Source organism: Streptomyces griseomycini (assembly GCF_014203535.1).
GTDB lineage: Bacteria > Actinomycetota > Actinomycetes > Streptomycetales > Streptomycetaceae > Streptomyces > Streptomyces griseomycini.
The window spans coordinates 760266-817936 of sequence record NZ_JACHJI010000002.1; the positions used below are offsets into that span (position 1 = coordinate 760266).

Below are 57671 nucleotides of genomic sequence, written 5' to 3' on the forward strand. Positions count from 1 at the left end.
GGCGGGGTGTAGGACGGCAGCGTGGTGGCTGTCGCGCGGCCCGCGCGGTCGTACGTGGTGTGGGTGACGTGGCCGTTGGGGTCGCGGACGTCGGTCGTCTCGCCGAAGGCGTTGTAGCCGACGGTGGTGGTCGGGCGGACGTTCGCCGCCGGGGACTGCCGGGTCTCGGAGATCACCGGGGCGTCGCGCGTGGCGACCAGGCGGCCGAGCGCGTCGTACGTGTGGTGCGTGGTGTACGCGGCCGGGTCGGAGCCGGTGGCGTTGCCGCGCGGAGAGGTCGTGGCCAGCACCAGGCCGCGGTCGTCGACCTCGTGGGTCGTGACCAGGTCGGTGGTGCCGTTCTCCACCGTCTGCCGGACCAGGTCGCCGCTGGTGTTCCGTTCGTAGGTGACCTTCTCGGTGCGGGTTCCGCCGGTGCCGGTGCGGGTCGCCGTGTGCACCGCGCCGCCCGCGTCGTAGGTGTAGGCGGTGCGGCGGGCCAGGCCGGAGGGGTCGAGGACCTCGGCGGCGGTGCGGCCCGCGGCGTCCACCTCGTAGGCGGTGGTGACCTTGCCGTTGCCGGTGGTCTCACGGACCAGGTGGCCGGCGGCGTCGTACGTGCGGTCGCTCAGCACCAGGTCGCGGGTGGAGCCGTCCGGGTCGTGGAAGCCGACCAGGATCTCCCGCGCCTTGAGACCGTCGTCGTGGTACGTGTGGCGCGTGGTGCGGCCCATCGCGTCGGTGTGCTCGGCCAGGCGGCCGGCCGGGTCGTACGCGTAGGAGTCCAGGACGACGTCACGGGCGGCGGAGGGGTCGTTGGGGTCGCCCGTGTAACCGGTCAGCGTGACCGTGGCGAGGGAGCCCAGCGCCGTGTACGTGTACCGGAACGTCCGGTCGCCCGGCAGGGTGCGGCTGGTCTGACGGCCGTAGGCGTCGTAGGCGTAGGTCTCCTCGCCGCCCTCGGGGTCGGTGAGCGAGGCCAGGTGGCCGTGGGTGTCGTAGGCGCGCTTCGTGGTGCGGGTGGCGTCGCCGCCGAGGAGGTCGGCGACGGACTCCGTCAGCACCCTGCCGTCGCCGTCGTACGTGTACGTGGTGCGCGCCCGGTGGTCCGTGCCCGTGACCTCGTTCGTGGTGACCGGGCCGGTGACCGTCAGCGGGCGGGACTCGCCGTCGTACGTGGTGGTCGTCGTGACGCCGTCGGGGTGCGCGTCGGAGATCACCGTGCTGCCGGTCTCACGGCCGAGCGCGTCGTAGGTGTACTCGGTGACGACGCCCCTGGGGTCGGTGACCTTCGCCAGGTCGCCGGCCGCCGTGTAGGCGCGCCGGGTGACCGCGCCGCGCGCGTCGGTGCTGGTGGCGAGCAGGCCCGCCGGGGTCGTGCCGCCGCCGGTGGCGGGCTCGGTGCCGTCGGTGAAGGTGAAGGACTCGGTGCCGGCCGGCGTGGTGGTGGAGGTCCGGTCGCCGAAGGTGTTGTAGCCGTGGGACGTCTTGTGGGTGTCGTCGGTCGCGCTCGCCGAGCGGGCGTCGCGTACGGCGGTGAGTTGGTCGTTGCGCGGGTCGAGCGGGTCGTCGGGGTTGTGGAAGTAGCTGGAGTACGAGGTGTGGCAGGTGCTCTCGTCGCCGGTCTCGCGGCAGGTGGTCTGCGAGATGCGGTTGCCGCGCTCGTCGTTGCCGAACCGGGTGACGGAACCGTCGGGGCCGGTGGTGGCCGCGAGGTAGCCGCCGGTGTCGTAGGCGAAGCGCGCGGTGTGGCCGGCCGTGTCGGTCTGGGCGGTCAGCCGGTTGCCCTGCAGCGGGTCGTAGGTGTAGCCGGACGTTCGGTCGTCGGGGTCGGTGACCGTGACGGTGAGGGCCGGGGCCCCGTCGACGGCCTGCTGGTCGTCGGTGGCGGGCTGGTCCTCGGTGCCGGTGGCCCTCGGGCTCGACAGGCGGTACGTGCCGCCGTTGGCGTCCGTGTAGGACGACACGCGGTCGTGCACGGTGTCGTAGGCGACCTCGGCGTGCACCCGGCCGCTCGACCGGGTCACCTTGGTGAGCTGCTGGGCGACCTGCGCGGAGGCGTGGTGCTCGGCGACGGTGCGGGCGCCGAGGGGGCGGGAGTAGACCGCGGCCTCGTCGATGTCGCCGGCGAAGTGGCCGACGGTGCCGGTGGTGGCGGGCCAGTTGTTCCAGTAACCGGCACCGAGGTAGACGAAGCGCTGGTCGTACTGGGTGATCTCGCCGCTGAGACTGCCGGCCCTCTTGCCGTCCAGGTACAGCGTCTGGGTGTTGCCGGCGGCGGTCAGCGCCGCGTGGTGCCAGGCGCCGTCGTCGACGGCGGCGGCGGAGGTGATGGGCGCGTCGGCGCCGTTCCAGAACTCGCCGCGCAGCTTGCCGTCGGTGCCGACGTACAGGGCCGGGGTGTACTTGCCGGTGGTGGCCTCCTCCAGCGTGTGGTCCTGGTAGCTGAGGAGGACACCGCTGCCGGTGGTGCGGAACCACAGCTCGGCGGTCAGGTACGGGGTGTCGGAGACCAGCTGGTCCGGCAACTGCACGTAGGACGTGGTGCCGTTGAAGGTCGCCGCCGTGTCGGGGCTGCCCGCGAGCGCGCCGGGCGCGCCGAGCTGGACGTCGCGGTAGGTGCCGGCGTGCTCCTCGCGGCTCAGCGGGAGGTCGTCGGCCGCGTCGGTGGCGCCGTCCTTCTCGTCCAGGCGCCAGTAGGAGAACGGGCCGGCGTCGTGCACGACCGTGCGGTGGTGGGAGCCGTCGCCGTAGCCGTAGGCGGTGCAGGCGCCGAGCTCGTCCTCGGGACCGCACACGAGGGTGAGCCGGTCACCGGCGTAGGTGTACGTCCAGGTCAGCGGGTCGGCGCCGGTCTTCGGCGGGTCGGTGCTGACCTTCGTGACGTGGCCGCCGGACCAGGTCAGGTGCAGGGCGCGGCCGCCGGTGGCGGTGACCTCGGTCAGATCGCCGGCCGTGTCGTAGGTGAGGGTCTGGGTGCGGTCGCGGTAGTCGGTGGCCTCGGTGAGCCGGCCGTCCGCGTCGAAGACGTAGGTGGTCTGTTCCTTGTCGGTCAGCTTCCAGCCGCCGCCGCTGACGGCGGTCAGGGTGGAGAAGCTGCCGTACGGGGGCGCGTAGCTGCCGTCGGGGTTCTTCCCGAAGCGGACCTGGCGGCCCTCGGGCAGGGTGGCGACGACGTTGCCGGTGCCGTCGCCGTCCGGCGTGATCCGCATGTCGTAGCGGGTGGACCAGCCGGCGCCGAAGGCGTTGTCGGAGCGCGGGTCGCGGCTGTTGTAGGTGCGGGTGACGGTCAGGCCGGGGCCGACCGCGGCCACGGTCGCGTCGGTGTCGGTGGTGGTGTAGTTGCCGATGCCGGGGTCGACCTCGCGGCCGTCGGCGGCCGGGCCCCGGCCGCCCAGGTGGGAGGTGATCGCGGGCTGCTCGACGGCCGTGGTGACCGTGTAGAAGGGGCTCAGCGGGGCCGACAGGCCGTTCTCGCGCGCCTTGACGCGCCAGAGGTACTGCTTGCCCCAGGTGAGCTTTCCGGCGGGCACGTTCCAGGTGCGCTTGGTCAGCCAGCCGGAGTTGACGCAGTCCACGGGTGCTTCGGGGGTGCCCGCGCAGATCTCGAACCAGTGCTCGATCGACGCTCCGGACGGGTAGTGGTCGATGGTCTCCGTGTCCGCGAACAGTGCCGGGGTCAGGCTGCCGACCTGGCCGCCCGGGCTCGGGTACACGGCCGTGATGCGCGGACCGATGTCCTGGGAGGTGATGTTCACGGTGGCGGGCGGCACGCCCTCGCTGCCGAACCACTTCTGGTCGCGCAGCCGCTGCAGCTCGAAGTTGACCTTGTACGTGCCCGGCGGCAGCGGGGGTACGCGGGCGCCGAGCGTGGTGTCGTCCCCCGGGGTGATGCGCTCGTTGAGGCGGGTGAAGGCCACCTGGTCCATCAGCGCGCCGGTGCTCTGGTTCCTGACGCGGGCGCCGAGACGGACCTCGTTCCAGCCCAGCGGCTCCCAGGTGAAGTCACCGAGGTTCTTGACGTTGACGCTCACCTCACCGCTCTGGCCGCCGGTCACCGGGGCGCTCTGGGAGCCGACGGTGTACTTCGCACCCCAGCCGCTGTGGGTGACGGCCAGGTACGGCTTGCTGGCGGAGTTGGCGCTGCCGAACCGCTTCCAGGGGCCCGAGGTGTCGAAGTCGGCCCACAGGGCGAGGCCGTGGTTGGCCTTCGAACCGTCGACCCAGCCCTGGACCAGCTCGACGCCCTTGCGGTCCAGGTCGATGACGCGCCACTTGGAGCCGCCGCAGTCCACGCCGTAGGCGAAGGAGTCGTCGGCGATCAGGTGGTCGAAGCTCGCCGGGCGGTTGTTCCAGGTGACCGTGGTGGAGCTCCACGAGCCGGTGACCTGGTGGACCGTCATCCTCTGGGCACTGCAGCTGGAGGACCAGACGTTGAACAGGCCGAGGTCGACGTCATGGATGTAACGATTCTTCAGCTGGCTGGTGACGTGGTCGAACTTCAGGTAGCTGATGGCCCGGTTGGTGCCGCCGTCGTAGCTGCCGACCTTCAGTTCGTCGTCGCCGGCGAAGTTGCCGTCGGGCCAGGTGTTCTGGACGAAGGAGTCCCCGTTGTCGTCGATGTCGTCGACGCTGGGGTCGACGCGTACGGGGTAGACCCGGTCGGGCGAGTCCAGCCAGGCCTCGTCGAGCACGACCTTCAGCGACCAGCGCCCGTCGCTCTCCACCAGCCGGTAGTCGACGTCGCCCGACAGGGCGGGGCCGCCGGTCCTCGGGTCGTGGGCGGAGTCCTCCATCCACCCCTTGGATATGACGGCCTGGACCTCGCCCTCCGCGTCCTTCAGCAGGACGGCGCCGTGCGCGTCGAGCGACGGGGTGAGCCCGTCGAGGTGCAGCGGGAAGGTCCACTCGCGGGGGGCGTCCGGTGAGTTGAGGACGATGGTCTCCTTGACCGCGCCGTGCGCGGCCTCCAGGACGATGTCGGAGTCGCGGCGGACGTCCTCGTAGTGCGCGGCGTCCTCGCGCACCTCTGCCGCGGCGCCGGCGGCCCCGGACAGGCCGAAGCCGACCTCGTGGCGGCCGTCGTCGACCTCCAGGGTGGCCAGGGCGGGGTCGTCACCGCGGGTGGCCAGGGTGAGTCCGGTGTCGTCGGCGGCGGCGGCGAGCCGGTCGCCGCCGGTCTGCCCGGTGCGCGGAGCGCCCTCGGTCCCGTCGGCGGGGACGAGCGAGGTGTCGATCTCCCGCCAGGTGCCGTCCGTGCCCCGGTAGTGCACCTGCTCGGTGTAGACGCGGGTGGTGCGGGTGCCGTCGGGGTTGCGGAACTCCTTGGAGGCGGCGGTGCGCTCGCCGGTCTCCTCGACGCTGCGCCCGGGGTCGTACCCGGCGGGGTCCCGCTGGTCACCGGCCTCGGTCCGGGGCTTCGGCGCGGATGCGGCGGTCTTCGGTTCGACCGGGGCGAAGGCGGTACCGGGGTCGTGCAGGGGCAGGGCCCCGCGGGCCGCCGTCAGGTCCGCGGGGTCGGCCGTGCCGCGGCCGTTCGCGTCGGTGCGCCCGAAGCCGACCGCGTGCTCCCGGCCGGCCGCCGTGCCGGTGCGCTGCTCGGGCGGATCGGCCTCGGACCAGGGCGCGGCCGAAGCTGACCGCACGAACGGCGTCAGCGCGGGCGGCGGCAGCAGGGTGGCGCCCAGTGCCAACAGCACGCTGCCGGACGTCAGGGCTGCCGCCCGCGCGGGGCGCCCGGAACGACGGCGCCGGAGACCCACGAGGGAGCGGAGGCGGGGGCGGCTGGGCACGGAACTCCTCGAAACCACAAGGCCGATCGCCCGCACGCGGGGGCGATCGGCCGGAAGCAGGGGGGGACCGGGCGCACTCGTCACCGGAAGGGGAGACACCCGGGCGGCGTACACGCTAGACGATCGGACGCCGCTCGAACCGTGCCCATGACAACGGATTTATAACTACATTTACTGTCTTGCCCGCCCCTCACGGACCCGTCACAGGTCCTCCAGCCAGCCCGCTACCCCCACTGACCTGCAGCAAACCTTTTCAGCCAGCCGCCGGACGACCGATCGGCCGCACGGAAGACCGTGATCGATTCGAGACGATCACCTGGATAACCTGCGGCGTCATCACACGGACCGGCTGCCTCCCACAGTGGCCGACTCGCCCCGCGACGGGATCCCGACAGCGAAATCCCGCCATGGGCAACCTCCGCACGCCCGCAGGAAAGTGAAAAGGGCTCATGGCCGAAGAGAAGGCAGACACGACACCCAGGCGCCGGCCCAGGGCATGGCGGTCGGCCGTCGCCCTGCTCGCCTGTGCGGCCGCCGCGACCGCGGCCGTCCTCACCGCCGGACCGGGGGACGCCGCGAAGCCGTACGACTTCGACGGCGACGGCACGCCCGACCTGGTCGTCGGCCTGCCGGGCAACACCGTGGCCGGGCACGCACGGGCCGGCTCGGTCGTCATCGCCGACGGCACCTCGACCGGGCCGGCGAGCACCGCCGTCCGCATCGACCAGGAGTCCCCCGGGGTGGGCGGCGCCTCCGAGGCCGACGACGGCTTCGGCCAGTCGGTCGCGGCCTGCGACTTCGACCGGGACGGTTACGCCGACCTGGCGGTGTCCTCACCGCTGGAGGCCATCGGCGACACGGAGGGCGCCGGCATGCTGAGCGTGCACTACGGCGGTTCGGGCGGGATCTACGAGGCGACCACCGAGACCTTCTCCGAGGACACCACCGGCTACCCGGGCTCCGTCGGCTGGGACGAGATCTTCACGTACTCGCTGGCCGCCGGCGACGTCAACGGCGACGGGTACTGCGACCTGGCCGTCGGGCAGCCCCTCGACATGGCGGGCGACAAGCCGAACTCCGGAACCGTCAAGCTGATGTTCGGCACCTCCGGCGGTCTCAACGCCGCCGACACCGTCCAGCTCGACCAGTCCACGGCCCACGTGCCCGGTGCACCGGAGGCCGAGGACCGCTTCGGCGAGCAGATGGCCGTCGGGGACGTCAACGGCGACGGCGTCGGTGACCTGGTCGTCGCCACGATCGGCGAGCAGATCTCCGGCAGCTCGGACCGCGGCTCACTGCACGTCCTGTACGGCCCCATCGAGGACGCCCCCGCCTCCGGCGGTTACGTGGACGCCGGCAACGTCACCGGTGTCGGCGAGTTCGCGGGGAGCGCGCTGGCCGTGGGCCACTTCGAGGACGACGACTACGCGGACGTCGCCGTCGGCGTCTCGGACGAGCAGGTCGGCACCGCGGGTGCCGCCGGCCGGCTGGCGGTCCTGTACGGCGGCTCGCACGGGCTGTCGGCCAACAGCCGTGTGAAGCTGTTCGACCAGGACTCGCCGGGCATCGCCGGCGGACCCGAGGCGGAGGACCACTTCTCCTCGTCCCTCGCGGCCGGCGACTTCGACGGCGACGGGGTGGACGACCTGGTGGTCGGCATGCGCAGCGAGGCCATCGGCTCGGCGAAGGGCTCCGGCGCCTCGATGGTCCTCTTCGGCAACGCCACCGGTGGCATCACCACCAAGGGCGCCCTGTGGATCGACCAGGACACCACGGGGGTTCCCGGCGCCGTCGCCGAGGGCGACCACTTCGGCTGGACGGTCGGCGCGCTGGACACCGACGGCGACGGCCGCGTCGAACCGCTGGTCGGCGCCCCGGGCAACGCGGCCGGGACGGTCACGGTCCTCAAGGTCCGGCCCGGCGCCCTGGAGTCGGCCGAGGCCTTGGCCGAGGCCGACCTGGGCTTCACGGCGGGCAGCGACGGCGACGTCTTCGGCATGGCACTGCCCCGCTGAGCCGGCTCAGCCCACCTCGCCCGCGAGGACCTCGGCCGCCGACGCGGCGGTGACGGCCCTCGCGAACCAGACGTCCAGCGTGCCGAGGTCCCGGCAACCGGCGACGCGCTCCCGCTCCTCCTCGGACACCTCGACGCCCCGGTGGTCGAGCAGGAGCAGAACGTCCTCGCGCCGTGCCTGGGCCCGGCCCTCCTCCCGGCCCTCCTCCCGGCCCTCGGCCCGGCCCTCGGCCCGGAGCTTCTGAGCGGTCTGCGACTGGAAGAACGAGAGGTCCATCAGCCCGCGAGCCCGGTCTCCCCGTCCGACGCGAAGACCTCCGCCACCGACGTCGCCGTGATGGCCCTCGTGAACCAGAGACCCAGCACGTCGAGGTCGCCGCAGCCGACGATGCGCTCCCGGTCCTCTTCGGTGACCTCGACGCCCCGGTGCTCCAGCAGAAGCAGAATGTCCTTCGCCCGGCCCTCGGCCCGGCCCTCGGCCCGGAGCTTCTGAGCGGTCTGCGACTGGAAGAACGAGAGATCGACGGCCATGAGATGCCTCCGGAGATCTGCGGCCGGCGTCGCGCCGAGGCCTTGTTCCGTGAGTTCGATGAAGGTGTCCGCGGTGTCCCCGTCGTCGGCCGACAGGCCTTTCAGTGCCTTTGCCAGCGCGTTCAGTATGGCACCGGCGTCCGGGTCACGGCGGTGCAGCGCCGCGGACAGGACCGTGAGCGGGATGTCGCGGGCGGCCTCGGCCGGGCTGTCGATCACCGGCAGGTCGTCGGGGCCCAGGACCAGGGGCCGCAGCGTGAGCGAGGGCCACTGCCGCGGGCCGATGTCGACCTGCCGGGCCGCCCAGGCGGCCGTCCCCCGGTCCGCGCAGACGACGAGGAGTACCGGCGGAACGCGGTACTTGGCGTACACGTACGAGAGGTAGTAGGCCCAGCTCGCGGGCTTGCGCGAATCCGGCTCCCCCTGTGATTCGACCGCGAGGAGGAAGCTGCCGTCCTCGGTCTCCAGACGCAGGAGCGTGTCCACCCGGCGCTCCAGTGGCTGGGTCTCCGTGAGGTCGGTGGAGAGCTCGGAGCTGGAGAGGGGTGGGGGAAGGCGACGCCCAGGTTTCTGGCGGCGCGGGAGAAGAGGCCCGGGTCCTTCTGGAAGATCCGGTGCAGGGCCTCGTGGGATGAGCTGACCATGGGGCGAAGCTATGGGCGGAACGGCATGTGCCGCCCGCATATACCCCATCCTTCGCGCGATCGAGCGATACCCATGGCCCCGGAGTTGACGTCGGCCCCGGAGCGGGCCCGTCCCCGCCCGCACAGCGGAAGGGCCCGCACGACCGAAGTCGTGCGGGCCCTCCCAGGTGCTCGCAGCAGGAGCTACCAGGTCAGATCAGCAAGCTCACTTGTTGATCTTGGTGACCTGGCCGGCGCCCACGGTCCGGCCACCCTCACGGATGGCGAACTTCAGGCCCTCCTCCATGGCGACGGGCTGGATGAGCTCCACCTTCATCTCGGTGTTGTCACCCGGCATGACCATCTCGGTGCCCTCGGGGAGGGTCACGACGCCGGTCACGTCCGTCGTGCGGAAGTAGAACTGCGGGCGGTAGTTGTTGAAGAACGGGGTGTGGCGGCCACCCTCGTCCTTCGACAGGATGTAGGCCTGGGCCTCGAACTCGGTGTGCGGGGTGACCGAGCCCGGCTTGATGATGACCTGGCCGCGCTCGACGTCCTCGCGCTTGATGCCGCGGAGCAGCAGACCGACGTTCTCACCGGCCTGGCCCTCGTCGAGCAGCTTGCGGAACATCTCGATGCCGGTGACCGTGGTGGAGGTCTTCTCCGGCTTGATGCCGATGATGTCGACGGTCTCGTTGACCTTGAGGACACCACGCTCGATGCGGCCGGTGACGACCGTACCGCGACCGGTGATGGTGAAGACGTCCTCGATCGGCATCAGGAACGGCTTGTCGACGTCACGCTCGGGCTCCGGGATGGACTCGTCCACGGCCTTCATCAGCTCGAGGACGGACTTGCCCCACTCCTCGTCGCCCTCGAGGGCCTTGAGGGCGGAGACCTTGACGACCGGAACGTCGTCGCCCGGGAACTCGTACTCGGAGAGGAGCTCACGGACCTCGAGCTCGACGAGCTCCAGGATCTCCTCGTCGTCCACCATGTCGGCCTTGTTCAGGGCGACGACGATGTACGGAACGCCGACCTGGCGGGCCAGGAGCACGTGCTCCTTGGTCTGCGGCATCGGGCCGTCGGTGGCGGCGACCACGAGGATGGCGCCGTCCATCTGCGCCGCACCCGTGATCATGTTCTTGATGTAGTCCGCGTGACCGGGGCAGTCGACGTGGGCGTAGTGACGCGTCTCGGTCTGGTACTCGACGTGCGCGATGGAGATGGTGATACCGCGCTGGCGCTCTTCGGGAGCCTTGTCGATCTGGTCGAACGCCGAGGCCTCGTTCAGGTCCGGGTACGCGTCGTGCAGCACCTTGGTAATGGCGGCCGTGAGGGTCGTCTTACCGTGGTCGATGTGACCGATGGTGCCGATGTTGACGTGCGGCTTAGTCCGCTCGAACTTCGCCTTCGCCACTGGGGTCCTCCTGTGGAGTGGTTCTGTACGCCTTACTCATCGGCGCCAGGTGATCTTTGCTGGGAAACCCGGGCCCGGGGCGTTCCGCCGCGGTGGCGGCGGAACACCCCTTGCAGGCTCCGGGGTCAAGCCTAAAGCGTGGGAACGGGGTCCGTTAAACGGAGTCCGTTACTCGCCCTTGGCCTTCGCGATGATCTCCTCGGCGACGTTCCGGGGAACCTCGGCGTAGGAGTCGAACTGCATCGAGTAGCTTGCGCGACCCGACGTCTTGCTGCGGAGGTCTCCGACGTAGCCGAACATCTCCGACAGGGGCACGAGGCCCTTCACGACGCGGGCACCCGCCCGCTCCTCCATGGCCTGGATCTGGCCACGGCGGGAGTTGATGTCGCCGATGACCTCACCCATGTAGTCCTCGGGCGTGGTGACCTCGACGGCCATCATCGGCTCGAGGAGCACGGGCGAAGCCTTGCGCGCGGCCTCCTTGAAGGCCTGCGAACCGGCGATCTTGAACGCGAGCTCGGAGGAGTCGACCTCGTGGTAGGCACCGTCGAGCAGCGTCACGCGGACGCCGGTCATCTCGTAGCCGGCGAGGATGCCGAACTGCATGGCCTCCTGCGCACCGGCGTCGACCGAAGGAATGTACTCCTTCGGCACGCGGCCACCGGTCACCTTGTTGACGAACTCGTACGAGGCGTCGCCGCCCTCGATCGGCTCGATCGCGATGATGACGCGGGCGAACTGGCCGGTACCACCCGTCTGCTTCTTGTGGGTGAACTCGACCTTCTCGACCGACTTGCGGATGGTCTCGCGGTACGCGACCTGCGGCTTGCCGACGTTGGCCTCGACCTTGAACTCACGGCGCATGCGGTCGACCAGCACCTCGAGGTGCAGCTCGCCCATACCGCCGATGATGGTCTGGCCGGTCTCCTCGTCCGAGTGGACCTGGAAGGACGGGTCCTCCTCGGCCAGGCGCTGGATCGCGACGCCGAGCTTCTCCTGGTCGCCCTTCGACTTGGGCTCGATGGCGACCTGGATGACCGGCGCCGGGAAGTCCATGGACTCCAGGATCACCGGGTTCTTGTCGTCGGACAGCGTCTCACCGGTGGTGGTCTGCTTCAGGCCCATGACGGCGACGATGTCGCCGGCGCCCACCGACTCGATCTCCTCACGCTTGTTGGCGTGCATGCGGTAGATCTTGCCGATGCGCTCCTTCTTGCCCTTCACGGAGTTCAGCACCTGGGTGCCGGAGTCCATGCGGCCGGAGTACACGCGGACGAAGGTGAGCTTGCCGAGGTGCGGGTCGCTCATGATCTTGAACGCGAGCGCGGCGAGCGGCTCCTCGTCCGACGGCTTGCGCGAGACGGCCTTCTCCGCGTCCTTCGGGTCGTGGCCCTCGATGGCCTCGACGTCGAGCGGGGAGGGCAGGTAGCGCACGACCGCGTCGAGCAGGGGCTGGACGCCCTTGTTCTTGAACGCGGTGCCGCAGAACACGGGGGTGACGGTGGTGCCGCCGCCCTTGCCGGACGCGATGGTGATCCGACGGATGGCCGCGTGCAGCTGCTCCGCGGAGGGCTCCTCGCCCTCCAGGTACAGCTCCATCAGCTCCTCGTCGTTCTCCGCGACGGCCTCGAGCAGCTTGCCGCGCCACTCCTCGGCGGCCTCGGTGTGCGTGGCCGGGATGTCGACGACGTCGTACATCTCGCCCTTGGTGGCCTCGGCGGACCACACGAAGGCCTTCATCGTCACCAGGTCGACGACGCCCTTGAAGTCGGCCTCGGCACCGATCGGCAGCTGCATGACGAGCGGCTGCGCACCCAGGCGGTCGCTGATCATGTCGACGCAGCGGTGGAACTCGGCGCCGGTGCGGTCGAGCTTGTTGACGAAGCAGATACGCGGAACGCCGTAGCGGTCCGCCTGACGCCACACCGTCTCGGACTGGGGCTCAACGCCGGCGACGCCGTCGAACACCGTCACGGCACCGTCGAGCACGCGCAGGGAACGCTCCACCTCGACGGTGAAGTCGACGTGGCCCGGCGTGTCGATGATGTTGATGGTGTGGTCGACGTCTTCCAGCGGCCAGTGACAGGTGGTGGCAGCAGAGGTGATCGTGATGCCACGCTCCTGCTCCTGCTCCATCCAGTCCATGGTGGCAGCGCCCTCGTGGACCTCACCGATCTTGTAGGAGACGCCGGTGTAGAACAGGATCCGCTCGGTGGTGGTCGTCTTGCCCGCGTCGATGTGGGCCATGATCCCGATGTTGCGGACCCTGGCCAGGTCAAGCGAAGTGGTAGCCATAAGGCTTCAGTCTTCTCTCGGTCTCGATGGGGTCTGCGACTACCAGCGGTAGTGCGCGAAGGCCTTGTTGGACTCGGCCATCTTGTGCGTGTCCTCGCGCTTCTTCACAGCGGCGCCGAGGCCGTTGCTGGCGTCGAGGAGCTCGTTGAGCAGACGCTCGGTCATGGTCTTCTCGCGACGGGCGCGGGAGTAACCGACCAGCCAGCGCAGCGCCAGCGTGTTGGCACGGCCGGGCTTGACCTCGACCGGGACCTGGTAGGTGGCGCCACCGACACGGCGGGACTTGACCTCGAGGGTCGGCTTGATGTTCTCGAGAGCGCGCTTCAGCGTGATGACCGGGTCGTTGCCGGTCTTCTCGCGCAGGCCCTCCATGGCGCCGTAGACGATGCGCTCGGCGGTGGAGCGCTTGCCGTTCAGCAGCACCTTGTTGATCAGGGAGGTCACCAGAGGAGAGCCGTAGACCGGGTCGATGATGACCGGACGCTTCGGGGCGGGGCCCTTACGAGGCATTCTTACTTCTCCTTCTTGGCGCCGTAACGGCTGCGAGCCTGCTTGCGGTTCTTGACACCCTGGGTGTCGAGCGAACCGCGGATGATCTTGTAGCGAACACCCGGCAGGTCCTTCACACGGCCGCCGCGCACGAGCACGATGGAGTGCTCCTGCAGGTTGTGTCCCTCACCCGGAATGTAAGCGGTGACCTCGATGCCGCTGGTCAGACGCACACGCGCGACCTTACGCAGGGCCGAGTTCGGCTTCTTCGGGGTGGTCGTGAACACACGCGTGCAGACGCCGCGACGCTGAGGGGAACCCTCGAGTGCGGGCGTCTTGTTCTTCTCGACCTTGTCCTGCCGGCCCTTGCGGACCAGCTGCTGGATCGTAGGCACTACTTCTCCGGTTTCTGTGTGCCGATGGGTACAGCTAACCTGGAACGTCGCCGACCCACGCGGTCGGGTGTGTCGAATCCCGCGGACTCCCGCCGCAAGGCAGAAAGAAGCGCAGATTGCGGTGGCCGTTCTCGGCCTCCGGTGCGGTGTGATGGCACGCACGAAGGCCAGGGCACACCCCAGGCACAAGGTCTGAGCGTACCTATCGCATTCGCTGCGGTCAAAACAAATGGGCCGTGCCCGCAACGTCGCGCGCGCCTGTCAAGCCCCACCGGCACCAATGATCTTGACATCGCCGGCGCGCGGCCGGGGCGCGGCCTCCGCGCGCCCTTCCCGACCGCTCGTACGACCGCCATACGGCCCTACTGCCCGCCGGCCGTGACGCCCACCGCGATCACGAGGAGCACGACGAGCGCCCAGCCGGCCGTGGACAGCCATCCGAGCACCAGTCCGGTCAGGGCCAGCCCGTCGCCGGCCTCCCCGGACCGCCGGATCTCCGAGCGCGCCGCGTGCCCCAGCACCACGGCCGGAATGCCGGTCAGCCCGGCGGTGACCAGACAGAGCAACCCGCACACCGCGGACCCGATCGCCTTCTCGTTGGTCCTCGGGCGGGCCAGGAACGCCGGTGGCACGGCGGCGGGAAACCCTGCCGTCTGCGGTACGGGCCCCTGCGGCAGGTCGGCCACCAGCAGCGCCAGCTCCCCCACGGTACGGGCCGCGTACGCCCGTGCGACGCGCCGCTCGAACTCCTGGTGCTCCATGCGCCCCTCGCCGTACCCGGCTCTGAGGACGTCCACGGCCCGCTCCCGGTCGGCGTGCGAGGCCAGCATCGAGGGCGCGTTCTGCCCGCCCCACGGCTGCGGTACGCCCTGGCCCTGCTGCCAGGGCTGCCACTGCGGAAACGACGAATGCGACACCGAGCACCACCTCCCCCGTAACGCCGGGTCCCTTCATGATGCGCCGGAGCGGGCGTTCCCGCACCGATACCGACGGAACGGATACGGCGGACGCCCCCGGGGAACGCCGAGGGGCGGTCACCCCGTACGGAGTGACCGCCCCTCGGTCTCAAGCGGCTCGCTTACTGGTTGTACGGACCGTAGTCGTAGTCCTCCAGCGGAACGGCCTGGCCGGAGCCCGCGCCGAACGGCGAGTAGTCGATGTCGTCGTAGCCGACGGCCGAGTACATCGCGGCCTTGGCCTCCTCGGTCGGCTCGACCCGGATGTTGCGGTAGCGGGACAGGCCCGTACCGGCCGGGATGAGCTTACCGATGATGACGTTCTCCTTGAGGCCGATGAGGCTGTCGGACTTGGCGTTGATCGCCGCGTCCGTCAGGACTCGGGTCGTCTCCTGGAAGGAGGCGGCCGACAGCCAGGACTCCGTCGCCAGCGAGGCCTTGGTGATACCCATCAGCTGCGGACGACCGGAGGCCGGGTGACCGCCCTCCTGGACCACACGACGGTTCTCGGTCTCGAACTTCGAGCGCTCGACCAGCTCGCCGGGCAGCAGCTCGGCGTCGCCGGACTCGATGATCGTCACGCGGCGCAGCATCTGCCGGATGATGATCTCGATGTGCTTGTCGTGGATCGACACGCCCTGCGAGTTGTACACCTTCTGGACCTCGCCGACCAGGTGGACCTGGACGGCGCGCTGGCCCAGGATGCGCAGCACGTCGTGCGGGTTGGTGGCACCCACGGTGAGCTTCTGGCCCACCTCGACGTGCTCGCCCTCGCTGACCAGGAGACGGGCACGCTTCGAGATCGGGTAGGCCGTCTCGTCGCTGCCGTCGTCCGGCGTGATGACGATCTTCTTGGTCTTCTCGGTCTCCTCGATCCGCACCCGGCCGGAGGCCTCGGAGATCGGGGCGACACCCTTCGGGGTACGGGCCTCGAAGAGCTCGACGACACGCGGCAGACCCTGGGTGATGTCGTCACCGGCCACACCACCGGTGTGGAAGGTACGCATCGTCAGCTGGGTACCGGGCTCACCGATGGACTGGGCGGCGATGATGCCGACCGCCTCACCGATGTCGACCAGCTTGCCGGTGGCCAGCGAACGGCCGTAGCACATCGCGCAGGTGCCGACGGCGGACTCGCAGGTCAGGACCGAGCGGGTCTTGACCTCCTCGACGCCGCGCGACACGAGCTCCTCGATGAGCACGTCGCCCAGGTCGGTGCCGGCCGGGGCCAGCACCGAGCCGTCGACCACGATGTCCTCGGCGAGGCAGCGCGCGTACACGGACGTCTCGACGTCGTCCGTCTTGCGCAGCACGCCGTCGGCGCCGCGGTCGGCGATCTTCAGGCGCAGACCGCGGTCGGTGCCGCAGTCCTCCTCGCGGATGATGACGTCCTGGGAGACGTCGACCAGACGACGGGTGAGGTAACCCGAGTCGGCGGTACGCAGGGCGGTGTCCGCCAGACCCTTACGGGCACCGTGCGTGGAGATGAAGTACTCCAGCACGGACAGGCCCTCACGGAACGACGCCTTGATCGGACGCGGGATCGTCTCGTTCTTCGCGTTCGACACCAGACCACGCATACCGGCGATCTGACGCATCTGCATCATGTTGCCTCGTGCACCCGAGTTCACCATCATGAAGATCGGGTTGGTCTTCGGGAAGTTGTCGTTCATCGCCTCGGCGACCTCGTTGGTCGCCTTGGTCCAGATCGCGATGAGCTCCTGCGTGCGCTCGTCCTTGGTGATCAGACCGCGCTCGTACTGCTTCTGGACCTTCTCGTCCTGCGCCTCGTAGCCGCGGACGATCTCCTTCTTCGCCTCGGGCACGACGACGTCGGAGATGGCGACGGTGACGCCGGAACGGGTGGCCCAGTAGAAGCCGGACGCCTTCAGGTTGTCGAGCGTCGCCGCCACGATGACCTTCGGGTAGCGCTCGGCGAGGTCGTTGACGATCTCGGAGAGCTGCTTCTTGCCGACCTCGTAGTCGACGAACGGGTAGTCCTCGGGCAGCAGCTCGTTGAAGAGCGCACGGCCCAGGGTGGTGTTCAGCCGGAAGCTGTCACCCTGCTGCCACTCGGGCTCGCCCTCCTCGCGCGCCGGCGGGGTCCAGCCGCGCGGCGGGATGGTGCCGACCGGGAAGCGGATGTCGATCTTCGACTGGAGCGACAGCTCGCCCGCGTCGAAGGCCATGATCGCCTCCGCGACCGAGGCGAAGGAACGGCCCTCGCCCTTGAGGTCGCGCATCTCGCCGTCGGTGGTGAGGAAGAACAGACCGAGGACCATGTCCTGGGTCGGCATCGTCACCGGACGGCCGTCGGCCGGCTTGAGGATGTTGTTCGAGGACAGCATCAGGATGCGGGCCTCGGCCTGCGCCTCCGCGGACAGCGGCAGGTGCACGGCCATCTGGTCACCGTCGAAGTCCGCGTTGAACGCGGTGCAGACGAGCGGGTGGATCTGGATGGCCTTGCCCTCGACCAGCTGCGGCTCGAAGGCCTGGATGCCGAGGCGGTGCAGGGTGGGAGCACGGTTCAGCAGGACCGGGTGCTCGGCGATGACCTCTTCGAGCACGTCGTACACGACCGTGCGGCCGCGCTCGACCATGCGCTTGGCGCTCTTGATGTTCTGCGCGTGGTTCAGGTCGACCAGGCGCTTCATCACGAACGGCTTGAAGAGCTCCAGCGCCATGGCCTTGGGCAGACCGCACTGGTGCAGCTTCAGCTGCGGGCCGACGACGATGACGGAACGCGCCGAGTAGTCGACTCGCTTGCCGAGCAGGTTCTGACGAAAACGACCCTGCTTGCCCTTCAGCATGTCGCTGAGGGACTTCAGCGGGCGGTTGCCGGGACCGGTCACCGGGCGACCACGACGACCGTTGTCGAAGAGGGCGTCCACGGCCTCCTGGAGCATGCGCTTCTCGTTGTTCACGATGATCTCGGGCGCGCCGAGGTCGAGAAGCCGCTTCAGGCGGTTGTTGCGGTTGATGACACGGCGGTACAGGTCGTTCAGGTCGGAGGTCGCGAAGCGGCCACCGTCCAGCTGCACCATCGGACGCAGGTCCGGCGGGATGACCGGCACGCAGTCCAGCACCATGCCCTTGGGGCTGTTGGAGGTCTGCAGGAACGCGGAGACGACCTTCAGGCGCTTGAGCGCACGGGTCTTCTTCTGGCCCTTGCCGGTGCGGATGATCTCGCGGAGCTTCTCGGCCTCCTCCTCGAGGTCGAAGGACTCCAGGCGCTTCTGCAGCGCCGCGGCACCCATCGAGCCGTCGAAGTACGTGCCGAAGCGGTCGCGCAGCTCGCGGTAGAGCAGCTCGTCGCCCTCGAGGTCCTGGACCTTGAGGTTCTTGAACCGGTTCCACACCTCGTCGAGGCGGTCGATCTCGCGCTGCGCGCGGTCGCGCAGCTGCTTCATCTCGCGCTCGGCGCCCTCGCGCACCTTGCGGCGCACGTCGGCCTTGGCACCCTCGGCCTCGAGCTCGGCGAGGTCCGTCTCGAGCTTCTTGGCGCGGGCCTCGAGGTCGGCGTCGCGGCGGTTCTCGATCTGCTGGCGCTCGACGGAGACGTGGGCCTCCAGCGAGGGCAGGTCGCGGGTACGGCGCTCCTCGTCGACGTACGTGATCATGTACGCCGCGAAGTAGATGACCTTCTCCAGGTCCTTCGGAGCGAGGTCGAGCAGGTACCCGAGGCGCGACGGGACGCCCTTGAAGTACCAGATGTGCGTGACGGGCGCGGCCAGCTCGATGTGGCCCATCCGCTCGCGGCGCACCTTGGCGCGCGTGACCTCGACGCCACAGCGCTCACAGATGATGCCCTTGAAGCGGACGCGCTTGTACTTGCCGCAGTAGCACTCCCAGTCCCGGGTCGGACCGAAGATCTTCTCGCAGAAGAGTCCGTCCTTCTCGGGCTTGAGGGTGCGGTAGTTGATGGTCTCGGGCTTCTTGACCTCGCCGTGGCTCCACTGACGGATGTCGTCAGCGGTGGCCAGGCCGATCCGGAGCTCGTCGAAGAAGTTGACGTCGAGCACTATGCGTCAATCCCTCTCAGGGTCGTAAGTCTTGGGGTCTGAAACGGGGGTCCTGGGGCCGGCGGACCGTGGTGGTTCACGGTCCGCCGGACTCCCGTCAGACCTCTTCGACGCTGCTCGGCTCGCGCCGGGACAGGTCGATGCCGAGCTCCTCCGCAGCGCGGAAGACGTCCTCGTCGGTGTCACGCATCTCGATGGACATACCGTCGCTGGACAGCACCTCCACGTTCAGGCACAGGGACTGCATCTCCTTGATGAGCACCTTGAAGGACTCGGGGATGCCGGGCTCGGGGATGTTCTCGCCCTTGACGATGGCCTCGTAGACCTTCACGCGGCCGGTGACGTCGTCGGACTTGATGGTCAGCAGCTCCTGGAGCGCGTAGGCGGCGCCGTACGCCTCGAGTGCCCACACCTCCATCTCGCCGAACCGCTGGCCACCGAACTGAGCCTTACCGCCCAGCGGCTGCTGGGTGATCATGGAGTACGGACCGGTCGAGCGGGCGTGCAGCTTGTCGTCGACCAGGTGGTGCAGCTTCAGGATGTACATGTAGCCGACCGAGATCGGGTCCGGGAACGGCTCACCCGAGCGGCCGTCGAACAGCCGCGCCTTGCCGGACGGGAGGACCATGCGGTCGCCGTCGCGGTTCGGGATGGTGTGCTCCAGCAGACCGGCGAGCTCGTCCTCGCGGGCGCCGTCGAAGACCGGGGTGGCCACGTTGGTGCGGGGCTCGACCCGGTCCGCGCCGATGTTCTGGAGGCGCTGGGCCCACTCGTCCGCGAGGCCGGAGACGTCCCAGCCCTGGCTGGCGAGCCAGCCGAGGTGGATCTCCAGGACCTGTCCCGGGTTCATTCGGGACGGCACGCCCAGCGGGTTGAGGATGATGTCGACCGGGGTCCCGTCCTCGAGGAACGGCATGTCCTCGATGGGCAGGATCTTGGAGATGACGCCCTTGTTGCCGTGGCGGCCGGCGAGCTTGTCACCGTCGGTGATCTTGCGCTTCTGCGCGACGTAGACGCGCACCAGCTGGTTGACACCGGGGGGAAGCTCGTCGCCCTCCTCGCGGTCGAAGACGCGCACGCCGATGACCTTGCCGGTCTCGCCGTGCGGCACCTTCAGCGAGGTGTCACGGACCTCACGCGCCTTCTCACCGAAGATCGCGCGCAGCAGGCGCTCCTCGGGCGTCAGCTCGGTCTCACCCTTCGGGGTGACCTTGCCGACGAGGATGTCACCGGCGATGACCTCGGCACCGATGCGGATGATGCCGCGCTCGTCGAGGTCGGCGAGGACCTCCTCGGAGACGTTCGGGATGTCCCGGGTGATCTCCTCGGGGCCGAGCTTGGTGTCACGGGCGTCGACCTCGTGCTCCTCGATGTGGATCGAGGAGAGGACGTCGTCCTGCACGAGGCGCTGCGACAGGATGATCGCGTCCTCGTAGTTGTGACCCTCCCACGGCATGAACGCCACGAGCAGGTTCTTGCCGAGCGCCATCTCGCCGTTCTGGGTGGCCGGGCCGTCGGCGAGGACCTGGCCCTCGACGACGCGGTCGCCCTCGTTGACGATGACCTTCTGGTTGACCGAGGTGCCCTGGTTGGAGCGGGCGAACTTGGCCAGGCGGTACGTGATGTACGTGCCGTCGTCGTTGGCGGTGGTGATGTAGTCCGCGGAGACCTCCTGGACCACACCCGCCTTCTCGGCCTTGACCACGTCGCCGGCGTCGACGGCGGAGCGGTACTCCATGCCGGTGCCGACGAGCGGGGACTCGGACTTAATCAGCGGCACGGCCTGACGCATCATGTTCGCGCCCATGAGGGCACGGTTGGCGTCGTCGTGCTCGAGGAAGGGGATCATGGCGGTCGCGACCGACACCATCTGGCGCGGCGAGACGTCCATGTAGTCCACGTCCTCGGGGCCGACGTAGTCGACCTCGCCGCCCTTGCGGCGGACCAGCACGCGGGCCTCGGCGAAGCGGAGGTCGTCCGTCAGCGGCGCGTTGGCCTGCGCGATGACGAAGCGGTCCTCCTCGTCGGCGGTCAGGTAGTTCACCTCGTCGGTGACCTGGCCGTCGACGACCTTGCGGTAGGGGGTCTCGACGAAACCGAACGCGTTGACCCGGCCGTAGGTGGCGAGCGAGCCGATCAGACCGATGTTCGGGCCTTCGGGGGTCTCGATCGGGCACATGCGGCCGTAGTGCGAGGGGTGCACGTCACGGACCTCGAAGCCGGCCCGCTCACGGGAGAGACCACCCGGGCCGAGCGCGGACAGACGACGCTTGTGCGTCAGCCCGGACAGCGGGTTGTTCTGGTCCATGAACTGGGACAGCTGGCTGGTGCCGAAGAACTCCTTGATGGAGGCGACGACCGGCCGGATGTTGATCAGGGTCTGCGGCGTGATCGCCTCGACGTCCTGGGTGGTCATGCGCTCGCGCACGACGCGCTCCATGCGCGCCAGACCCGTGCGGACCTGGTTCTGGATGAGCTCGCCGACGCTGCGCAGGCGGCGGTTGCCGAAGTGGTCGATGTCGTCGGTCTCGACGACGATCGTCTGACCGCTGTCGCCGACCGTCTCGGTCTCGCCCGCGTGCAGCTTCACCAGGTACTTGATCGTCGAGATGATGTCCTCGACGGTCAGGATGCCCGCGTCCAGCGGGGCGTCCGCACCCAGCTTCTTGTTGACCTTGTAGCGGCCGACCTTGGCCAGGTCGTAGCGCTTGGGGTTGAAGTAGAGGTTCTCGAGCAGCGTCTGCGCGGCCTCACGCGTGGGGGGCTCGCCCGGGCGCAGCTTGCGGTAGATGTCGAGCAGCGCGTCGTCCTGGCCCTGGGTGTGGTCCTTCTCCAGGGTGGCGCGCATGGACTCGTACTCGCCGAACTCCTCGAGGATCTGCTCGGTGGTCCAGCCGAGCGCCTTCAGGAGGACGGTGACGGACTGCTTGCGCTTGCGGTCGATGCGGACACCGACCATGTCGCGCTTGTCGATCTCCATCTCCAGCCAGGCACCCCGGGACGGGATGATCTTGGCGGAGAAGATGTCCTTGTCGGAGGTCTTGTCGATGGAGGAGTCGAAGTAGACGCCCGGCGAACGGACCAGCTGCGACACCACGACACGCTCGGTGCCGTTGATGACGAAGGTGCCCTTGTTCGTCATGAGCGGGAAGTCGCCCATGAAGACGGTCTGGGACTTGATCTCGCCGGTCTCGTTGTTGGTGAACTCGGCGGTGACGAAGAGCGGCGCGGCGTACGTGAAGTCGCGCTCCTTGCACTCGTCGATGGAGTTCTTCGGCGGCTCGAAGCGGTGGTCGCGGAAAGTCAGCGACATCGACCCGGAGAAGTCCTCGATCGGGGAGATCTCCTCGAAGATCTCCTCCAGACCGGACTTGGTGGGGACGTCCTGACCGTTCTCGAGAGCCTCCTCGACCCGACTCTGCCAGGCCGTGTTGCCGAGCAGCCAGTCGAAGCTCTCGGTCTGCAGCGCGAGCAGGTTCGGAACCTCGAGAGGCTCCTTGATCTTTGCAAAGGAGATGCGCAGCGGGGCGGTGCTGGCGCCGTTGTTCGTATTCGCGGTCGAGGCGTTGCGCGAGGCGGCCAAGAGGGGGTCCTTCCGAGGGCTCGGACTCACTACGCGCGTACCGGCCCCCCACTGTGCACAGAGACGGATATCCCAGGTCGGAGATGATCTAGTCGTCCGTGCTCGAGCGGGGGAATGCCCCTGGTGACGGGCAGGGGACAGCTAACAGGCAGCGCAAAGGGACAGTGTAGCCACTTGGCACACTGATGTCCAGTGCGGTTTTACGAGACCGGTGTAGGCCCTCGTTGCTCTCAACTCCTGCGACAAGGCGCTGCCCTCAACGCACGGTGATACTGCCCTCTTTGCCGTCGATCCATGCCTCGGATTCGGATCCTTGTGACGACGCGTCCTGAGAATTGCGCGCCGCGTGCGGTTCGTCAAGGCCCCTCTTGCCCGAACCGCCTGTCACCAGGTGGACCCCCGCGGCCCGGGGAGGCACAACGAAGATCACCATACCCCCCGCCGTCCCGGGAGCAAGGCAGCCGCCGCCGGGCCCCGGATACGCCGAGGAGCGACCACCCGGATGGATGATCGCTCCTCGGCGCTTACGCGTTACACGCCCTGGAGGACGTGCGGTGGATCCTGGCGGACCCGGAAGGTCTTACTTGACCTCGACGGAGGCGCCGGCGCCCTTGAGGGCCTCGGCGGCCTTGTCGGCGGCTTCCTTGTTGACCTTCTCGAGGACCGGCTTCGGGGTGCCGTCGACCAGGTCCTTGGCCTCCTTGAGGCCCAGGGAGGTGAGCTCGCGCACGACCTTGATGACCTGGATCTTCTTGTCGCCGGCGCCGGTGAGGATGACGTCGAACTCGTCCTTCTCCTCGACGGCCTCGGCGGCGGCGCCACCAGCGGCACCACCGGCGACGACGACCGGGGCGGCCGCGGCGGCGGTGACGTCGAACTTCTCCTCGAAGGCCTTCACGAACTCGGAGAGCTCGATGAGGGTCATCTCCTCGAACTGGGCCAGCAGCTCGTCCTGGGTGAGCTTCGCCATGATGGCGGTCCTTCCACTAAATCGGCAGGTGCCGGATGTACTGGGTAAGGCGGGCGTACGTCGGGCCCGCTGCGACCCCCGCCGCTAGGCGGCGCGGATCAGAAAGCGAGCCGAATTACTCGGCACCGCCCTGCTCGTCCTGCTTGGCGCGGAGCGCGTCCACGGTGCGGACGAGCTTCGACGGCAGCGCCTGGAAGACGGAGGCAGCCTGGGACTGCTTCGCCTTGAAGGCACCGGCCAGCTTGGACAGCAGAACCTCGCGGGACTCGAGGTCCGCAAGCTTCTTGATCTCGTCGGCGGAGAGGGCCTTGCCCTCGAGGACACCGCCCTTGATGACGAGATTCGGGTTCTCCTTGGCGAAGTCACGGAGACCCTTCGCCGACTCCACCGGGTCACCGGTGACGAAGGCGACCGCCGTCGGGCCAGCGAAGAGCTGGTCGTCCAGCGTGATCCCGGCCTCGTTGGCCGCAATCTTGGTCAGCGTGTTCTTCACCACGGCGTACTGGGCGTTCTCACCGAGCGAACGACGCAGCGTCTTGAGCTGCGCCACGGTGAGACCGCGGTACTCGGTCAGCACGGCGGCGTTGGAGCTGCGGAACTTGTCCGTCAGCTCGGCAACCGCGGCAGCCTTGTCGGGCCTCGCCATAGAGCCTCGGCCTCCTTCCGGGTGATTCGGACCGCGCGGACCCGAAGGAGGACTGGGGAAAACGAAACGCCCCGGGCGCAGGCGCACGGGGCGAAGCTCAACCGGTTTCTCGCACACGCTCGGCGGTGCGTTCCGGGAACTCTTCCACTGTCACCTGCGCGGGTCGTCCGCAGTTCAGCGGATCCTTCGGCCACCGCGCCCTCTTGCGAGCGCACGGCAACGACCAGCGGTCTTTGGCTTCTGTGGAAGAGTACGGGAACGGAACGGCGTCAGGCAAATCGGCCGAGCGGGTGCCGTAGAGACACCGGAGGCGTCGGGGACGTCAGGAGCTGAGACCGGCCTCGGACTCGGCCCCCAGGCCCTCCAGCTCCTTCAGCATCTCCATGAGGTCGAAGGTCTCCCCCGCCGGCGGCGCCTGGACATCGGCCTTGGCGCCGTAGTCGGAGTAGTGGGCCGTCATGTTCATCGTGCCCTGGGGCATCTTCATCCCGACGACCATCTTGACCGGGTAGTTGTCCTCGTTGACCCAGACCTGGGTGTCGTAGCCCTTCAGACCGCTCTTCTTGACGTTGGCGGTCAGCTCCTCGCGCTCCTTCTCGGAGAGCATGTCGAACGACTTGTTGGCGTCGAGCATCTCCTCGAAGCTCAGCGTGCCCTTGTAGTGCTGCGTCTGGACACCGTCGACCTTCTCCGGGCCGACGTGCTTCAGGTTCGGCGACTCGAGCAGCAGGGCGAGCTGCTGCGCCGGGTCCTGGTTCATGTTCTCCATGCCGCTGGTCATCTGCTTCTGCAGTTCCGCGTCGCCGGACTCCTCGGCGATGGCGGCGAAGTCCATCTTCATCCAGCGCTTGCCGTCCATCTCGGCGGCCTGCTTCTCGCCCATGTCCATGTACATGGCGTTGTCCAGCATGATCATGCGGACCTGCTCGGGCGCGTCCGGGTCGCCCGCCGTGAGCGCCGAGCCCTTCATCGTCACGTCCATGACAGCGGGGTCCCAGCCCTGGACGCCGGAGAGCTCCATGGTGCCGCCGCCCTCCACGCCGGCCGGCATCGACATGGTCATGCGGACCTTGGAGGACTTGGCCTCCGAGGTGTTCTTGAAGGCGGCCTGGAGGACCTCGGTCATCTCGTTCTGGGTCTGGACCCGGGACTCCGACGAGTCGGCCGCCTTCTTCTTCCCGCCCCCGTCACCGTCCTGACAGCCCGCGACACCCGCGACGACGGCCACGGCCGTCAGGGAGACACCCGCGCGCTTCCATGCGGACATGCCCATGAATCCCACCCCTGGTTTTCTTCGGTGTTGTTGTACCTGTGAATCAAGTGAACGGTAACGCACCCGACTGACACTGTCGTACGAAAAACCCGTCCCCACGCCTTCGGAAGACGTGGGGACGGGTTCACGGGTTGCACGGACCGGTCGCACCGGCCCGACCGGCTCAGACCGCGGCCGGGTCCTCCTCGACGAGGAGGTTGCGGGTGCGGTTCGGGTCGACCGGGATGCCGGGGCCCATCGTGGTGGTGATGGCGGCCTTCTTGATGTACCGGCCCTTGGCGGCGGACGGCTTCAGACGGAGGATCTCCTCCAGCGCGGCGCCGTAGTTCTCCACCAGCTTGGTGTCGTCGAACGACACCTTGCCGATGATGAAGTGCAGGTTCGAGTGCTTGTCGACGCGGAACTCGATCTTGCCGCCCTTGATGTCGTTGACAGCCTTGGCGACGTCCGGGGTCACGGTGCCGGTCTTCGGGTTCGGCATCAGACCACGGGGACCGAGCACACGGCCGAGGCGGCCGACCTTGCCCATGAGGTCCGGGGTGGCGACGACGGCGTCGAAGTCCAGACGGCCCTTCGACACCTCGTCGATCAGCTCGTCGGCGCCGACGATGTCGGCGCCCGCGGCACGCGCGGCCTCGGCACGGTCACCGGTCGCGAAGACCAGGACCCGGGCGGTCTTGCCGGTGCCGTGCGGGAGGTTCACGGTGCCACGGACCATCTGGTCGGCCTTGCGCGGGTCGACACCCAGGCGGAAGGCGACCTCGACGGTGCCGTCGAACTTGGTCGTGGAGGTCTCCTTGGCGAGACGGACGGCCTCGAGCGGGGCGTAGAGCTTGTCCCGGTCGACCTTGGCGTCCGCAGCGCGGAGAGACTTGCTGCGCTTGCTCACTGAAAGCTCCTGTTGGCTTCTTAGGAGTCGTGGTCCGGGCCGAGCAGGCCCTGCCACTTCTGCTTGCTTACGGGGGTGGAGGTCAGCCCTCGACCGTGACGCCCATGGAACGGGCGGTGCCGGCGATGATCTTCTCGGCGGCGTCCAGGTCGTTGGCGTTGAGGTCGGGCATCTTGGTCTGGGCGATCTCACGGACCTGGTCGCGGGTGATCTTGGCGACCTTGGTCTTGTGCGGCTCGCCGGAGCCCTTCTCCACGCCCGCGGCCTTGAGGATCATCTTGGCGGCCGGCGGGGTCTTGGTGATGAAGGTGAAGGAACGGTCCTCGTAGACCGTGATCTCCACCGGGATGACCCAACCGCGCTGCGACTCGGTCGCGGCGTTGTAGGCCTTGCAGAACTCCATGATGTTGACGCCGTGCTGGCCCAGCGCGGGGCCGACCGGCGGGGCCGGGTTGGCGGCACCGGCCTGGATCTGGAGCTTGATGAGCCCCGTGACCTTCTTCTTCTTGGGAGGCATGGCTCTCCGGGTCCTTTCGATTCGGGTCCTGCCCGCGTCATGGGACAACCCGGACGCAGGCATACCGCACAACGATAACGGGTATGGATGCGCGGCCAAAAACCGCGCAGGTCAGACGAACGCCCGAGCGTCTGCCTGACCTGCGCGGAAGCGTGAGTCCAGAGGTTCTGGCCCGAGGGGTCAGTTCTTCTGGATCTGGTCGAAGGAGAGCTCGACCGGCGTCTCGCGGCCGAAGATCTCCACCAGGCCCTTGACCTTCTTGGAGTCGGGGTTGATCTCGTTGATGGTCGCCTGGAGCGTGGCGAACGGGCCGTCGGTGACGGTGACCGAGTCGCCGACCTCGAAGTCCAGCACCTGGACCTCGACCTTGCGCTGCGGAGCCGGCTTGCCCTCGGCCTCGGCGGCCTCGCGGGCGGCCTTCTCCTCGGCCTCCGGGGCGAGCATCTTGACGATCTCGTCCAGGGTCAGCGGGTACGGGTCGTAGGCGTTGCCCACGAAGCCGGTGACGCCGGGGGTGTTGCGGACGACGCCCCAGGACTCGTTCGTCAGGTCCATGCGGACCAGGACGTAACCCGGGAGCTTGTTCTGCTTGATCGTCTTGCGGTCGCCGTTCTTGATCTGGACGACCTCCTCCTGCGGCACCTCGGCCTGGAAGATGTAGTCCTCGACGTTCAGCGAGACGGCGCGCTGCTCCAGGTTGGTCTTCACCCGGTTCTCGTAACCCGCGTACGTGTGGATGACGTACCACTCGCCGGGCAGCGTCCGCAGTTCCTCACGGAGTTTCTCGACCGGGTCGCGGTCGTCCTCCTCGGCCTCGACGGCCGCTTCCTCGCCCTCGACGGCGGCCTCGTCCTCGGCCTCGGCGGCCTCGTCCTCGGCGGTGTCGGCAGCCTCGGCCTCCGCGGAGGCCTCGGTGTCCTCGATGTCCGCGCCCACGACGGCGTCGAGCGCGTCCTCGACGGACTCGGCCCCCTCGCCGCGAGGCTCAACGGCGTCGTTCACGTTCGGGTCAGACACGGTGGCTGCTTCTTCCTGGATACATACGGGTGGAACATGCGAAAGGAGCGCCGAGTACCTCGGCGCTCTTCGCTCTCGGCTCAGCCGAAGACGTACTTGGCGGCGTGGCCGAGGCCATAGTCGATCAAAGTGACCAGCCCGATCATGATGACGACGAAGATGATCACGGCCGTCGTGTACGACGTCAGCTGGTTGCGGGTCGGCCAGACAACCTTGCGGAGCTCCGCCACGATCTGGCGGTAGAAGAGCGCGAGGCGCTTCAGCGGGCCCTTCTTGGCGCGCTTGCCGCCCTTGCGGGTCTTCTTGGAGTCCGGCGCCTCGTCCTGGGCATCAGGCATGTCGATGGAGCCCACGGCGTCCGTCACTCGTCCTCACCTGATTCCGGGTCGTGGCCGTGCCGCGCCCGGTCTGAGCCGCACGGCGGTGCATTGCTGTACGTACATGCGCACACATCCTGGCGAAGGTGTGTGTAGCAGGGCCGGAGGGACTTGAACCCCCAACCGCTGGTTTTGGAGACCAGTGCTCTACCAATTGAGCTACGACCCTTTGTGTGTCCCCCAACGTACCGCATCCCGCCGGGTGCTCGGTGTACACCCGGATGAGTGCGGGCCGTCGAAGGCCAACGAGGTGAGAGTGTACGTGGTCCCGGGCCGGGCGTCGAACAGAAAGTGCCCGCGGGGAGCCGCGGCACCGGCGGGCCGGCGGAGGATCGCCCTGACCAGCGGCCCCCCGGCGGGTCGATCCGGACTGATGTCCGGGGGTTTGCCCGATCCTGTTCAGTGGGTGAAACCCTCGTGCCGCGGGGGTTTGCGGTCTGGAACGATGGGCCCATGAGCGCTGCAACCCCTCCCACCGAGCGCCGGGTCTCCGCCCGAGTCGGTGCGATCTCCGAGTCCGCCACCCTCGCCGTGGACGCCAAGGCCAAGGCCCTCAAGGCCGCCGGGCGACCGGTGATCGGCTTCGGCGCCGGTGAGCCCGACTTCCCGACGCCGGACTACATCGTCGAGGCCGCGATCGAGGCCTGCAAGAACCCCAAGTTCCACCGCTACACGCCGGCCGGCGGTCTGCCCGAGCTGAAGGCCGCGATCGCCGCGAAGACGCTGCGCGACTCCGGCTACGAGGTCGACCCCTCCCAGATCCTGGTCACCAACGGCGGCAAGCAGGCCATCTACGAGGCCTTCGCCGCGATCCTCGACCCGGGCGACGAGGTCATCGTCCCGGCGCCGTACTGGACGACGTATCCGGAGTCGATCCGGCTGGCCGGCGGTGTCCCGGTCGAGGTCGTCGCCGACGAGACGACCGGCTACCGCGTGAGCGTGGAGCAGCTCGAGGCCGCCCGCACCGAGAAGACGAAGGTCGTCCTGTTCGTCTCCCCGTCGAACCCGACCGGCGCGGTCTACGGCGAGGCCGAGACCGAGGCGATCGGCCGCTGGGCGGCCGAGCACGGGCTGTGGGTGCTGACCGACGAGATCTACGAGCACCTGGTCTACGGCGACGCGGTGTCCGTGTCGCTGCCCGCGCTCCTGCCCGAGCTGCGCGACAAGTGCATCGTGGTCAACGGCGTGGCGAAGACCTACGCGATGACCGGCTGGCGCGTGGGCTGGGTCATCGGCCCGAGGGACGTCGTGAAGGCCGCGACCAACCTCCAGTCGCACGCCACGTCCAACGTCTCGAACGTCGCGCAGGCGGCGGCGCTGGCCGCGGTCTCCGGCGACCTGGAGGCGGTGGCGAAGATGCGCGAGGCCTTCGACCGCCGGCGCAAGACCATCGTGCGGATGCTCAACGAGATCGACGGCGTGGTCTGCCCGGAGCCCGAGGGCGCCTTCTACGCCTACCCGTCGGTGAAGGCGCTGATCGGCAAGGAGATCCGGGGCAAGCGGCCGCGGAACTCCGTGGAGCTGGCCGCGCTCGTCCTGGAGGAGGCCGAGGTCGCGGTGGTGCCCGGTGAGGCGTTCGGTACGCCGGGGTACCTGCGGCTGTCGTACGCGCTGGGCGACGAGGACCTGGTCGAGGGTGTGAGCCGGATCCAGAAGCTGCTGGCCGAGGCGCGGGACTGACGTTCCGCTCACGCGAGCGCGCACCGGCGAACGGGGGCGCCCGGGTTCCCTCCCGGGCGCCCCCGTTCGTCTGTGCGGGCAAGACCACGAAAGGGGAAAACGCTACCGGGGCGGCCGGGGCGTACGGCAGGATCGGCGAATGGAGCGTGTACGTGATGTCTCTGAGCTGCCGAAAGCCCATCTTCATCTGCACTTCACCGGATCGATGCGGCCCACCACCCTGCTGGAGCTGGCCGACAAGTACGGGGTGCGCCTGCCCGAGGCGCTGACCGACGCGCTGACCGGCGGGGAGCCGCCGAGACTGCGGGCCACGGACGAGCGGGGCTGGTTCCGTTTCCAGCGGCTGTACGACGCGGCGCGCTCGTGCCTCAGGGAGCCCGAGGACATCCGGCGGCTGGTGCGGGAGGCTGCTCAGGAGGAGCTGCGGGACGGCTCCGGCTGGCTGGAGATCCAGGTGGACCCGACGTCGTACGCGCCCCGGCTGGGCGGGCTGATCCCGGCGCTGGAGATCATCCTGGACGCGGTGGACGCGGCGATGCGGGACACCGGGATCGGGATGCGGGTGCTGGTGGCCGCCAACCGGGTGAAGCATCCGCTGGACGCGCGCACGCTGGCCCGGCTGGCGGTGCGGTACGCGGACCGGGGCGTCATCGGGTTCGGGCTGTCCAACGACGAGCGGCGCGGGATGGCCCGTGACTTCGACCGGGCGTTCGCGATCGCGCGCGAGGGCGGCCTGCTGTCGGCGCCGCACGGCGGGGAGCTGACGGGGCCGGCGTCGGTGCGGGACTGCCTGGACGACCTGGAGGCGGACCGGATCGGGCACGGAGTGCGGGCGGCGGAGGACCCGCGGCTGCTGCGACGGCTCGCGGACCGGCAGGTGACGTGCGAGGTGTGCCCGGCGTCGAACGTGGCGCTGGGCGTGTACGAGAAGCCGGAGGACGTGCCGCTGCGGACGCTGTTCGAGGCGGGCGTGCCGTTGGCGCTGGGCGCGGACGACCCGCTGCTGTTCGGCTCGCGGCTGGCGGCGCAGTACGAGATCGCGCGGCTGCACCACGGGTTCACGGACGCCGAGCTGGCGGAGCTGGCCCGGCAGTCGGTGCGGGGCTCGGCGGCGCCGCAGGACGTGAAGGCGAAGCTGCTGGCGGGCGTGGACGAGTGGCTGGCGGCGCCGGTGGGGTGAGCCGCCGTCCCTCCCCGGTCAGGGCGCGATGCCGGCCAGGAGGGTGCGGGCCAGTCGTGCCGCGAAGGCGTCCACCGGCGGGCGGCCGGCGTCGGACGTGTCGTAGGCGAACGCGCGCTGGGCGCAGGCGCCGAGGAGCAGGGACGCGGCGGCGAAGGTGTCCGCGTCGGGGGAGATGCGGCCCAGGTCCCGTTCCGCGCGGAGGTACGCCGCCAGTGACTCGATGGGCAGGTGCGGTCCCGACTCCATGTGCCGCATGGCGTCCTCGTGCCGGCGCTTGAGCTGGGTCTCGGCGTACAGGGACGCGGCGATCGGGAAGCTCTGCTCGTAGAAGAGGGCGGCCTGGCGGGCGATCTCGGTGAGGTTGTCCTCCAGGGTGCCCCGTCCGGGCTCGGCCGCGAGGCTGCTCAGCAGCGGGTTCAGCCGCGGCAGCCGCTCCACGAGGACGCGGATGAACAGCTCCTCCTTGCCGGTGAAGTGCTTGTAGAGCGCGGCCTCGGAGCAGCCCGCCGCCCTGGCGATCTCCTTGGTGGTGGCGCGGGCGAGGCCCACGGTGAGCATGAGCCGGTGGGCGGCGTCGAGGATGCGTTCCCGGGCGGGCCCCGGGGCCGGCGGCTCCTCGGGCTGTCTGTGCTGCATGGCCCCCAAGGATGTCATGGGCGTTCCCCCTGGACTTGACGGGTGGGTGAGTGCTTACCCACCCTGGAGGGGTCAGGGGTGAGTAAGCACTCACCCACCCCCTGTCGAGGGACGGGAGCACGCCATGAACCTCACCGTTTTCGGCGCCACCGGAGGCGTCGGACAGGAGATCGTGCGTCAGGCACTGGCCGCGGGGCACCGGGTCACGGCGGTCGTACGGGACCCCGCGCGGCTGTCCGTCACCGGTGACGCCCTGGAGGTGTTCCGCGCGGACCTGACCGACCCGGAGGCCGTGCGCCCCGCGGTCGCGGGCCGGGACGCCGTCCTGTCCGGGCTCGGCGCCCGCAGCCGCAAGGACGCCGGGGTGGCGACCCGGCTGACCCGGACCGTGCTCGGCGCCATGGAGGCGGAGGCCACGCGGCGACTGCTCGTGGTGAGCGCCGCCCCGGTCGGCCCGGAGCCGGAGGGCGCGGGACTGCTGGACCGGGGGGTGCGCGGGATCGTCTCGGCGGTGTTCCGGGACGTCTACGCCGACCTGCGGGAGATGGAGGCGGAAGTGGCCCGCAGCGCCACGGACTGGACGGTCGTACGGCCGCCCCGCCTCCAGGACAAGCCGGTCAGCGGGGTGTACCGGACGGTCGTCGGGGGGTCCGTGGCGAAGGGCAACTTCGTGGGCCGGGCCGATGTGGCGCACGCGATGCTGGCGATGGTCGACGACCCGGCGACCGTGAAGCAGGGCGTGGGCGTGGCCTACTGAGCCCGGGCGGCCGGGCCGGCCGGGGCCCTCAGAGGCTCACGCCGACGGTCACCGGCTCGTTGACCAGCGTGATGCCGAAGGCCTCGCGCACGCCGGCGACGACCTCGCGGGCGAGCGCCAGCAGGTCCTCGGTGGTCGCGTCGCCCCGGTTGGTCAGGGCGAGGGTGTGCTTGGTGGAGATGCGGGCCGGACCGGTCCCGTAGCCCTTGGTGAAGCCCGCCCTGTCGATCAGCCAGGCGGCGGAGGTCTTGGTGCGCCCCTCCCCCGCCGGATACGCGGGGGGCTCGACGTCGGCGCCCAGCCGCTGCTCCACGCGCGCGCGGAAGGCCGCGAACTCCTCGTCCGTGAGGATCGGGTTGGTGAAGAAGGAGCCGGCCGACCAGGTGTCGTGGTCCTCGGGGTCCAGGACCATGCCCTTGCCGGCGCGGAGCTTCAGGACCGTCTCACGGGCCGTGGGCAGGGGGACGCGGTCGCCCGGCTCGACGCCGAGGGCGCGGGCCGTCTCGGCGTACCGGACGGGGCCGGAGAGACCGCCCGCGTCCTCCAGGGCGAAGCGGACGCGCAGGACGACGTAGCGCTCGGGGTCGGCCTTGAAGCGGCTGTGGCGGTAGGAGAAGGCGCACTCCTCGTTGGTGAGGGTGACCGTCTCGCGGGCCCGGCGGTCGTAGGCGACGACCTCGGTGACGGTGGAGGAGACCTCCTGGCCGTACGCGCCGACGTTCTGGATCGGGGTCGCGCCCGCCGAACCGGGGATGCCGGCCAGGCACTCGATGCCGGCCAGGCCCGCCTCCACGGTGCGGGCGACGGCGTCGGTCCACACCTCTCCGGCCGCGAGTTCCAGGCGCGTGCCGTCCAGGGCGAAGCCCCGGGTGGCGATGACGAGTGCGGTGCCGTCGAAGCCCTTGTCGCCGATGACCAGGTTCGAGCCGCCGCCGATGACCAGCAGGGGCGTGCCGCTGTCGTCGGCCTCGCGGACGGCGGCGATCACCTCGTCGTCGGTCGTCGCGGTGACCAGGCGGGTGGCGGGGCCGCCCAGCCGGAAGGTGGTCAGCGGGGCGAGGGGGGCGTCGTGGAGTTCCTGCACGCGCTCAAGACTAAGGCCCCCGCCGGGCGGGCCGGCGGGGGCGGTGGCGCTCGTGCGCGGGTGCCGGTCCCCGTGTGCGCGGACGATCCGGTCAGGTCCCCGCGCGTGCGCCCACGGCGGCTCGCACGCGCGCGTGCGTCCGGGTTTCAGCTGAGGCGCCGGATGACCTCGGGCCAGTCGACGGGGAGGTCGTCGCTCCTCGCCGTCCAGCTGACGAACTTCGCGTCCCGCATCTGCCGGGAGAGGCTCCGGGCCGTGGGCCCGTGCGGGCCGGAGCGGGCGAAGGCACCGAGGGCCTTCGGGGACTCCCAGGCGGAGAGGGTCCAGAAGGTCCGTCGCAGCGGCTGCGCCTTCAGGGTCGCCCCGTAGGCGCCGGGGGCCCTGCTCACCTGCCGCCACACTCCGGGCGTCTTGAAGAAGAACCGCAGGGCTCCCCAGAGGGTGCGGGTCTCGAAGCGGGAGGCGAAGACGTGCACCTCGGTGTGGGGCGGTGGGGTGTTCGGGACGGTCCAGGGGAGGGTGGGCACGGCCGGGCTCCTTTCTGGTGGACGGGGTGCCGGAACGTTCAGGAGGCTGTTTCCAGGGCCCGCTCGGGCGCGGGCGCCGCCTCGGGCCGGCCGGGGGCGGCGGGCCCGCGGGCCGGGATGAGCAGGGCGGCGACGCCCGCGAGGGCGACCGCCGCGGAGCCGGTGATCAGCGCGGGGCGCATGCCGTCGACGAAGGACCGGGCGGACTCGTAGCCACCCCGGGCCGAGAAGATCGACGCCATGATCGCGACGCCGAGGGCGCCGCCCACCTCGCGCAGGGCGTTGTTGGCTCCGGAGGCGATGCCCTGTTCCTTCGGAAGGACGCTGGACATCACCAGGTTGGAGGCCGGGGCGAAGAACAGGGCCATGCCGACGCCACTGACGATCAGGGCGGGCAGCTGGACGGCGTAGGAGGCTCCGGCGGTCGCCACCACGGCCAGGTGGCCGAGGCCGAGCGCCTGCAGGAAGAGCCCGGCGGCGACGACCGGTCGGCCGCCGATGCGGTCGGAGAGGATGCCGGCGATCGGGGCGACGAGCATCGGCATGCCGGTCCAGGGCAGCATCCGCAGGCCGGCCTCGGTGGGCGAGTAGCCGAGCACGCCCTGCATGTACTGGCTGAGCAGGAAGATCGAGCCGAACATGCCGAGGAACATCAGCAGGCTCGCCGCGTTGATGCCGGAGAAGGCCCGGGAGCGGAACAGCCGCATGGGCAGCATGGGGTTCTTGGCGCGGACGCCGTAGAGGACGAAGCCGACGAGCAGCGCCGCTCCGGCGAACAGGCCGACCAGGACGACGGTGCCGGTCCAGCCGTCGACGGGGCCGCGGACCAGCCCGTAGACGATGCCGAACAGGCCGCCGCTGGCGAGCAGGGTGCCGGGCAGGTCGAGCGGGGCGCCGGTGCCGTGGGACTCGGCGAGGCGCAGGCGGGCGAGCGGGATGAGGATCAGGCCCAGCGGGACGTTCAGCCAGAAGATCCACTGCCAGGAGATGTGCTCGGTGAGACTGCCGCCGACGAGCGGTCCGGAGGCCACGGCGAGCCCGTTGACGGCACCCCAGATGCCGTACGCCGTCCCGCGCCGCGCCTCGGGCACGGCGGCCGTCAGCAGGGTGAGGGTGAGGGGCATCATGACCGCGGCCCCGGCGCCCTGGACCGCGCGGGCGGCGATGAGGGAGTCGATGCCGGGTGCCATGGCCGCGGCGGCGGACGCCCCGGTGAAGACGGCGAGGCCGGCGACGAAGAGCCGGCGGCGGCCGAAGCGGTCACCGAGGGCCGCGCCGAACATCAGCAGGACGGCGAAGGTGAGCGTGTAGGCGCTCACGGTCCATTCGAGGTCGTGCAGCGCCCCGCCCAGGTCCTCCCGGATGGAGGGCAGGGCGGTGGTGACGACGAGGTTGTCGAGGGCCGCCATGAAACCGGCGACGCTGGTGATGACGAGTGCCCAGGCGGCCGATCCGCGGCCCGCGGTCTGCTGTGACATCGCTCCCCCAGGAGATGGAGATTCCGGTTAGTTATTGATGACTAACTTTCGTGCGCAGAAAAAGACGGGGTGGAGGGAAGCGGCGGCGCGCCGCCCTCCGCCCGTCAGTCCTCGGCGGATTCGTCGGCCCTCGGCGGACGCACGGGCCGCGCCGACGGGTAGACCCCTTCCCAGATCCAGTGGCCCGGCGGGAATCCCATGGCCGACAGGCAGTTGATGAGCATGCCGTACGCCATGAAGGTCGTCGTCTCGCTGACGTCGGCCCCCAGGGCGAGGTGGACGGTCTCCCACAGCCGCAGCCAGCCGGCCCGCACCGACTCGCCGAACTCGTGGTCGCCCTCCTGCTCCGCGGCGGCCACGGCGAGGTACGTCTGCATCTGCATCTGCATCACCTCGGGCCGTTCCGCGATGGTCCTCATGTAGGCGTTCGCCATGGCATGCAGGGCCTCTTCGCCCTCCAGACCCTCGGCGGCCTCCGTGAACATGCGGGTGACGTCCTGGGAGCAACGCTCCGACACCGCCAGGAAGATGGCCTTCTTGCCCGGGAAGAGCCGGAAGAGGTACGGCTGCGAGACACCGACCCGCTTCGCGATCGCCTCGGTCGACGTGCCGTGGTAGCCACCCCGCGCGAACTCGGCGGTCGCCGCGCGGATGACGCTCTCACGCCTCTCCTCTGCGCTCATCCTGACCATGCCGCAAAGTTAGTACTCAATCACTAACTAGGTCAAGGGGGATCCGGGGCCCGCATCGGGACCCGCCCGCGCGAGGAGAGACGTGAGGGGCGCCTCCCCACGGAGAACGCCCCTCACGCCTTCTTCCTCCGACCCCGCGTCAGGCCAGCCGTACGACCGCCCGCGACATCCCCAGCACCTTCTGCCCGGCGCTGGTCGCCGTGAGGTCCACGCGGACCGTGTTGCCGTCGAGCTTGGCCGCGACCTTGCCGCTGACCTCGATGGTGGCGCCCCGCTCGTCGTTCGGGACGACGACCGGCTTGGTGAAGCGGACGCCGTACTCCACGACCGCGCCCGGATCCCCGGCCCAGTCGGTCACCACGCGGATCGCCTCGGCCATGGTGAACATGCCGTGCGCGATGACGTCGGGCAGACCGACCTCCTTGGCGAACTTCTCGTTCCAGTGGATGGGGTTGAAGTCGCCGGAGGCTCCCGCGTACTGGACGAGGGTCGCCCGGGTCACGGGGAACGTCTGCGCGGGCAGCTCGGTGCCGACCTCGACGTCGGCGTAGGAGATCTTCGCCGTCATGGTGTTGCTCACGCCTCCTCGGCCGCGCGGGCCACCAGCTTGGTCCAGGCGGTCACGACGTGCTCGCCGGCCTCGTCGTGCACCTCGCCGCGGATGTCCAGTATGTCGTTGCCGGCCAGCGACTTGACCGACTCGATGGTCGAGGTGACCGTGAGCCGGTCACCGGCCCGCACCGGACGGTTGTAGACGAACTTCTGGTCGCCGTGCACCACTCGGCTGTAGTCCAGCCCGAGCTGCGGGTCGGTGACGACCTGCCCGGCGGCCTTGAAGGTGATCGCGAACACGAAGGTGGGCGGGGCGATCACATCGGGGTGGCCGAGCGCCTTGGCGGCCTCCGCGTCCGTGTACGCCGGATTGGCGTCCCCCACAGCCTCGGCGAACTCACGGATCTTCTCCCGGCCCACTTCGTAGGGCTCGGTGGGCGGGTAGGTCCGCCCCACGAAGGACTGGTCGAGCGCCATGCGCGCGGCACCTCCTGTGTCTGGTGTCACTGTGTCACTGGTGTCACTGGTGTCATGAACCGGCGGTGAACACGACGGCCGCGGGTCGGCCGGTGAGGGAAACGACGCGAGGCCGCCCCCCGACTGCGGGGACGGCCTCGTGTACGAGCCTGATTTATCGCGTTTCGCGGTGCGCGGTGTGCGCGTTGCAACGCGGGCAGTGCTTCTTCATCTCAAGACGGTCCGGGTTGTTACGCCGGTTCTTCTTGGTGATGTAGTTCCGCTCCTTGCACTCCACGCAGGCCAGCGTGATCTTCGGGCGGACGTCGGTGGCAGCCACGTGAGTGCTCCTTGACGAACGGATAGACTGATTTAACGCAAGAAGAGTAGCCGATCGAAGGACCGACCCCGCAATCGGCTACTGTCTGTAGCGGTGACCGGACTTGAACCGGTGACACAGCGATTATGAGCCGCTTGCTCTACCGACTGAGCTACACCGCTGCGATGCGATCGGGCCCCGCCTCGCGACGGGAACCTCACGCACCAGAGCCCCAAAACGGAATCGAACCGTTGACCTTCTCCTTACCATGGAGACGCTCTGCCGACTGAGCTATTGGGGCGAGCGATGAAGACATTACACGGTCCGCGGCCGTTCGCCCAAATCCGTTTCGGACCCCCGTCGCGCACGGCCCCCCGCCCTCGACCACCCCTCCCACCGGTCACGCGGTGCACGCCCGGCGCGCACCGCGCACACGGCGGGCCACGCCGGTACGACTATTGCGCTCCTCCCCGCGAGGGGCGGGCCGCCGCCCTAGGCTCGAATCACTCTGCGTGATCTTGTCTCAGTGTGCTGCGCTTCCCCCCTGCGCGCAGCCCGAGCCCCGGGAGCGCGATGCCCGACAGCCGACCTCAGCCACCGCCCCGCCCCCCGTCCTCGTCGCCGTTCCCGGCCTCGGGCCCGGCCGGCCCGGCCCCGCTCCTGCTGTGCGGCGCACGGCTCACCGACGGGCGGACCGTGGACGTACGGCTGGGCGGCGGGCGCATCGAGGCGGTCGGTACGGCCGGCAGCCTGGCGACGGACGGCACGCGCGCGTGCGGCACCCGGATCGACCTCACCGGTTACCTGCTCCTGCCGGCCCCGGCGGAGCCGCACGCCCACGCCGACACGGCCCTGTCCGCCGACGTCGGCGGCCCCGTCTCGTACGACCCCCGGGACGTCCGGCGCCGGACGGCGGAGGCCGCGCTGCTCCAGCTCGGGCACGGGGCGACGGCGCTGCGGGCCCACGTGCGGGTGGGCGACGTGGCCGGGCTCGGCGCGCTGACCGCCGTGCTGCAGGCGCGGCGTTCGCTGCGCGGGCTGGCCGAGCTGACGACGGTGGCCATGCCCCGGGTGCTGACCGGGGTGGCCGGGGCGGACGGCCTCGCGGTGCTGCGGGACGCGGTGAAGATGGGCGCGTCCGTGGTGGGCGGCTGTCCGGATCTCGACCCCGACCCCACGGGGTACGTGGAGGCGGTCCTGGAGGTCGCCTCCGAACACGGCTGCCCCGTCGACCTGCACACGGACGCCGCCGATCCGGCCCGCCTGGCCCGGTTCGCGGCGATGGCCGGCGGGCTGCGGCCGGGGGTGACCCTGGGTCCGTGCGGCGGCCTCGCCGGGCTTCCCGCCGAGGCCGCCGCGCGGACCGCGGACCGGCTCGCGGCGAACGGGGTGACGGTGGTGTGCCTCCCGCAGGGCGGCTGCGGAGGCGTCGACCGCCGGGGCACGCCCCCGGTACGGCTGCTGCGCTCGGCGGGCGTGCGGGTGGCCGCCGGGAGCGGTGCCCTGCGGGACGTGTCGAACCCCGTGGGCCGCGGCGACCCGCTGGAGGCGGCGTACCTGCTGGCCTCACGCCACGGACTGCCCGCCGAGGAGGCCTACGACGCGGTGAGCGCGTCCGCGCGGGCCGTCCTGGGACTGCCCGAGGTGCGCGTGGAGGCGGGTTTCCCGGCCGAACTGCTTGCCGTGCGGGGCGATCGGCTCTCCGGGGCGCTGTCGCTGGCGTACAGCCGCCTCGTGGTGCATCGGGGGCGTGTGGTGGCGCGGACGAGTGCGGTGCGGGAGTACTGCGGTTCGGCGTCGGCGGAACCGGGGCTGCCCCGGCAGGGGCGGGGCGAGGTGTCCTGAGGCGGTCGGGGCCGGGGCGGGGGTCGGGGCCGGGGGGCAGAGCGGGGGTGGGGGCGGGGTGTCAGAGCGGGGGCACCCGGGGAATGCGCGGGAAGTGCACGGGAGGGGTGCGGGGCGGGAAGGGCGTCCGGGGCGGACCGCCGGGGCCGTGGAGTCGTGCGGCGGATGCGGCCCTCCCGGCGTACGGTCGAGGCATGCGCATTGTCATCGCTGGTGGTCATGGTCAGATCGCGCTGCGCCTCGAACGGCTGCTCGCGGCGCGCGGGGACGAGGCGGCGGGGATCATCCGCAAACCCGAACAGGCCGACGAGCTGCGGCAGTTGGGCGCCGAACCGATCGTGCTCGATCTGGAGTCGGCCTCGGTGGAGGACGTCGCGGAGCGGCTGGCGGGCGCGGACGCGGCGGTGTTCGCCGCGGGAGCGGGTCCTGGCAGCGGGGCGGAGCGCAAGGAGACGGTGGACAAGGCGGCCGCGATCCTCTTCGCCGACGCGGCGGTCCGCGCGGGCGTACGGCGCTTCGTGATCGTGTCGTCCATGGGCGCGGACCCGGCGCACGAGGGGGACGAGGTCTTCGACGTGTACCTGCGCGCCAAGGGCGAGGCGGACGCGTACGTACGCGGCCTGGACGCGCTGGACTGGACGATCCTGCGCCCCGGCCAACTCACCGACGACGCCGGCACCGGCCTGGTCCGCCTGGAGGCCCGCACGGGCCGCGGCCCGGTCCCGCGCGACGACGTGGCCGCCGTCCTGGCGGAGCTGGTGGACACTCCCGCGACGGCCGGTCTGACCCTGGAACTGATCAGCGGTCCCGCGCCGGTGTCGGTGGCGGTGAAGTCGGTGGCAGGCAACTGAGGGGCTCCGACGGGCCGGTAGTCCGACAGCTTGGGGACCGACCGGAACGGCGCTAGAAGAGGGGCATCTGCCCCGGGAACTCCGGTACCGCGTAACCGTCCAGCGAGGGCTGTTCCGCACCCGGTCGGGCCCTCCTGCGCGACCCCGGACACGAGGTCAGCTCCCCGCTCCCTCGCGCGCCGGGCGGATCATGGCGCGCGTACCGCCCGGCGACTACGGCGATCTCGCGGCGGCACTCGGGGCAGGCTCTGCGACGGGACGGCATGGAGCCAGTGTGCCCCGGGGGTCTCCGTCCGCGAACGCGAAGAGGACGCGCACACGAAGAGACCCCCTCCGTCCTGCGTTTCCTCAGGACGGAGGGGGTCTTCCCCAGTGTGGCGGCGCCAGGATTCGAACCTGGGAAGGCTGAGCCGGCAGATTTACAGTCCGCGCGGCGAGAGCCGCTTGACCTCTTCACTTCTTCGAGAAAGCTATCGGCACCCCACGCCCACCCCATATCACTCTCGCCGACCGTGGGCTGAGCTGTCTGTATCAACCGTCATCGAGTGCTGGCCTCAGGTCCGTCGCATCCATGCGCGCATGTTCGAACTTCGGGCCGGTCTCAAGTAGGCGGCGGACACCGGCGGCGGCGTGCTTGGTCAGGATCAGCTCGCACAGGATTGCCCCCCGCCGTTTCGGTGGCGTGGCTCATCCGGTGCTCTTGGCCTCTGGCGGCTTACATCGCCGTTCGGACCGCACTTCCTCAACAGACTGCGAGCACAGCCGGGCTCGGACGGTCCTGGGTTCCGCACCGATGCGTGCCGGGTGCGACTCATGTTGCAGGAGCGGAGCGCGCACCTCGCATGACGGCAGGGTGCTGCGGGCGCCTCCTTGATGCCGGTCTAAGACGTGGAGCAGTAAATGAGCGACGAGAACAAGACGCTGGTCGTCCTGGTGGTCGTGTTGGTGTTCACGATGGTGAGTTACATCGCCTTCATCAACCCGCCGTTGGGGATCGCGCTCGGCGTCGGCGTCGCGGTGGCGACGCTGGTGTGGGTGGTTCTGCGCGACAAGTAACGCCTACGAGCGGTGGCCCCGGCCCAATACGGACCGGGGCCACCGCTTGTTCGGACATTCACCCGATCGAGTGCCTCTGACGCACCGTCCGCACTTTCCCCTTCGCGCTGCGACTCCGATTGCAGAAGGGCCCCGGACTAGCCACAGAGAGGCGCAAACAGAAATGACAGCAGGACCCGCACAGCGTGGAGTCGGCGACCAGTCGCCGCCGAGCGCCCCAGCACAGAAGCACGGGGTGAGCGGCGCGGCGGTACCGCAGACCTTCCGCGTTCAGGGTGAACCGGAGACGTCAGGCGCGGCGCTTCCTAACCAGGCGTCGTACGCTGCCGCCGATGCGTCCCCGCCCGTCGACGTCGAAGCGCCGGACTCCGGCACGACCGCAGCCGACGAGACGGCCCCCGCCGAGTGCCTCCATCAGGAGATCAGTCAGGAACTGTACGAGCACGATGGCTGGCTCGGACGTGTGATCTTCAAGGCGGGCTACCGCGATCCGGACCTGTCGGAACTCAAGGGTGACACCCAGGTCCGCTACTACCGCGCGCGGTCCAAGCCCGGCTTTACCTTCAGGAACAGCCCCAAGGCGCTGCTCAGGACCTGCTTCAGCAAGGCGCGGCTCGACTTCCACCGCCGTGAAGGCCGGCAGCCCGAGCCCGTCGAGGAGTTCCCCGAGTCGTCGGTGTCCGAGGCCTCGGAACTGGACCTGGCGATGCAACGGGAGGCGATCAAGACATTTCTGGAAGAGCACCTGCCAGACGTGTCGGAGCGCACAATCTACCTCCTCAGGCACCGGGAGCAGATGACACGGACGGAGATCGCCAAGCGGCTCGGTCTCAACCGGGGCACTGTCGCCAAGCGGCTGACGAAGGCGGAGAAGCACTTGATGTCGCTTCCTGCGGACGTGCTCAACGCCTACTTCCTGCGCTAGAGCCCCTCTAGGGATCACGGTCTGGGCCCCCGTGATCCCGGGAGGAGGCTCTAGAACGGGGCTTCCAACACGAAATGACCAAGGAAAGGGCGGAAACGAGTGAACAACAACGCTCACGACGTCCTCGTAGAGCTTCTCCGCGAGGACGCAGGCACTCAGGAGGGGCAGTCGCGGCCCACTCCTCAAGAGTGGGAACACCACATGGCCGGCATCGCAGCACGTGCGGCACTCGTAGAGGACACCGGGGAGTCCGACTACGAGCAGTCCGTCGACACCGAACGGGTTCGGGTCGTGCTTAGGATCTCGGTGACGGCCCTCGTCGTCGCAGTCGCAGCCGTTGTGCTTGTACTCGCGTTCGTCGGCACCGCAGCAGCGGTAGGGATGACAGCGGTAGCCGTCATCGGCGCCTGCATCCCTCTTCTCGTTGCTCGGCTCTGGCGAGACACGCCTACAAGCGCTGCGGGAATCTTCGGATTGCCACACCGACACGCGAGGTAAACGTCTCTACTCCTGAGTGACCTCTACTAGTGGCGTCGGTCCATCATGTACGCGATGGACCGACGCCACGCAAAAGCCGCCAACGCGAGGAACCGCTGGGGGGCAGGTTTACAGTCTGCGTGACGCAACCAGCTTGAGCTGGGACTTTCCCTCTCTCGGGGGCACCAACCCAACTTCGGCCCCACCACCACTTAGGTGCGGTCTCTAAACCAGTTCAGGATCCCTCGGGCGTCCGTGATCACGTGCGTGGACGTCCCGCTCTGCCCGTCGTCGTCCTGGTACCCGTAGTCCTGGCGGATGCCGACGTCGTCGGTGAACGTGTCGGTGAACGTCTCGCGACGTGTGTATTTCCCGTCGGAGCTCCAGCCGACACGGCTCGTGGTGCGGGTCTCCGTGCGACCCTTGTAGGTCTCGTCGTACTCGTCGAGGAAGTCGCTCAGGAACCTCGCCTCGTCGTCCGTCAGGCGCGTGCTGGAGACGTCCAGATGCTCGCCGATGTAGTCGCGGAGCCGCTTCTTCTCGTGTCGATCCACGTGTCCCTCCCTGTTCCCGTCCGGTGGCCCGGAGGGCTATCCAGAACGATGTTGATCAAGCCGGCCTCCAGGTCAGGCAGAGCTCGAACTGGGTGGCATTCTCCAAGATTCTCGGGGAAGACCGTCAGCGATCCGCGGTAGCGGACGTTGAGGATCTTCCAGACGAGCACCAGGTCCGCCGCTTCACCTCGTAGTCACGCTGGGTCACCTCGCCCACCCCTTCCTCCCGGTCGTCCCTGCCGACGAGCACACCCGCCGTCCCGCCCCGGCCGGGCTGATCCCACTCACCTGCAACGAGATCCAGCGCCTGTTCACGACAGTCCTCGTCCGGCCCATGCGTGATGCGGCCCTTCGGCTCGACTGGTCGGCTTGGCGATGCCGCCATCAGGCCCGAGCGCAGGCCAGTCATTACCGCCGAAAAGCCACGGACCGGACATGAAGATCACGATCTACGGCTGGAGTATTAGCTTCTTGCGCGATGGACCCGGTACCGCCGTACGGCGGAGACTGCTCACTGACCAGGGCGTTCCCACCCTATGTCGCTATTCGGCTGACTTTGGCTGCCGATCACCGTAATGATCGCCGAATGGTGTTGCCACTCCGTCGCCCCCCGACTCCTCAAGGCCGGTACACGCCTCGCCTATGGTCCGTCTGGCTGGTAGCTCCACTGGCCCTGCTGGTGGTCGGCACGCTCAGCTTCCTGATCTACCACCTCGCTTATGACTTCCTCACCTACTCAGCCAACCGTCAGCAGCCTCGCAAACCGGTCGACGTACAGGACGTCATCAAAACGACGGTCACCGTTCTGACCCTGATCGGTGCCGTCCTTACGGGCATCTATGCCTATCGCAAGCAACTCCTCGCCGAGGGCGACGCCCATCGGGCGGATGCCAGCCAGCTAGCCGATCGCTACACCACCGCGGCCGAACAGTTGGGCCATGACCAGGCTGCCGTGCGGCTTGCTGGCGTCTACGCCCTCGCCCACCTCGCAGACGACTGGGTGGAGCAACGACAAGTCTGCATCGATGTACTGTGCGCCTACCTTCGTATGCCTTACCAACCTGATCCGACACAACCAGGGCACAGGGAAGGTGAGCGGGAAGTGCGCCACGCCATGATTCGCGTCATACGCGACCACCTACGAGACCCATGGGCGCCTAACTCCTGGTGCAGCTATCACTTCGACTTCACCGAAGCCACCTTCGACGGAGGCGACTTCTCGGGAAGCCACTTTCGAGGCAAGACCACCTTCCTCCGTTCAAGTTTCACCAGCGGCACAATTAACTTCGGCCGCAGTCGATTTAGCGAAGGAAACGCAAGTTTTGTCGGAGCAGATTTTCAGGGTGGCACAGTCCATTTCGACGAAGCAGAATTCAGCGGGGGCAAGGTCAACTTTCACGGAGCAAGGTTCCGCGGAAGCGCCGTTCGATTCACTCGTGCGGTATTCAACGGCAGCACAGTGAACCTGAATCAGGCAGAGTTCAGCCAGGGAAACGTCACCTTCGCCGATGCAACATTCGGCAGCGGCACGGTCGACTTCACCCAAGCAGATTTTAATGGCGGAAGAATCATTTTCACTGACTCGACATTCAATGGGGCAACGGTCAGCCTCACTGATGCAGAGTTTAGTGATGGCACAGCAGATTTTACACGGGCAGAGTTCAACGGCGGATCAGTCTCACTTGGAAACTCGGTGTTCAGCGGCGGCACTGTCGCCCTTACTGATGCACAGTTCAAAGATGGCACAGTTAGCTTCACCGGCGCCGCATTCCGTGACGGAACAATCGACTTCACCGGATCAGGATTCAGCGGCGGGTCAGTAGACTTCATTCGCACAGAATTCTGCGGCAGTGCGGTCAGCTTCACTAACGTGGAGTTTAGTGATGGCATAACAAAATTCATCAATGCTAGATTTCAAAGCGGCACGGTAGAATTCACTGGAGCAGGGTTCAGTGGCGGCAGATCCGACTTCACTGGAGCTAAATTCTACGGCAGCGTTGTCGACTTCTCCGGAGCGAGGCTTAACGGCGGCGCAGTAATCTTCACCCGCACAGATTTCCGCAGCGGCAGAGTAAATTTCGAGCAAGCGAGGATCCTAGACAGCTCGAGCATTCCCCAATTTAACCACGCAACCTTCGGCGGTACAGATATCACTTGGGGGCGCGTTCCTAGGCCCCCGGGATCTTAACGTCAGGCGATTCTATTAGACTGTGCGCACAATAGAGCGGTGGCATCAGGGGAGGCTCTCGGTGGGAAACTATCTGCGTGTCGGTGAGGTGCTGCGCTCCGCGCAGAACAGGGACCCTTCGGTGCCAGTCATCGATGGGTACCGAAACATCCATTACGTCACGGCTTCCGACACGTTGCCCCAGATCCAGTTGAGCAAGGGCATCAACCCGATCGCCAGGTCCAAGGGCGGGCAGCGTCGGCCGGCGATCCTGATCCGTTCCAGCCCGTGGAAGGCCGGGACCGCTGAGACTCCCTGGCACGACGTGTTCGACCTGGACAACGGTCGCGTGCGCTACTTCGGAGACCACAGGGCCGACCACACGGTGCCGGTGGGCAGCACTCAGGGCAATGCGGTGCTGCTGGAAGCCTTTGCGGAACAACAAGCCTCCAATCCCGAGCACCGTGCCCGGGCCGTGCCGCTCCTTGTGTTCGCAGCTGTGTCGCGCAACAAGACCCCCAAGGGATATGTCCAGTTCTGCGGCCTGGCGGTCATCGAACGCGCCGAGCTGATCGAGCAGGAGACCGACGGCAAGCCATTCCCCAACTACCGCTACGACATGACGCTGCTGGATCTCAGCAAAGAAGACGACCGAGTCGACTGGGCCTGGATCGAGCGCCGAGGCGATACCTGGCGCACAGCCGTCGACGTACTCAATCACGCTCCGCATTCCTGGCTTGAGTGGGTGCAACACGGGCACAGGATGTTGCCGGACCTACGCCGGCGAACTCCCTTCCCGTCTGGGGAGGACAAGCCTCTGCCTCCACCCTTGAACGAGGGTAAGGGTGAGCCGCTCTCGTTGTTTCCAGCGCCCCGCCGGCCAGACAGCACCGCCCTAGCTTCTCCTGACACGGCCGGACCAGAGGAGAAGCTGACCGCAGACCTACTGGTGGACAGGGTCAGGCGTCTCAGGATCCACCAGAGGAACGATCAGCCGAGTAGGCACAAGCCACTGGCCTTGCTGTGGGGTCTCTCCAGGATCGCCGCAGGAAAGTCGCGCCTCGCGCCCTGGCGCCAGTTCCGTGACGAGGTGGGGGAGCTCCTGGCCGAGTTCGGCCATCCGGGCTCCTCCGTGACTCCCGAGTACCCGTTCTGGCACCTGCAGACGAGCCAACTGTGGGACGTGCAAGGCCTACCTCTTGGGCAGTCCGCAAAACCCCATGTCTCAACGTTCGACAGGTTCAACCCCAGAGCCGGGCTGTCGGAGCAGGCCGCGCACCTGCTCGGTGATCCCTTTGTGCGCTCTCAGGCAGTCGCCGCGCTGCGGGAGACCCATCTTGCCGACGTCGACCACCACGAACTGATGAACCGGTTGGGACTGGCTGGCTACGAGAGCGCAAGCGGCGTTCCCGACGGCGCAGGGGAGCTAGAGACGGAACCAGGCCCAGCCTCAAGGCGCATGGTTACCCTCTCCCGCATCGTCCGTGACCCCGAGCTGACGACCGCGGTGAAGAGATTGCACGGCGACCGCTGCCAGGTGTGCGGTCTGCAACTGTCGACCCGATTCAGCACCTACAGCGAAGCAGCCCACATCCGCGGCCTCGGACGCCCCCACAACGGCCCGGACAAGCTGTCCAACCTGCTCGTCCTCTGCCCCAACCACCACGTGCAGTTCGACACACTCGCTATCTACATCGACACCGACGACACCGTGCGCATGACCGCCGACGACACCCCCATAGGCCAACTTCGCCGGCACCATGCTCACCAGATCAACGAAGCACACCTCCGGTACCACCGCGCTCTGTGCGGCAGGGACCACGAGTAACCGTACGGGTCTACTCGCCTCTTTGACGGCCAGCAGACGATGACGCAGCAGCTTTACAGCGGGCTCACCCTGACCTGTCTGACCTGTGGAGATGAGAAACCAGGTCTTCTCTGGGGGACACCTGGGGGGAATCACGACCGCAGGCCGCCCCGCATTACTGCGTCTCCTTGGCGGACGACCCTCCCAAAGGCCACTACACGCCGATCAACCGCTTTGGGGCCTACTGGTCACCCTGCCAAAGCACCTAGGGCGCCGAGAACGGCATGACACGTCGATCGGTAGTGGGCGATCAGGTACGCCAGAAGCCACACTGATGCTGTGCTGGCACCTCAGTTGACTGCGACATACCTGGACAAAGTGCGTCAACCGTCGTTCAGTGCGTGCTGTCCCCATTGCGCTGAGTGCTCATCCTCCGTGACCATGGATGAGCGAGGGGCGGAGCTGCGAAGTGCGGCAAGGGGGCGCTGGGTGGCGGGATTTCAGAGCGAGGTTTGGCAAGGCCACTTCGCCGAAGGGCTTGTGTGGGCAATGTCCTGCGCCGCAGGGTTGAATCCCGGCAAACGAGCCCTTGATACGGACGGTGTCGACATCCAAATTGGCTTCCCTGGGGCCGTCGGCACTATGCGCTATCCCCTTATTGAGGCCCAGGTGAAATCTTGCTGCAACCCCAACTATGTGGGCGACTCATTCTCCTACTCAATTCCGGTCAAAAACTACAATGACTTGATCGGCCGCGTAGGTGTAGAGCTACCGACCAGACGTTACTTGTTCCTGGTGCACACACCGGCCACGAAGGCCGAGTATGTACTTTCGACTCACGCATCCAGCAACTTTCAGCACGCCATTTACTGGGTCGACATCATGGACCACGACCCGATTGATCCGGAAGCGCAATCCACAAAAAGGGTGCACGTACCGCGCCAGAATCTACTTACAGTTGACACCCTGACTCAATTAGTTACGGGAGAGATTTTTCAGAGGAGGGAAGCGGTGTGATGATTGAACCGGGCGGCTTTCAATTCACTCAGGCGAGTGATCCACACCGCATCTCTCTTTACCTAACAACCCATGGTTGGATCTCATACGAGGAACCTGGCGGCACTTTGTGGGTCGCTCAGGACGAGGCTTACCAAGTGTTCGTTCCTCGTCATCGCGAAATGCGGGGCTACCTTTCCCACGTTACAACGCTGCTGAAGACACTGTCTGTCGCCGAAGGACGAAGTGAAGCAAAGATCTCGCTGGAGATCTCCGTTTCAGACGCTGACGTCCATTACATCCACACTGACCCAGACGCGGACCCCGGAACTACTCCAATCGAAGAGGGCGTCAAAGCCTTCGAAAGCCTGCGGCAATGGGTTCTTTCAGGGGCAGTCTTGACCGCCGCACCCCAGGCCCGGGTGGTGCAGCCAGCACGCAAGCCCACCAAGGCACTTGAGTTCATGAGATCCGTCAGGCTTGGCCCCACATTTGAGGGAAGTTACATCCTCACGGCCTACATTCCCGTACCTGGCCGTACTGGTCAGACTGAGATCGAAGTGGACGACCCGCTAGTAAGACAGGCTAGCCAGCCTTTCGAGCGATCCGTCTCACTGAAGCTCAGAGAGGCCACCAAGGAGGCTCTTGGGGCCGCGAATGAAGTGATTCAAAGCAGCGAGGGAGTCGAAGCATTCACCCGACGAGCAGAATGCGGAGTTAATGCGAACCTCTGCGAGGCACTAGCGGGGTTCACTACCAAGGAAGGGGGCCAAGCAAAAATCGATGCCACGTGGGCGCTGTCGCGTCCGGTGACACCGACGGCTCCCATCATCTTGAGTCGAGATCAGGTAAGTGTTCTGCGCGATGCCGCGAAGGAAATGAGGGCAGCCGCGCCAGAAGATGACGTCACGGTCGTCGGCGCCGTGGTTAGGCTCCATCGAGAAGGGGCTTTCGGGCCAGGAGAAGTTAGCATTGCCGGCATCCTCGAAGACCGAGTCAATAACCGCCTACGTCGCATCTGGCTAGAGTTGGCCGAAGATGATTACTCTCTGGCCACGCGCGCCCACGACAGCGGAGTTACAGTTGCGGTAACGGGGAGCTTGGAAAAACGCGGAAACAGATCCGTTCTTCGGAGTCCGTACAATTTCACGGTACGCCCTGATTCCCCTTGAAAGCCCATCGGGTAATTCACCCAAGATCTGCCTTCTGCACTCATGTCGCATCAGTTGAATTGTGGTCACCCGGCAACGACGCCGCGAGCGCAGATAGCGGACACTACCGCAGCAAGTAGAGAAGGCGCCCCTACTCTCCTGTACAAGAGACAGTCAGGACGACTCAGCCTGCCGTCCCGGCGGCGAGGCGTGGGAGTCTTGGGGATGACAACAGGCGAGCGGAGAGGGAGAGCGAGTGTCGCAGCAGGCCAACCCTCGGGGGACTTTCCTGAAGATTGCCGACTCCATGAAGAGGCAGATCGAGGGCGACCCGGACATGGCGGAGCTGCCGTCTCTGGCTGAGGTCATGCGCGACCACAAGGTTTCGCGGGGGGTCGCCCTCCGTGCGTTTGGCGTGCTGCGTCAGGAGGGCGTGGCCGAGCCGGTACCGGGCGAGCGGTGGCGCGTCGTACGCGCGGGAGCGCAAGTCGACCGGCGCCCGCTCGATCAGCGGGTTGCAGAGATCATCGCGACTGAGGGACTCAAAGCAGGGGAAGCGTTCCCGAGCGCTTCCGTGCTGGCCAAACGGTTCGGGGTGTCACGTCCGACCGTGACCAAGGCGCTGGAGAAGTTGGAAGCCGCCGGCGTGCTGGCGGGTGGAGGACAGGGCAAGGTGCGGACGGTCCGCGCCGTGCCGGCGCGAGAGGGGCGTTCGTAGCTTGTCGACGTTGACGGAGTGGGCCTATCCCTTAGCTGAGTCGTTGCTCGCTGAGCCGCTGCCGCGACGCTGGAAACACTGCCTCGGAGTCGCCGAGAGGGCGCGCACCATCGCGCTCATCCTCGATCAGGATGCGGACCTGTTGGAAGCTGCGGCGGTTCTGCATGACATCGGCTATGCGCCGGATCTCGCCAAGACGGGCTTTCATCCCTTGGACGGCGCGCGGTATCTCCGGGACGTGGCCGATGCTGACGAACAGGTTGTCAACCTGGTCGCTCATCACTCGTGCTCATGGCTTGAGGCTGACGCGCGCGGCTTGCGGGCTGAGCTTGACGGCGAGTTTCCCCGTGAGAGCGAGCACCTGAACGATGCGCTCTGCTACTGCGACATGAACACCACCCCGGACGGCACGCCGACCAACCCCGTGGACCGGATCAACGAAATCACCGGGCGCTACGGGCCGGACAGCCTGATCGGCCGGTTCATCCGGCGTGCCGAACCCGAGATCCTCGCGTGCACATGCCGCGTCCTCGAACGGGTCGCCGCTGCCAAGCGTCAGCCGATGTAAGGCGCCGTGCGCGTCCGGTCCATGGCGTGCTCAATCCGGAGCCGCATCGTGGGGTGTACGTCCAGCGTCACCAGGTCCGCCGGGTCAACCCAGCGGACCTGAGTCGTCTCGTTGCTCGTACGAAGGTCGCCGCCGACCGGCCGGGCCCGGAAGCAAATGCTGAACTGCTGACGGACTTCACCATCGTCGTACTGCATGACGTGCCCGGGATCTGTGTAGAGGCCGGACACGTCGACCACTTCCGCCCTGATGCCGGTCTCTTCCCAGACCTCACGCACCACCGTGTCACTGATGGACTCCCCCACATCGTGACCACCGCCGGGCAGTGCCCACCTGCCGTTGTCAGAACGCTGGATCATCAACACCTGCCCCGCGTCGTTCTGCACGAAAGCGACGACGGACGGCACTACCGAGTTTGCCGGCGGGGCGTCCGGATCGTGCAGGTAGTCGATACGTCCCATAGTCAGGCTCCCGTGATGCTCGTGACGTCCTGGTCAGTGATCGGGCGTGCGTTCTTCCAGGTGTGATCGATGCTATTCGCGTACGTGTCGAAGAGGCTTCCGCCGGGGAGTCGTCGCAGGTGCAGTACGGGCGCCATGTAGGCGCCGATGCCGTAGACGTGAGGGTTGACGAGCATTTCGTCATCAGCCCGATAGATCGAGTTGTACAGCGTCGAGTCGTGCAGCCGGAAGCCAATGTCCGGGTGACTCCGCATGAGGGGCCGATACAGCACGAGCGCGTTACGAATCTTGCCGTCCATGATGTGGTGCCCCTCGTCAATGCCGCGCTGTCGGACGGCCGCACATCCCGGGTCCCCAAGCAGGATGCGCACCCGCACCCCGGCTTCCACCTTCGCCCTCACGAGGTCGTGGAAGAGCGGATCTTCGGACAAGAAAAGCCCGGAGTACACGAGGACGTCTAAGTTGCGCTCAGCACGTCCGTACAGCTCTCGCCAGAGCCCAGAAGGCACCGTGTGGCGATGCGGGTAGACCGTCGCGATCTCGGCTTTGGTCAGGTCGGCCGCACTGTGAACGGTCCGACCGTCCTCCCACAGTGTGGTCACGTCGACCTTGAGGGCCGCCGCCGTCGCGTACTGGTGACGCAGGTACGGCACCTTGCCCTGAGTGATCCAGCGTTCGACCGTCTTGGGGCTCACCTCGATCGCCTCAGCGAGGCTCTGCACGGTCATGCCACGGGCAAGGAGAGCGCTTCGTAAGCGCTCGTTCGACATCTGCACCCCCGATGGGACGTCTAGGGACTTCTTGACCGTAGCCAGAAGTCCCAGAGCTGTCCATGAGTGGGGTAACCAACTCCCCTGGCCTGCAGGGATTCTGAGAGTACGCCAAGACGTCCTGGCACGGGACCAACAGATTGTGTCGCCGTACTTGACGAACCTCTATGCAGTACCTGTAAAACAGGTACTGCAACGCCCGAAGGAAAGCCCGCAGGGGTGAGTACGAAGGAAGCGTCAGTGCCTTGACAACTCCACACAGGGAACTGCCGGTAACCCGTGGTCCGCCTGCCCGAAGGGGTCGGAAATAAGGCGGAGAAGACCGGCGTGCCCCGTACGGCAACCCGATCGGTTCGAGTCCGGTCCGGGGCACTGCGGCCGCTGCTCAGCGGCCATACCGCGCCTGATGCGCGACCTCACCAACAACGGCGCGCGGCCCCGGGTGGCTAGACCCGGGGCCGCTGTTCGGGCCGTTTCACCTGCTAGGGAGACCACGACCCATGAGCCACATCGTCACTGTTCAGGACGCTGTTACCGCGTTCGCCGACTTCATGGAGCCGACGAATGCCGAGCTGGACGCGATCGAGCGGGAGATGCCCGTCATCCTGGCGGACGTCGAGTTGCTGGACGCGCACATCGTCACGCTGGACCGCACACCGACCGAGCTGGACGTCCGGCGCATCCGCCGGGCCCGCCGCCGCGCGCTCGCCGCCCGCGTCGCCCTGCTGAACCGCACCGCCGGCGCCAACCAGTCGGGGGGTGCCGCGTGAGTACCACCGATCGGAATCTGCTCGCCGCGCACGCCGAGGTGAAGGCGGAGATCGCGCGCACGGACAGCAAGACGGCGCTGTTGCTGGCGTTCGTCGGCGCGGTCTTGGCCGGGGCCTGGACGGTCGCCCGTGACCTGCCGCTGAACTGGCTCGCCATCGTCGCGGGAGCTTCCGGCATGGCGTTGCTGGTCGCGGCGGCCGGTCTGCTGCTGCGGTCGGTCCGCCCGAAGCTGTCGGGCCGGCACGGTTTCCCGTTGTGGGCCACGCTCACGGCGGAGGAGATCAGCGCGGCGGTCGCCTGCGACCTGGCCGCCGATATCGCCGGACTGTCCCGGCTGACCGTCGCCAAGTTCACGTGCCTGCGCCGCGCGGTCGACCTCACCGCCGCCGGCGGGGCCCTGCTCATCCTCGCCGCCCTGCTCACCGCCGGGGGTGCGGCATGGTGACGCTGACCGCGCAGATGTCGAACACCGGCAGCACGTGGCGCCTGTACGTCGTGCTGTACGGCGAGCCGGACTGGCCCACCGTCCGGTGGGAGCGCACTGGCCCGGTGCCCACGGTGGCGGAGCGCCGGGCGGCGTTGGCCGCCCTCGGCTACGAGGTGGCGCCGGGCGCGGCGTGGTCCTGGACGGAGGACAGCCGCGACCCCAACAACGACTCCACGCCGGTCCTGCTGATCGCGGCCGTCACGGTGCGTCCCCGAGAGGCGGTGACCTCATGAACGCCAAGACCGTGCTGCCAGCCGTCGCGATGACGGCCGTGTCCATGGTGCTCACCCTGGCCGTGGTGGTGATGTGGCTGGGCACGGCCGTGCCGTGGCCGGTCGCCCTGGTCGTCGGTCTGGGCATCGACGGCGGATGGTTGGCCACCCTCGCCTACGAACGCCGCCTGGCCGCGCAGGGCGACCACAACACGGCCGTGACCGCCGTCGGCTGGTCCTTCGGACTGCTCGCCACCGGGGTCCTGGTCGCACACGCGCTGACCGCCGAGCACTCCGCCGGGGCGTGGCTGGCCGTGGCCTGGCTGCCGATCGCGGCCAAGGCGCTGTGGCTGGTGCACGGGCTGTGGGAGCGCACCGCGCTCACCCCGGTCGCGCTGGACGCGATCCGCGGGATTCAGCAGGAGGCGCGCGACGAGGCGGCCGTGGCCCGCGCCCGCCTGCGGGCGGATGCGGCCACCGAGGAGACCCGGCTGACGGCCGTCACGCAGGCCGGCGCCCGCGTCGCCCGCGTCCAGGCCAAGACCGCACAAACCCTCGCTAGGGCGTGGTCGACGCTGGAGACGGCCCGCGCCGGTGAGGACACCGGCAGGGCGCTGACCAGCGTGACGACCCGCGTCACACCCGGGGTCACGCCCCGCTGGGAGCTCCCCGTCTGGGGGCCGACCGAACCGGTTGCTGCACTGCCGTGGGAGGCCGGTCCGGCGCTCACCGATGAGGCGCTGGACGTGCTCGTGGACGAGATCCGCACCAGCGAGACACCCGCCCTGTCCTACCGGGAGATGGCCACCCGGTTCCGGGCCGCCGGGCACTCCGCCTCCGAGGTCCGTCTTCGGGCGGCGTGGAAGCGGGTTGCGTGATGGGGGCGCTGCCGGTGTACCGGTGGCGCCTGGCCCCGGACGGCTACGCCACCCGCCGCCAACTCCGGGCCCGCGGCTTGCGGCCTGGCGGTCAGGACGTGGCTGCGCAGCTCGAACGCCCCCGCCGCCGGCGGGGGCCGCTGGTCGCCTACCTGTACCGCGTTGACCTTGCCGTGCCCGTCCGACCGATGACCCCGGCCCGGCGGGCGGCGCTCGCCAAGGCCAACGCCGCCCGCCGCACCTGCCCCGCCTGCCGGCGCGATGCCGGATACGTCATCCCCGCCTCGCTCGGCACGTGTGTGCCCTGCGCCTACCCCGACCCGCACGGGTCCGATGGGAGCACTTGATGAGCAATGCCGACATCCGCCGTCTGGACCGCGAGATTCAGGCGACCACGAAGAAGCTGGAGGCCGTGCGGCGGGGTGAGTTGTGGCCGCTGAACGGCCGCGAGCGCCGTGCCATGGCCCGCGCAGTGGCTGGCGGCGCCTACCGCACCGTGCGGGGTCGTAGCACCGGCCGCGCGGAGCAGCAGATCGAGTCCATCGGCAGCACCGCGGAGATGCGGCTGACCGCTGAGTTGAACGCGCTGCACGGTGAGCGGCAGCGGCTCATCACGGAGGCCGCCCGCGCCAAGGCCGCCAAGAAGTCCTCCGGCTGGTGGTGACCAACCCACCCCCGCACGCCGGGGTGGCCGCTCTTTCCACGGACCCGGCCACCCCGGCTCTCCCTCACTCCCGCCCCGAACGGGGCAGTCAGGAGAACTTCCAGCATGGCTGAGAACGTCGTCCACCTCCACAAGCACACCGACCCGCCCGCCGAACCGGCGTCCGTGACGACCCTGACCGTGGTCCCAGACGTGCCGCCCGCGCGGCCGGTGCCTCTGTGGGTGCGCTCCGGCCGCGCGGTGAAGTCGGCCGTCACGCACGAGGGCACCAAGGCCACCGTGCGCGCGGTGGCGCGGCACGGTCTGTACACGTTCAACGGTGGGCGGATTGCGGCCCGTCGCACCTGGGACGGCCGCACCGGGTCCCGGTATGAGCGGATGATTCGGGCGGCGGAGGTCGCGGGGAACCTGGAAGCGGCCGAGGAGTGGGAGGAGCGACTGCAGCGCTTCCGGGCCGCCCGGCATCACCGCCGCATGGACCTGCTGCACTCCCCGGTCGACGCGGCCAAGGGCGTGGCCGTCGGTGCCGGCATGAGCGTCGGTCTGCTAGTCACCCTCGGCATCGTCATGGCGATCAGCACGGAGGACGTCGGGCACGTCGTCACGCCGCTGTCCGCGACCATCGACTTCATCGCCTTACTCATCCGCATCGTGCAGATCGTGTGGGGTCCCGTAATCACGATCGGCCCGTTCCTGGCCCTGCTCGCCCTGTGGTCGGTCGGCCGCAAGCAGCATGCCGCCCCCGCCTGGGCACTCCCGGCGAATGTCCGGTCGGGTGAAGGGGAGCCGATCACCCCGTCCATCGTGGTCAAGGCTCTGCGCGACCTCGGAGTGCCCGCCCTGGCGCGGGCCATCAAGGAGATGGGCGACGCCGGCGCCTCGATGCTCGGACCGATCCGGATCGCCGGATGCGGCGTGGAGGTCGACGTCACCCTGCCCTCCGGGGTGGCGACGAACGAGGTGCAGAACCGGCGCCGCAAGCTCGCCGAGAACCTGACCCGGCACGAACACGAAGTGTTCATCACCATCCCGCAAGCGGCCCGCACCGTGCGGCTGTGGATCGCCGACAGCGGGGCGCTGGACGAGCCGATCGGCCCGTCTCCACTGGTCACCGACGAGACGATGACCGCGAACTACAAGACCGGCCGAGCCCCGTGGGGTCAGGACCTGCGCGGCGACGCGGCGGAGCTGTCGCTGTATCAGCGGCACCTACTCATCACCGGTCTGTCCAACCAGGGCAAGACCGCCGCCCTGCGCGCACTCGCCCTGTGGCTGGCCCTGGACCGGTCGGTGGAGTTCTGGATGGGCGACCTCAAGGGCGCCGGCGACTGGGCCATGTTCGACGGGATCGCCACCCGGCTCATCCAGGGCCCGACCGACGACCACGTCATCCAGGTCACCGAGATGCTCGAAGACGCGGTGGAGGAGATGAACCGCCGCCTCCAGGCACCGCCCGGCGCCGACTTCCCACTGCTGGTCGTCATCGTGGACGAAGCTCAGGTCGCGTTCATGTGCCCGGTCAAGGGCGAGGACAAGCGCCCCTACGGCGGGTCCAGCGCCACCTCCCGCTACTTCATGGGAGCCCGCAAGATCCACAACCAGGGCCGTGCGGTGAACGTGCTGCTCTGGCAGGGCACCCAGGACCCCACCGACCAGAACCTCCCCAAGCTGGTCCGCGAGGGCGCCCACACCCGCGCCTCCCTCGCCCTCGGCACCGAGTCGCAGGCCCGCATGGCGCTCGGGGACAAGGCGGTCGACGGCGGCGCCGCTCCCAACCTGCTGCGGCCCGGTCTGGACAAGGGAACCCTGGTGGTCGCCTCCGACGGCATCGAGATCCCCAAGGGGCAGTCGTCCATCACGGTGCGCACGCACTACATCAGCACCGACGACGCGCACGCGATCGCGGACCGTGCCAAGGCCCTGCGCGACGGGGTCACCACCCTGCACGTCATCGAGCGGGGCGAGGAACGCGACCCGCTCGCCGACATCGCCGCCGTCCTCGGCGACGCCCCCCGCGTCCTGACCGCCGACGTCCTCAAGCGGCTGTCCGCGCTCAGCGAGGACGCCTACGGCACCTGGACCCCCGGCGACCTCAAGCGCGTGCTGGAGGACGCCGGCGCGGAGCCGTACAAGTCCGACGGCCGCATGGTCGTCGGCCGCGACCGCGTCGCCCGCGCCCTCGCCAACCGCGACAGTGACGGCTCCGCTTCCGCCGACTGACGGCAGGGAGCCGACCCCGCGCGGGGCAGGGAGGCAGGGAGAACTCCCTGACTGCCTCCCTGCCCCGCCTCCCTGGTCCTGACCTGCGCGAATGATCGTTCAGGGAGGCAGGGAGGCACGCAGGTCATACCCCCGAAACACCCCTCCTCGCGGCACCCGAAGGGTGTGCCGCTGCCTCCCTGACCATGCTTCGGAAGGGATTCCGCATGTACCCCGAACCCGCCCGCCCCGCGCCCGCCGAACGGGCCGTGACCGCCTACCAGCCCACCCCGATACCGCCCGCCACCGTCCACCCGGCGCCGGTCGTCCCCGTCCAGCCGACCACGGTCCCGGCGGTCGCGAGCATTGTCCTGCCCGACGGCCGGGTCGTCACCGGTTACGCCGTCGACCACCCGCAGCCCGCGCCCATCGTCGCCAAGCCGGCTGTTTCCCGCGCGGCGGTGAACGTCGCCCTCGGAAGCGTCGGGTTCCTCGCCGTGTGCGGCGGACTGCTGCTGCTCACCTCCTTCATCGCCGCGCTGACCGCGTTCATCACCCAGCTCATCACCCTCGCCGCCGTCATCTTCGGCGGCTGGATCGCCGTCCAGCTCTTCACCGGCACCGGTCACCGCGACGGCGGCACCACGGTGAACATCCATAAGGCCGTGTTCAAGCGGAATCACTTCCGCGGCTAGCTACGCCAAGGGCGGCCCCCTTCCGCCAAGAACCGGGGCCGCCCTTGTCCACCTGCCATCCAACTGACCTGGGGAGGTATCCCAGCATGACCCAACCCACCCCCCTTCCGCGAGCCTTACCGGCGGGAGCTCCCGCCGCGGGCGGGATGCGGTTCTACCTGACCACCCACAAGCGGCACTGGGTCAAGCTCACCGACGTGCCGCTGTTTTTGAAGTCCGAGCACTTCGCCGCCGCGGCCAAGCTGCACCCGGCGCGCGGCCGGTACG

General features: G+C 68.6%; 52 protein-coding genes, 3 tRNA genes and 2 pseudogenes (2 of these 57 cut by a window edge). 25 read left to right on the plus strand and 32 right to left on the minus strand.

What is annotated here, in order from left to right:
* On the minus strand, nt 1–5678 hold the 5' portion of the coding sequence (locus FHS37_RS40460) for a DNRLRE domain-containing protein (RefSeq protein ID WP_184818485.1). 3385 nt of this gene lie to the left of the window's left edge; 5678 of the gene's 9063 nt are visible here — the first part of the coding sequence; its start codon is at nt 5676–5678; its stop codon lies off the left edge, out of view.
* A gap of 542 nt (nt 5679–6220) precedes the next feature.
* On the opposite strand from FHS37_RS40460, the gene FHS37_RS08035 reads away from it, so the two are divergent.
* Entirely contained in the window at nt 6221–7786 is a 1566-nt protein-coding gene (locus FHS37_RS08035; RefSeq protein ID WP_184818487.1) for an FG-GAP and VCBS repeat-containing protein, read from the plus strand.
* A 6-nt stretch (nt 7787–7792) separates the two neighbouring features.
* Here the strand turns inward: FHS37_RS08035 and FHS37_RS08040 are convergent, their stop codons facing one another.
* The 17 genes and pseudogenes from FHS37_RS08040 to FHS37_RS08120 all read right to left on the minus strand — a co-directional run bounded on the left by FHS37_RS08040 (nt 7793) and on the right by FHS37_RS08120 (nt 27957).
* Nucleotides 7793–8062, minus strand: coding sequence for a hypothetical protein (locus tag FHS37_RS08040; protein ID WP_184818489.1), 270 nt, complete (start codon nt 8060–8062; stop codon nt 7793–7795).
* Nucleotides 8062–8960 (minus strand): annotated as a pseudogene (locus FHS37_RS08045) (RpnC/YadD family protein). The gene FHS37_RS08040 and the pseudogene FHS37_RS08045 overlap by 1 nt, the downstream one beginning before the upstream one ends.
* Before the next feature lie 205 nt (nt 8961–9165).
* Nucleotides 9166–10359, minus strand: coding sequence for an elongation factor Tu (tuf, locus tag FHS37_RS08050; protein ID WP_184818491.1), 1194 nt, complete (start codon nt 10357–10359; stop codon nt 9166–9168).
* A 168-nt stretch (nt 10360–10527) separates the two neighbouring features.
* Nucleotides 10528–12654 carry an elongation factor G gene (gene fusA / locus FHS37_RS08055; protein WP_184818494.1) on the minus strand — a complete coding sequence of 709 codons (2127 nt, stop codon included), beginning with the start codon at nt 12652–12654 and terminating at the stop codon, nt 10528–10530.
* 39 nt (nt 12655–12693) lie between these two features.
* Entirely contained in the window at nt 12694–13164 is a 471-nt protein-coding gene (gene rpsG, locus FHS37_RS08060) for a 30S ribosomal protein S7 (protein WP_003998848.1), read from the minus strand.
* Between the two features lie 2 nt (nt 13165–13166).
* Entirely contained in the window at nt 13167–13538 is a 372-nt protein-coding gene (gene rpsL / locus FHS37_RS08065; protein ID WP_003948652.1) for a 30S ribosomal protein S12, read from the minus strand.
* Nucleotides 13539–13900: 362 nt separating this feature from the next.
* A complete protein-coding gene (locus tag FHS37_RS08070; protein ID WP_184818496.1) occupies nt 13901–14455 on the minus strand; it encodes a DUF1707 and DUF4190 domain-containing protein in 555 nt (184 codons plus the stop codon).
* Between the two features lie 161 nt (nt 14456–14616).
* Entirely contained in the window at nt 14617–18516 is a 3900-nt protein-coding gene (locus FHS37_RS08075; protein WP_184818499.1) for a DNA-directed RNA polymerase subunit beta', read from the minus strand.
* 97 nt (nt 18517–18613) lie between these two features.
* Nucleotides 18614–22099: a DNA-directed RNA polymerase subunit beta gene (gene rpoB / locus FHS37_RS08080; protein WP_184818500.1), complete on the minus strand. Its 3486-nt coding sequence runs from the start codon at nt 22097–22099 to the stop codon at nt 18614–18616.
* 580 nt (nt 22100–22679) lie between these two features.
* Nucleotides 22680–23069 (minus strand): 50S ribosomal protein L7/L12, encoded by a 390-nt coding sequence (gene rplL, locus FHS37_RS08085; protein WP_159535284.1) that lies wholly within the window; start codon nt 23067–23069, stop codon nt 22680–22682.
* A 115-nt stretch (nt 23070–23184) separates the two neighbouring features.
* Entirely contained in the window at nt 23185–23715 is a 531-nt protein-coding gene (rplJ, locus tag FHS37_RS08090; protein ID WP_184818502.1) for a 50S ribosomal protein L10, read from the minus strand.
* A 322-nt stretch (nt 23716–24037) separates the two neighbouring features.
* Nucleotides 24038–24988, minus strand: a complete 951-nt coding sequence (locus FHS37_RS08095; RefSeq protein WP_184818504.1) for an SCO4651 family lipoprotein — start codon at nt 24986–24988, stop codon at nt 24038–24040.
* A gap of 163 nt (nt 24989–25151) precedes the next feature.
* Nucleotides 25152–25877, minus strand: a complete 726-nt coding sequence (rplA, locus tag FHS37_RS08100; protein WP_184818505.1) for a 50S ribosomal protein L1 — start codon at nt 25875–25877, stop codon at nt 25152–25154.
* Between the two features lie 82 nt (nt 25878–25959).
* Entirely contained in the window at nt 25960–26394 is a 435-nt protein-coding gene (gene rplK / locus FHS37_RS08105) for a 50S ribosomal protein L11 (RefSeq protein ID WP_028420794.1), read from the minus strand.
* 180 nt (nt 26395–26574) lie between these two features.
* Nucleotides 26575–27411, minus strand: a complete 837-nt coding sequence (gene nusG, locus FHS37_RS08110) for a transcription termination/antitermination protein NusG (protein ID WP_184818507.1) — start codon at nt 27409–27411, stop codon at nt 26575–26577.
* 80 nt (nt 27412–27491) lie between these two features.
* Nucleotides 27492–27776, minus strand: coding sequence for a preprotein translocase subunit SecE (gene secE / locus FHS37_RS08115; RefSeq protein WP_184818509.1), 285 nt, complete (start codon nt 27774–27776; stop codon nt 27492–27494).
* A 108-nt stretch (nt 27777–27884) separates the two neighbouring features.
* Nucleotides 27885–27957, minus strand: a tRNA-Trp gene (locus FHS37_RS08120).
* A gap of 284 nt (nt 27958–28241) precedes the next feature.
* On the opposite strand from FHS37_RS08120, the gene FHS37_RS08125 reads away from it, so the two are divergent.
* Nucleotides 28242–29468, plus strand: coding sequence for a pyridoxal phosphate-dependent aminotransferase (locus FHS37_RS08125; protein WP_184818511.1), 1227 nt, complete (start codon nt 28242–28244; stop codon nt 29466–29468).
* Nucleotides 29469–29607: 139 nt separating this feature from the next.
* The gene (locus tag FHS37_RS08130; protein ID WP_184818513.1) at nt 29608–30648 is read left to right on the plus strand and encodes an adenosine deaminase; all 1041 of its coding nucleotides are present in this window, start codon (nt 29608–29610) and stop codon (nt 30646–30648) included.
* Nucleotides 30649–30666: 18 nt separating this feature from the next.
* On the opposite strand, the gene FHS37_RS08135 is transcribed toward FHS37_RS08130, so the two are convergent.
* On the minus strand, nt 30667–31287 hold the full coding sequence (locus FHS37_RS08135) for a TetR/AcrR family transcriptional regulator (protein WP_184818515.1): 621 nt from the start codon (nt 31285–31287) through the stop codon (nt 30667–30669).
* 124 nt (nt 31288–31411) lie between these two features.
* Here FHS37_RS08135 and FHS37_RS08140 point away from each other — a divergent pair, with 124 nt between their 5' ends.
* A complete protein-coding gene (locus FHS37_RS08140) occupies nt 31412–32044 on the plus strand; it encodes an NAD(P)-dependent oxidoreductase (RefSeq protein WP_184818517.1) in 633 nt (210 codons plus the stop codon).
* A 28-nt stretch (nt 32045–32072) separates the two neighbouring features.
* On the opposite strand, the gene FHS37_RS08145 is transcribed toward FHS37_RS08140, so the two are convergent.
* From FHS37_RS08145 to FHS37_RS08185, 9 genes are all read right to left on the minus strand, one after another.
* A complete protein-coding gene (locus FHS37_RS08145; RefSeq protein ID WP_184818519.1) occupies nt 32073–33128 on the minus strand; it encodes a UDP-N-acetylmuramate dehydrogenase in 1056 nt (351 codons plus the stop codon).
* A 146-nt stretch (nt 33129–33274) separates the two neighbouring features.
* Nucleotides 33275–33655, minus strand: coding sequence for a DUF3291 domain-containing protein (locus tag FHS37_RS08150; protein WP_184818521.1), 381 nt, complete (start codon nt 33653–33655; stop codon nt 33275–33277).
* A gap of 38 nt (nt 33656–33693) precedes the next feature.
* A complete protein-coding gene (locus FHS37_RS08155; RefSeq protein ID WP_184818523.1) occupies nt 33694–35133 on the minus strand; it encodes a DHA2 family efflux MFS transporter permease subunit in 1440 nt (479 codons plus the stop codon).
* Between the two features lie 104 nt (nt 35134–35237).
* On the minus strand, nt 35238–35825 hold the full coding sequence (locus FHS37_RS08160; protein WP_184818525.1) for a TetR/AcrR family transcriptional regulator: 588 nt from the start codon (nt 35823–35825) through the stop codon (nt 35238–35240).
* 139 nt (nt 35826–35964) lie between these two features.
* Nucleotides 35965–36393, minus strand: coding sequence for a MaoC family dehydratase (locus FHS37_RS08165; RefSeq protein ID WP_184818828.1), 429 nt, complete (start codon nt 36391–36393; stop codon nt 35965–35967).
* An 8-nt stretch (nt 36394–36401) separates the two neighbouring features.
* Complete coding sequence (locus tag FHS37_RS08170) at nt 36402–36854, minus strand: MaoC family dehydratase N-terminal domain-containing protein (RefSeq protein WP_184818527.1); 453 nt, start codon at nt 36852–36854, stop codon at nt 36402–36404.
* Nucleotides 36855–37008: 154 nt separating this feature from the next.
* Nucleotides 37009–37173, minus strand: coding sequence for a 50S ribosomal protein L33 (gene rpmG, locus FHS37_RS08175; protein WP_003948671.1), 165 nt, complete (start codon nt 37171–37173; stop codon nt 37009–37011).
* An 88-nt stretch (nt 37174–37261) separates the two neighbouring features.
* A tRNA-Met gene (locus FHS37_RS08180) sits at nt 37262–37334 on the minus strand.
* Between the two features lie 46 nt (nt 37335–37380).
* A tRNA-Thr gene (locus FHS37_RS08185) sits at nt 37381–37453 on the minus strand.
* Nucleotides 37454–37725: 272 nt separating this feature from the next.
* Here FHS37_RS08185 and FHS37_RS08190 point away from each other — a divergent pair.
* Entirely contained in the window at nt 37726–38997 is a 1272-nt protein-coding gene (locus FHS37_RS08190) for an amidohydrolase family protein (protein ID WP_184818529.1), read from the plus strand.
* Nucleotides 38998–39191: 194 nt separating this feature from the next.
* Nucleotides 39192–39848 carry an NAD(P)H-binding protein gene (locus tag FHS37_RS08195; RefSeq protein WP_184818531.1) on the plus strand — a complete coding sequence of 219 codons (657 nt, stop codon included), beginning with the start codon at nt 39192–39194 and terminating at the stop codon, nt 39846–39848.
* Between the two features lie 52 nt (nt 39849–39900).
* Here FHS37_RS08195 and FHS37_RS39210 read toward each other — a convergent pair whose 3' ends face one another.
* Nucleotides 39901–40113, minus strand: coding sequence for a hypothetical protein (locus FHS37_RS39210; protein ID WP_229889784.1), 213 nt, complete (start codon nt 40111–40113; stop codon nt 39901–39903).
* Nucleotides 40114–40748: 635 nt separating this feature from the next.
* On the opposite strand from FHS37_RS39210, the gene FHS37_RS08200 reads away from it, so the two are divergent.
* The 3 genes from FHS37_RS08200 to FHS37_RS08210 all read left to right on the plus strand — a co-directional run bounded on the left by FHS37_RS08200 (nt 40749) and on the right by FHS37_RS08210 (nt 42327).
* Nucleotides 40749–40904, plus strand: a complete 156-nt coding sequence (locus FHS37_RS08200) for a hypothetical protein (RefSeq protein WP_184818533.1) — start codon at nt 40749–40751, stop codon at nt 40902–40904.
* 235 nt (nt 40905–41139) lie between these two features.
* Nucleotides 41140–41829 (plus strand): sigma-70 family RNA polymerase sigma factor, encoded by a 690-nt coding sequence (locus FHS37_RS08205; protein WP_184818535.1) that lies wholly within the window; start codon nt 41140–41142, stop codon nt 41827–41829.
* 99 nt (nt 41830–41928) lie between these two features.
* Nucleotides 41929–42327: a hypothetical protein gene (locus FHS37_RS08210; protein ID WP_184818537.1), complete on the plus strand. Its 399-nt coding sequence runs from the start codon at nt 41929–41931 to the stop codon at nt 42325–42327.
* A gap of 191 nt (nt 42328–42518) precedes the next feature.
* On the opposite strand, the gene FHS37_RS08215 is transcribed toward FHS37_RS08210, so the two are convergent.
* A complete protein-coding gene (locus FHS37_RS08215) occupies nt 42519–42860 on the minus strand; it encodes a hypothetical protein (RefSeq protein WP_184818539.1) in 342 nt (113 codons plus the stop codon).
* Between the two features lie 161 nt (nt 42861–43021).
* On the opposite strand from FHS37_RS08215, the pseudogene FHS37_RS39215 reads away from it, so the two are divergent.
* The 7 genes and pseudogenes from FHS37_RS39215 to FHS37_RS08250 all read left to right on the plus strand — a co-directional run.
* Nucleotides 43022–43299: pseudogene (locus FHS37_RS39215) on the plus strand (IS701 family transposase); the annotation flags it as partial.
* 240 nt (nt 43300–43539) lie between these two features.
* Nucleotides 43540–45048: a pentapeptide repeat-containing protein gene (locus FHS37_RS08220; RefSeq protein ID WP_221499417.1), complete on the plus strand. Its 1509-nt coding sequence runs from the start codon at nt 43540–43542 to the stop codon at nt 45046–45048.
* Nucleotides 45049–45109: 61 nt separating this feature from the next.
* Nucleotides 45110–46855 (plus strand): phosphorothioated DNA-binding restriction endonuclease family protein, encoded by a 1746-nt coding sequence (locus FHS37_RS39220; RefSeq protein WP_229889783.1) that lies wholly within the window; start codon nt 45110–45112, stop codon nt 46853–46855.
* A gap of 420 nt (nt 46856–47275) precedes the next feature.
* A complete protein-coding gene (locus FHS37_RS08235) occupies nt 47276–47851 on the plus strand; it encodes a DUF4365 domain-containing protein (protein ID WP_221499418.1) in 576 nt (191 codons plus the stop codon).
* On the plus strand, nt 47848–49002 hold the full coding sequence (locus tag FHS37_RS08240; RefSeq protein ID WP_184818544.1) for a hypothetical protein: 1155 nt from the start codon (nt 47848–47850) through the stop codon (nt 49000–49002). The genes FHS37_RS08235 and FHS37_RS08240 overlap by 4 nt, the downstream gene beginning before the upstream one ends.
* A gap of 235 nt (nt 49003–49237) precedes the next feature.
* Complete coding sequence (locus FHS37_RS08245) at nt 49238–49699, plus strand: GntR family transcriptional regulator (protein WP_184818546.1); 462 nt, start codon at nt 49238–49240, stop codon at nt 49697–49699.
* Between the two features lies 1 nt (nt 49700).
* Entirely contained in the window at nt 49701–50267 is a 567-nt protein-coding gene (locus tag FHS37_RS08250; RefSeq protein WP_184818549.1) for an HD domain-containing protein, read from the plus strand.
* On the opposite strand, the gene FHS37_RS08255 is transcribed toward FHS37_RS08250, so the two are convergent.
* Complete coding sequence (locus FHS37_RS08255) at nt 50255–50728, minus strand: NUDIX domain-containing protein (protein WP_184818551.1); 474 nt, start codon at nt 50726–50728, stop codon at nt 50255–50257. The genes FHS37_RS08250 and FHS37_RS08255 overlap by 13 nt on opposite strands.
* 2 nt (nt 50729–50730) lie before the next feature.
* Nucleotides 50731–51456 (minus strand): XRE family transcriptional regulator, encoded by a 726-nt coding sequence (locus tag FHS37_RS08260; protein WP_229889782.1) that lies wholly within the window; start codon nt 51454–51456, stop codon nt 50731–50733.
* A gap of 542 nt (nt 51457–51998) precedes the next feature.
* On the opposite strand from FHS37_RS08260, the gene FHS37_RS08265 reads away from it, so the two are divergent.
* From FHS37_RS08265 to FHS37_RS08305, 9 genes are all read left to right on the plus strand, one after another.
* Nucleotides 51999–52268: a DUF6284 family protein gene (locus tag FHS37_RS08265; RefSeq protein ID WP_184818555.1), complete on the plus strand. Its 270-nt coding sequence runs from the start codon at nt 51999–52001 to the stop codon at nt 52266–52268.
* On the plus strand, nt 52265–52714 hold the full coding sequence (locus tag FHS37_RS08270; RefSeq protein ID WP_184818557.1) for a Pycsar system effector family protein: 450 nt from the start codon (nt 52265–52267) through the stop codon (nt 52712–52714). The genes FHS37_RS08265 and FHS37_RS08270 overlap by 4 nt, the downstream gene beginning before the upstream one ends.
* Nucleotides 52708–52989: a DUF6303 family protein gene (locus tag FHS37_RS08275; protein ID WP_184818559.1), complete on the plus strand. Its 282-nt coding sequence runs from the start codon at nt 52708–52710 to the stop codon at nt 52987–52989. Before FHS37_RS08270 ends, FHS37_RS08275 begins: the two co-directional genes overlap by 7 nt.
* Nucleotides 52986–53846 carry a protein spdB gene (locus tag FHS37_RS08280; RefSeq protein WP_184818562.1) on the plus strand — a complete coding sequence of 287 codons (861 nt, stop codon included), beginning with the start codon at nt 52986–52988 and terminating at the stop codon, nt 53844–53846. Before FHS37_RS08275 ends, FHS37_RS08280 begins: the two co-directional genes overlap by 4 nt.
* A complete protein-coding gene (locus FHS37_RS08285; protein ID WP_184818564.1) occupies nt 53846–54193 on the plus strand; it encodes an RRQRL motif-containing zinc-binding protein in 348 nt (115 codons plus the stop codon). The genes FHS37_RS08280 and FHS37_RS08285 overlap by 1 nt, the downstream gene beginning before the upstream one ends.
* Nucleotides 54193–54510: a hypothetical protein gene (locus tag FHS37_RS08290; RefSeq protein ID WP_184818565.1), complete on the plus strand. Its 318-nt coding sequence runs from the start codon at nt 54193–54195 to the stop codon at nt 54508–54510. Before FHS37_RS08285 ends, FHS37_RS08290 begins: the two co-directional genes overlap by 1 nt.
* Nucleotides 54511–54615: 105 nt before the next feature.
* A complete protein-coding gene (locus FHS37_RS08295; protein ID WP_184818567.1) occupies nt 54616–56730 on the plus strand; it encodes an ATP-binding protein in 2115 nt (704 codons plus the stop codon).
* A gap of 206 nt (nt 56731–56936) precedes the next feature.
* Complete coding sequence (locus FHS37_RS08300) at nt 56937–57404, plus strand: hypothetical protein (RefSeq protein ID WP_184818569.1); 468 nt, start codon at nt 56937–56939, stop codon at nt 57402–57404.
* A gap of 86 nt (nt 57405–57490) precedes the next feature.
* Nucleotides 57491–57671: the start of a deazapurine DNA modification protein DpdA family protein gene (locus FHS37_RS08305; protein ID WP_229889781.1), read on the plus strand. Its footprint extends 683 nt past the window's final position; only the first 181 of its 864 coding nucleotides appear in the window; it begins with the start codon at nt 57491–57493; its stop codon lies off the right edge, out of view.

Excerpts from the sequence above, each read along its gene's own strand:
- FHS37_RS08035 (WP_184818487.1), top strand. The coding sequence starts at position 6,221 with ATGGCCGAAGAGAAGGCAGACACGACACCCAGGCGCCGGCCCAGGGCA.
- FHS37_RS08040 (WP_184818489.1), bottom strand. The coding sequence starts at position 8,062 with ATGGACCTCTCGTTCTTCCAGTCGCAGACCGCTCAGAAGCTCCGGGCC.
- fusA (WP_184818494.1), bottom strand. The coding sequence starts at position 12,654 with ATGGCTACCACTTCGCTTGACCTGGCCAGGGTCCGCAACATCGGGATC.
- rpsG (WP_003998848.1), bottom strand. The coding sequence starts at position 13,164 with ATGCCTCGTAAGGGCCCCGCCCCGAAGCGTCCGGTCATCATCGACCCG.
- rplL (WP_159535284.1), bottom strand. The coding sequence starts at position 23,069 with ATGGCGAAGCTCACCCAGGACGAGCTGCTGGCCCAGTTCGAGGAGATG.
- rplJ (WP_184818502.1), bottom strand. The coding sequence starts at position 23,715 with ATGGCGAGGCCCGACAAGGCTGCCGCGGTTGCCGAGCTGACGGACAAG.
- FHS37_RS08095 (WP_184818504.1), bottom strand. The coding sequence starts at position 24,988 with ATGGGCATGTCCGCATGGAAGCGCGCGGGTGTCTCCCTGACGGCCGTG.
- rplK (WP_028420794.1), bottom strand. The coding sequence starts at position 26,394 with ATGCCTCCCAAGAAGAAGAAGGTCACGGGGCTCATCAAGCTCCAGATC.
- FHS37_RS08125 (WP_184818511.1), top strand. The coding sequence starts at position 28,242 with ATGAGCGCTGCAACCCCTCCCACCGAGCGCCGGGTCTCCGCCCGAGTC.
- FHS37_RS08130 (WP_184818513.1), top strand. The coding sequence starts at position 29,608 with ATGGAGCGTGTACGTGATGTCTCTGAGCTGCCGAAAGCCCATCTTCAT.
- FHS37_RS08135 (WP_184818515.1), bottom strand. The coding sequence starts at position 31,287 with ATGCAGCACAGACAGCCCGAGGAGCCGCCGGCCCCGGGGCCCGCCCGG.
- FHS37_RS08140 (WP_184818517.1), top strand. The coding sequence starts at position 31,412 with ATGAACCTCACCGTTTTCGGCGCCACCGGAGGCGTCGGACAGGAGATC.
- FHS37_RS08155 (WP_184818523.1), bottom strand. The coding sequence starts at position 35,133 with ATGTCACAGCAGACCGCGGGCCGCGGATCGGCCGCCTGGGCACTCGTC.
- FHS37_RS08160 (WP_184818525.1), bottom strand. The coding sequence starts at position 35,825 with ATGGTCAGGATGAGCGCAGAGGAGAGGCGTGAGAGCGTCATCCGCGCG.
- FHS37_RS08165 (WP_184818828.1), bottom strand. The coding sequence starts at position 36,393 with ATGACGGCGAAGATCTCCTACGCCGACGTCGAGGTCGGCACCGAGCTG.
- FHS37_RS08170 (WP_184818527.1), bottom strand. The coding sequence starts at position 36,854 with ATGGCGCTCGACCAGTCCTTCGTGGGGCGGACCTACCCGCCCACCGAG.
- FHS37_RS08190 (WP_184818529.1), top strand. The coding sequence starts at position 37,726 with ATGCCCGACAGCCGACCTCAGCCACCGCCCCGCCCCCCGTCCTCGTCG.
- FHS37_RS08195 (WP_184818531.1), top strand. The coding sequence starts at position 39,192 with ATGCGCATTGTCATCGCTGGTGGTCATGGTCAGATCGCGCTGCGCCTC.
- FHS37_RS39210 (WP_229889784.1), bottom strand. The coding sequence starts at position 40,113 with ATGCCGTCCCGTCGCAGAGCCTGCCCCGAGTGCCGCCGCGAGATCGCC.
- FHS37_RS08200 (WP_184818533.1), top strand. The coding sequence starts at position 40,749 with ATGAGCGACGAGAACAAGACGCTGGTCGTCCTGGTGGTCGTGTTGGTG.
- FHS37_RS08235 (WP_221499418.1), top strand. The coding sequence starts at position 47,276 with ATGGATGAGCGAGGGGCGGAGCTGCGAAGTGCGGCAAGGGGGCGCTGG.
- FHS37_RS08255 (WP_184818551.1), bottom strand. The coding sequence starts at position 50,728 with ATGGGACGTATCGACTACCTGCACGATCCGGACGCCCCGCCGGCAAAC.
- FHS37_RS08260 (WP_229889782.1), bottom strand. The coding sequence starts at position 51,456 with ATGACCGTGCAGAGCCTCGCTGAGGCGATCGAGGTGAGCCCCAAGACG.
- FHS37_RS08265 (WP_184818555.1), top strand. The coding sequence starts at position 51,999 with ATGAGCCACATCGTCACTGTTCAGGACGCTGTTACCGCGTTCGCCGAC.
- FHS37_RS08275 (WP_184818559.1), top strand. The coding sequence starts at position 52,708 with ATGGTGACGCTGACCGCGCAGATGTCGAACACCGGCAGCACGTGGCGC.
- FHS37_RS08280 (WP_184818562.1), top strand. The coding sequence starts at position 52,986 with ATGAACGCCAAGACCGTGCTGCCAGCCGTCGCGATGACGGCCGTGTCC.
- FHS37_RS08285 (WP_184818564.1), top strand. The coding sequence starts at position 53,846 with ATGGGGGCGCTGCCGGTGTACCGGTGGCGCCTGGCCCCGGACGGCTAC.
- FHS37_RS08290 (WP_184818565.1), top strand. The coding sequence starts at position 54,193 with ATGAGCAATGCCGACATCCGCCGTCTGGACCGCGAGATTCAGGCGACC.
- FHS37_RS08295 (WP_184818567.1), top strand. The coding sequence starts at position 54,616 with ATGGCTGAGAACGTCGTCCACCTCCACAAGCACACCGACCCGCCCGCC.
- FHS37_RS08300 (WP_184818569.1), top strand. The coding sequence starts at position 56,937 with ATGTACCCCGAACCCGCCCGCCCCGCGCCCGCCGAACGGGCCGTGACC.